The sequence below is a fragment of the Micromonospora sp. NPDC048170 genome (assembly GCF_040652795.1).
Taxonomy (GTDB): Bacteria; Actinomycetota; Actinomycetes; order Mycobacteriales; family Micromonosporaceae; genus Micromonospora.
The window spans coordinates 1-48,010 of the sequence record NZ_JBEZMR010000040.1 but is presented as its reverse complement, the minus strand read 5'-3'; the positions used below and the strand labels follow the sequence as shown (position 1 = coordinate 48,010).

49 protein-coding genes and 1 pseudogene are annotated in these 48,010 nt (G+C 74.8%); 17 read left to right on the top strand and 33 right to left on the bottom strand.

The features are described from left to right. The 3 genes and pseudogenes from AB0D32_RS30100 to AB0D32_RS30090 form a co-directional block, all read right to left on the bottom strand. A pseudogene (locus AB0D32_RS30100) lies at positions 1-254 on the bottom strand (beta-ketoacyl-[acyl-carrier-protein] synthase family protein); the annotation flags it as partial. After that, complete coding sequence (locus AB0D32_RS30095) at positions 247-495, bottom strand: acyl carrier protein (protein ID WP_357097453.1); 249 nt, start codon at positions 493-495, stop codon at positions 247-249. The gene AB0D32_RS30095 and the pseudogene AB0D32_RS30100, both read right to left, overlap by 8 nt. Further along, positions 495-761 carry an acyl carrier protein gene (locus AB0D32_RS30090; RefSeq protein ID WP_357097451.1) on the bottom strand — a complete coding sequence of 89 codons (267 nt, stop codon included), beginning with the start codon at positions 759-761 and terminating at the stop codon, positions 495-497. Before AB0D32_RS30090 ends, AB0D32_RS30095 begins: the two co-directional genes overlap by 1 nt. 15 nt (positions 762-776) lie before the next feature. Between AB0D32_RS30090 and AB0D32_RS30085 the strand changes: the two genes are divergently transcribed. Next, positions 777-1,499, top strand: a complete 723-nt coding sequence (locus AB0D32_RS30085) for a 4'-phosphopantetheinyl transferase superfamily protein (RefSeq protein ID WP_357097449.1) — start codon at positions 777-779, stop codon at positions 1,497-1,499. Here AB0D32_RS30085 and AB0D32_RS30080 read toward each other — a convergent pair. The 10 genes from AB0D32_RS30080 to AB0D32_RS30035 all read right to left on the bottom strand — a co-directional run bounded on the left by AB0D32_RS30080 (position 1,430) and on the right by AB0D32_RS30035 (position 11,404). Beyond that, positions 1,430-2,815, bottom strand: a complete 1,386-nt coding sequence (locus AB0D32_RS30080; protein WP_357097447.1) for a class I adenylate-forming enzyme family protein — start codon at positions 2,813-2,815, stop codon at positions 1,430-1,432. The two genes, AB0D32_RS30085 and AB0D32_RS30080, sit on opposite strands and share 70 nt — an antisense overlap. Positions 2,816-3,134: 319 nt before the next feature. Further along, a complete protein-coding gene (locus tag AB0D32_RS30075) occupies positions 3,135-3,467 on the bottom strand; it encodes an antibiotic biosynthesis monooxygenase family protein (RefSeq protein WP_357097445.1) in 333 nt (110 codons plus the stop codon). Then, positions 3,464-4,711: a beta-ketoacyl synthase N-terminal-like domain-containing protein gene (locus AB0D32_RS30070; RefSeq protein ID WP_357097443.1), complete on the bottom strand. Its 1,248-nt coding sequence runs from the start codon at positions 4,709-4,711 to the stop codon at positions 3,464-3,466. Before AB0D32_RS30070 ends, AB0D32_RS30075 begins: the two co-directional genes overlap by 4 nt. Then, positions 4,708-5,982, bottom strand: a complete 1,275-nt coding sequence (locus tag AB0D32_RS30065) for a beta-ketoacyl-[acyl-carrier-protein] synthase family protein (RefSeq protein ID WP_357097441.1) — start codon at positions 5,980-5,982, stop codon at positions 4,708-4,710. The genes AB0D32_RS30070 and AB0D32_RS30065 overlap by 4 nt, the downstream gene beginning before the upstream one ends. Before the next feature lie 173 nt (positions 5,983-6,155). Continuing rightward, positions 6,156-6,560, bottom strand: coding sequence for a cupin domain-containing protein (locus tag AB0D32_RS30060; RefSeq protein WP_357097439.1), 405 nt, complete (start codon positions 6,558-6,560; stop codon positions 6,156-6,158). Then, positions 6,553-7,305, bottom strand: coding sequence for an SRPBCC family protein (locus AB0D32_RS30055; RefSeq protein WP_357097437.1), 753 nt, complete (start codon positions 7,303-7,305; stop codon positions 6,553-6,555). Before AB0D32_RS30055 ends, AB0D32_RS30060 begins: the two co-directional genes overlap by 8 nt. After that, positions 7,305-8,681 (bottom strand): acetyl-CoA carboxylase biotin carboxylase subunit, encoded by a 1,377-nt coding sequence (locus tag AB0D32_RS30050; RefSeq protein WP_357097435.1) that lies wholly within the window; start codon positions 8,679-8,681, stop codon positions 7,305-7,307. Before AB0D32_RS30050 ends, AB0D32_RS30055 begins: the two co-directional genes overlap by 1 nt. A 13-nt stretch (positions 8,682-8,694) precedes the next feature. Beyond that, positions 8,695-9,240, bottom strand: coding sequence for an acetyl-CoA carboxylase biotin carboxyl carrier protein (accB, locus tag AB0D32_RS30045; protein WP_357097461.1), 546 nt, complete (start codon positions 9,238-9,240; stop codon positions 8,695-8,697). Between the two features lie 116 nt (positions 9,241-9,356). Further along, complete coding sequence (locus tag AB0D32_RS30040; protein WP_357097433.1) at positions 9,357-11,069, bottom strand: acetyl-CoA carboxylase carboxyltransferase subunit alpha; 1,713 nt, start codon at positions 11,067-11,069, stop codon at positions 9,357-9,359. Then, complete coding sequence (locus AB0D32_RS30035) at positions 11,066-11,404, bottom strand: TcmI family type II polyketide cyclase (RefSeq protein ID WP_357097431.1); 339 nt, start codon at positions 11,402-11,404, stop codon at positions 11,066-11,068. Before AB0D32_RS30035 ends, AB0D32_RS30040 begins: the two co-directional genes overlap by 4 nt. 413 nt (positions 11,405-11,817) lie before the next feature. Between AB0D32_RS30035 and AB0D32_RS30030 the strand changes: the two genes are divergently transcribed. The 4 genes from AB0D32_RS30030 to AB0D32_RS30015 all read left to right on the top strand — a co-directional run bounded on the left by AB0D32_RS30030 (position 11,818) and on the right by AB0D32_RS30015 (position 15,800). Next, on the top strand, positions 11,818-12,627 hold the full coding sequence (locus AB0D32_RS30030) for a BTAD domain-containing putative transcriptional regulator (RefSeq protein ID WP_357097429.1): 810 nt from the start codon (positions 11,818-11,820) through the stop codon (positions 12,625-12,627). Between the two features lie 123 nt (positions 12,628-12,750). Beyond that, a complete protein-coding gene (locus AB0D32_RS30025) occupies positions 12,751-13,098 on the top strand; it encodes a TcmI family type II polyketide cyclase (protein ID WP_357097427.1) in 348 nt (115 codons plus the stop codon). 14 nt (positions 13,099-13,112) lie between these two features. After that, positions 13,113-14,462 (top strand): NAD(P)/FAD-dependent oxidoreductase, encoded by a 1,350-nt coding sequence (locus tag AB0D32_RS30020; RefSeq protein WP_357097425.1) that lies wholly within the window; start codon positions 13,113-13,115, stop codon positions 14,460-14,462. A 231-nt stretch (positions 14,463-14,693) separates the two neighbouring features. Further along, positions 14,694-15,800, top strand: coding sequence for a helix-hairpin-helix domain-containing protein (locus tag AB0D32_RS30015; RefSeq protein ID WP_357097423.1), 1,107 nt, complete (start codon positions 14,694-14,696; stop codon positions 15,798-15,800). Positions 15,801-16,051: 251 nt separating this feature from the next. On the opposite strand, the gene AB0D32_RS30010 is transcribed toward AB0D32_RS30015, so the two are convergent. Continuing rightward, complete coding sequence (locus AB0D32_RS30010; protein WP_357097421.1) at positions 16,052-16,879, bottom strand: hypothetical protein; 828 nt, start codon at positions 16,877-16,879, stop codon at positions 16,052-16,054. A 172-nt stretch (positions 16,880-17,051) separates the two neighbouring features. On the opposite strand from AB0D32_RS30010, the gene AB0D32_RS30005 reads away from it, so the two are divergent. Next, complete coding sequence (locus AB0D32_RS30005; RefSeq protein ID WP_350929403.1) at positions 17,052-17,258, top strand: hypothetical protein; 207 nt, start codon at positions 17,052-17,054, stop codon at positions 17,256-17,258. Positions 17,259-17,553: 295 nt separating this feature from the next. Here AB0D32_RS30005 and AB0D32_RS30000 read toward each other — a convergent pair whose 3' ends face one another. The 5 genes from AB0D32_RS30000 to AB0D32_RS29980 all read right to left on the bottom strand — a co-directional run bounded on the left by AB0D32_RS30000 (position 17,554) and on the right by AB0D32_RS29980 (position 26,052). Then, the gene (locus AB0D32_RS30000; RefSeq protein ID WP_357097418.1) at positions 17,554-19,158 is read right to left on the bottom strand and encodes a hypothetical protein; all 1,605 of its coding nucleotides are present in this window, start codon (positions 19,156-19,158) and stop codon (positions 17,554-17,556) included. Positions 19,159-19,347: 189 nt separating this feature from the next. Beyond that, complete coding sequence (locus tag AB0D32_RS29995; protein WP_357097416.1) at positions 19,348-21,441, bottom strand: amino acid transporter; 2,094 nt, start codon at positions 21,439-21,441, stop codon at positions 19,348-19,350. Positions 21,442-21,526: 85 nt separating this feature from the next. Then, positions 21,527-21,973: a hypothetical protein gene (locus tag AB0D32_RS29990; RefSeq protein WP_357097414.1), complete on the bottom strand. Its 447-nt coding sequence runs from the start codon at positions 21,971-21,973 to the stop codon at positions 21,527-21,529. 301 nt (positions 21,974-22,274) lie between these two features. After that, positions 22,275-23,045, bottom strand: a complete 771-nt coding sequence (locus tag AB0D32_RS29985) for a DUF5995 family protein (RefSeq protein ID WP_357097412.1) — start codon at positions 23,043-23,045, stop codon at positions 22,275-22,277. Between the two features lie 112 nt (positions 23,046-23,157). Continuing rightward, positions 23,158-26,052: an AAA family ATPase gene (locus AB0D32_RS29980; protein ID WP_357097410.1), complete on the bottom strand. Its 2,895-nt coding sequence runs from the start codon at positions 26,050-26,052 to the stop codon at positions 23,158-23,160. Between the two features lie 186 nt (positions 26,053-26,238). Between AB0D32_RS29980 and AB0D32_RS29975 the strand changes: the two genes are divergently transcribed. Both AB0D32_RS29975 and AB0D32_RS29970 read left to right on the top strand, forming a co-directional pair. Beyond that, positions 26,239-28,503, top strand: a complete 2,265-nt coding sequence (locus AB0D32_RS29975) for an adenylate/guanylate cyclase domain-containing protein (RefSeq protein WP_357097408.1) — start codon at positions 26,239-26,241, stop codon at positions 28,501-28,503. Between the two features lie 153 nt (positions 28,504-28,656). After that, positions 28,657-29,550: an aldo/keto reductase gene (locus AB0D32_RS29970; protein WP_357097406.1), complete on the top strand. Its 894-nt coding sequence runs from the start codon at positions 28,657-28,659 to the stop codon at positions 29,548-29,550. Positions 29,551-29,652: 102 nt separating this feature from the next. Here the strand turns inward: AB0D32_RS29970 and AB0D32_RS29965 are convergent, their stop codons facing one another. Both AB0D32_RS29965 and paaI read right to left on the bottom strand, forming a co-directional pair. After that, positions 29,653-30,219 carry a dienelactone hydrolase family protein gene (locus tag AB0D32_RS29965; RefSeq protein ID WP_357097404.1) on the bottom strand — a complete coding sequence of 189 codons (567 nt, stop codon included), beginning with the start codon at positions 30,217-30,219 and terminating at the stop codon, positions 29,653-29,655. Positions 30,220-30,306: 87 nt separating this feature from the next. Further along, the gene (paaI, locus tag AB0D32_RS29960) at positions 30,307-30,687 is read right to left on the bottom strand and encodes a hydroxyphenylacetyl-CoA thioesterase PaaI (protein ID WP_357097459.1); all 381 of its coding nucleotides are present in this window, start codon (positions 30,685-30,687) and stop codon (positions 30,307-30,309) included. A gap of 274 nt (positions 30,688-30,961) precedes the next feature. On the opposite strand from paaI, the gene AB0D32_RS29955 reads away from it, so the two are divergent. The 3 genes from AB0D32_RS29955 (at position 30,962) to crcB (ending at position 32,705) form a co-directional block, all read left to right on the top strand. Continuing rightward, entirely contained in the window at positions 30,962-31,720 is a 759-nt protein-coding gene (locus AB0D32_RS29955) for a class I SAM-dependent methyltransferase (protein ID WP_357097402.1), read from the top strand. A gap of 131 nt (positions 31,721-31,851) precedes the next feature. Beyond that, the gene (locus AB0D32_RS29950) at positions 31,852-32,346 is read left to right on the top strand and encodes a CrcB family protein (RefSeq protein ID WP_357097400.1); all 495 of its coding nucleotides are present in this window, start codon (positions 31,852-31,854) and stop codon (positions 32,344-32,346) included. Further along, positions 32,343-32,705 (top strand): fluoride efflux transporter CrcB, encoded by a 363-nt coding sequence (crcB, locus tag AB0D32_RS29945; RefSeq protein ID WP_357097398.1) that lies wholly within the window; start codon positions 32,343-32,345, stop codon positions 32,703-32,705. Before AB0D32_RS29950 ends, crcB begins: the two co-directional genes overlap by 4 nt. Before the next feature lie 109 nt (positions 32,706-32,814). Here crcB and AB0D32_RS29940 read toward each other — a convergent pair whose 3' ends face one another. Then, entirely contained in the window at positions 32,815-33,468 is a 654-nt protein-coding gene (locus AB0D32_RS29940; RefSeq protein ID WP_357097396.1) for a response regulator transcription factor, read from the bottom strand. Continuing rightward, the gene (locus tag AB0D32_RS29935) at positions 33,461-34,606 is read right to left on the bottom strand and encodes a sensor histidine kinase (protein WP_357097394.1); all 1,146 of its coding nucleotides are present in this window, start codon (positions 34,604-34,606) and stop codon (positions 33,461-33,463) included. The genes AB0D32_RS29940 and AB0D32_RS29935 overlap by 8 nt, the downstream gene beginning before the upstream one ends. A 109-nt stretch (positions 34,607-34,715) precedes the next feature. On the opposite strand from AB0D32_RS29935, the gene AB0D32_RS29930 reads away from it, so the two are divergent. Beyond that, positions 34,716-36,200 (top strand): serine hydrolase domain-containing protein, encoded by a 1,485-nt coding sequence (locus AB0D32_RS29930; protein WP_357097392.1) that lies wholly within the window; start codon positions 34,716-34,718, stop codon positions 36,198-36,200. A gap of 42 nt (positions 36,201-36,242) precedes the next feature. On the opposite strand, the gene AB0D32_RS29925 is transcribed toward AB0D32_RS29930, so the two are convergent. Both AB0D32_RS29925 and AB0D32_RS29920 read right to left on the bottom strand, forming a co-directional pair. Continuing rightward, positions 36,243-36,578, bottom strand: coding sequence for a hypothetical protein (locus AB0D32_RS29925; protein WP_357097390.1), 336 nt, complete (start codon positions 36,576-36,578; stop codon positions 36,243-36,245). A gap of 133 nt (positions 36,579-36,711) precedes the next feature. Beyond that, positions 36,712-37,932, bottom strand: a complete 1,221-nt coding sequence (locus AB0D32_RS29920) for an MFS transporter (protein ID WP_357097388.1) — start codon at positions 37,930-37,932, stop codon at positions 36,712-36,714. Between the two features lie 159 nt (positions 37,933-38,091). Here AB0D32_RS29920 and AB0D32_RS29915 point away from each other — a divergent pair, with 159 nt between their 5' ends. After that, positions 38,092-38,790, top strand: coding sequence for a phospholipase (locus tag AB0D32_RS29915; protein WP_357097385.1), 699 nt, complete (start codon positions 38,092-38,094; stop codon positions 38,788-38,790). Positions 38,791-38,928: 138 nt separating this feature from the next. On the opposite strand, the gene AB0D32_RS29910 is transcribed toward AB0D32_RS29915, so the two are convergent. Both AB0D32_RS29910 and AB0D32_RS29905 read right to left on the bottom strand, forming a co-directional pair. Beyond that, the gene (locus AB0D32_RS29910) at positions 38,929-39,405 is read right to left on the bottom strand and encodes a cupin domain-containing protein (protein ID WP_357097383.1); all 477 of its coding nucleotides are present in this window, start codon (positions 39,403-39,405) and stop codon (positions 38,929-38,931) included. 29 nt (positions 39,406-39,434) lie between these two features. Further along, the gene (locus AB0D32_RS29905; RefSeq protein ID WP_357097381.1) at positions 39,435-39,914 is read right to left on the bottom strand and encodes an Rrf2 family transcriptional regulator; all 480 of its coding nucleotides are present in this window, start codon (positions 39,912-39,914) and stop codon (positions 39,435-39,437) included. A gap of 153 nt (positions 39,915-40,067) precedes the next feature. Here AB0D32_RS29905 and AB0D32_RS29900 point away from each other — a divergent pair, with 153 nt between their 5' ends. Continuing rightward, complete coding sequence (locus AB0D32_RS29900) at positions 40,068-40,820, top strand: HD domain-containing protein (RefSeq protein ID WP_357097457.1); 753 nt, start codon at positions 40,068-40,070, stop codon at positions 40,818-40,820. A gap of 146 nt (positions 40,821-40,966) precedes the next feature. Here AB0D32_RS29900 and AB0D32_RS29895 read toward each other — a convergent pair whose 3' ends face one another. Further along, on the bottom strand, positions 40,967-41,956 hold the full coding sequence (locus tag AB0D32_RS29895; RefSeq protein WP_357097379.1) for a DUF559 domain-containing protein: 990 nt from the start codon (positions 41,954-41,956) through the stop codon (positions 40,967-40,969). A gap of 447 nt (positions 41,957-42,403) precedes the next feature. Further along, positions 42,404-42,643 carry a winged helix-turn-helix domain-containing protein gene (locus AB0D32_RS29890; RefSeq protein WP_357097455.1) on the bottom strand — a complete coding sequence of 80 codons (240 nt, stop codon included), beginning with the start codon at positions 42,641-42,643 and terminating at the stop codon, positions 42,404-42,406. Positions 42,644-42,962: 319 nt separating this feature from the next. Here AB0D32_RS29890 and AB0D32_RS29885 point away from each other — a divergent pair, with 319 nt between their 5' ends. Next, positions 42,963-43,250 (top strand): DivIVA domain-containing protein, encoded by a 288-nt coding sequence (locus tag AB0D32_RS29885; protein WP_357097377.1) that lies wholly within the window; start codon positions 42,963-42,965, stop codon positions 43,248-43,250. Further along, on the top strand, positions 43,247-43,558 hold the full coding sequence (locus AB0D32_RS29880; protein ID WP_357097375.1) for a hypothetical protein: 312 nt from the start codon (positions 43,247-43,249) through the stop codon (positions 43,556-43,558). The genes AB0D32_RS29885 and AB0D32_RS29880 overlap by 4 nt, the downstream gene beginning before the upstream one ends. Before the next feature lie 12 nt (positions 43,559-43,570). On the opposite strand, the gene AB0D32_RS29875 is transcribed toward AB0D32_RS29880, so the two are convergent. The 4 genes from AB0D32_RS29875 to AB0D32_RS29860 all read right to left on the bottom strand — a co-directional run bounded on the left by AB0D32_RS29875 (position 43,571) and on the right by AB0D32_RS29860 (position 47,316). Next, positions 43,571-44,179 carry a hypothetical protein gene (locus tag AB0D32_RS29875; RefSeq protein ID WP_357097373.1) on the bottom strand — a complete coding sequence of 203 codons (609 nt, stop codon included), beginning with the start codon at positions 44,177-44,179 and terminating at the stop codon, positions 43,571-43,573. A 44-nt stretch (positions 44,180-44,223) separates the two neighbouring features. Next, positions 44,224-44,463 (bottom strand): restriction endonuclease, encoded by a 240-nt coding sequence (locus tag AB0D32_RS29870; RefSeq protein WP_357097371.1) that lies wholly within the window; start codon positions 44,461-44,463, stop codon positions 44,224-44,226. Positions 44,464-44,752: 289 nt separating this feature from the next. Further along, the gene (locus AB0D32_RS29865) at positions 44,753-46,378 is read right to left on the bottom strand and encodes an anibiotic ABC transporter (protein WP_357097369.1); all 1,626 of its coding nucleotides are present in this window, start codon (positions 46,376-46,378) and stop codon (positions 44,753-44,755) included. After that, a complete protein-coding gene (locus AB0D32_RS29860; RefSeq protein ID WP_357097367.1) occupies positions 46,375-47,316 on the bottom strand; it encodes an ABC transporter ATP-binding protein in 942 nt (313 codons plus the stop codon). The genes AB0D32_RS29865 and AB0D32_RS29860 overlap by 4 nt, the downstream gene beginning before the upstream one ends. 107 nt (positions 47,317-47,423) lie before the next feature. On the opposite strand from AB0D32_RS29860, the gene AB0D32_RS29855 reads away from it, so the two are divergent. Next, a partial coding sequence (locus AB0D32_RS29855) for a helix-turn-helix domain-containing protein (RefSeq protein ID WP_357097365.1) occupies positions 47,424-48,010 on the top strand: 587 nt, incomplete at its 3' end.

The following is a 48,010-nucleotide window of genomic DNA, read 5'->3' as shown; positions in this document are numbered from 1 at the left end:
CCGGCCCGGCGGCCGGCGTCGAGCCCGGCGTCCCGGCAGGCCGCGTCGGCGGCCTCGGCGATCTCGTCGGCGAGATCGCCGGTGTCGGGCAGCGTGGCGGCGGCGTCGACCCGGCGGGGCGTCGTGTCGAAGCGGTCCACCGGTCGGAACGCCGGGGCGCCGGCGAGCACGCCGGCGAGCTGCGCGTCGGGTCCCCGGCCGAGCGCGCTGGTCGCGTGGACGCCGGTGAGCTGGACGGCGGCCCGCTCAGCCATCGGCGACGGCGGTGCTCAGGGCGCCCCGGAAGACCACCAGGGCGTCGTCGACGGTACGGATCCCGGCGAGCTGGTCGTCGGTCAGGTCGAGCCGCCGGTCATGGCGCTGTTCGACGAGGTGCACCAGCCAGGCCAGTTCCATGGAGCCGATCCGGTCGCCGACCTCGGCCGCCGGTTTCCCGGCCAGGTCGGCGAGCATGGTCACCAGGTCGGCCCGTCCCAGGTCGGGCTGACCGGCCATCAGGAGTTGTCGCTCGTCGCCCCGGCGACCCGGTCGGCGACCATCGTGGTGAACTCGCCGACCGTCATCAGGGCCAGCTTCTCGGACTCGTCGTCGGCGAACTTCACGCCGTAGCGGTCCTCCACCCGTACGGCGAGGTCGGCGAGGGCCAACGACTCCAGGTCCACCCCGGACGGGCCGAGCGTGGTGTCGTCGTCGAGGCCCTCGACGTCGTAGTTCATGTCCTCGAGCTGCTCGACGACGAAGGCGCGGATCTCGGGTCGCATGGTTAACCTCTTTCCGTGAGCCAGTTACGGGTGCCCGGTCGGGACACCGCGTACGTGTGGATCGGTCGGGGAGTCGGCGGTCGGCCGGCCCCGGCCGGGCGGCTGCTGCGGCGGGCGGGTGCCACGCTGCTCGGCCGCGCGGAGGCGGAGATCGTGGTGGAGCACGGCCGCGACGGGCGTCCGCTGGTCGCGGTGTCCGGCGCGGGCGGTCGGGTCGAGCTTCCGGTCAGCGTCAGCCGGTGCGGCCCGGTGGTGGTGGTCGCCGCCCGTGCGGGTGGCCCGGTGGGGGTCGACGTGGAGCGGTGCCGCCCGCTGCCGGCGCTGGCGCTGGCCCGCCGGTGGTACGCCCCGGCCGAGGCGGCCTGGCTGGCCGGGCGCCCGGCCGACGGGCAGGCGGTGGACTTCCTGCGGTTGTGGACGGCGAAGGAGGCCGTGGGCAAGGCCCTGGGGGTGGGGTTGCGCGACGGCGGCCTGTGCCGGCGGATGCCCGTTCCCGACGACCCCGGCGGGTTGCTGCGGCCGGTGCCCGGTGTCGCGCGGCTGCGTGTGGGGCATCCGTGCGTGGCCGGGGGCCTGGTCCTGGCGGTCGCGGTCGTCGCCGACCCGCCGCCGGTCGGCCTGGTCGTGGTCGAGGTGGACGGAGCCGTCGGGCCGGTGCGGGGCAGCGGTCACGTCGACGCCGTCCGCAACGCGTCGACCGAGCGGACCAGCTTGCCGGTGGTGGTGCGGGGCAACTGATCCACCAGGCGCAGGGTGCGGGGGCGCTTGTAGCCGGCCAGCCGCTCGGCGAGCAGCTTGTCGAGCACCTCCTCCGACAGCGGCCCGTCCGGCTGCACGTAGGCGGTGATGCCGCCGTCGAAGACGACCACGGCGGCGGCGACGCCGGGCAGCTCGGCGACGGTCGCCTCCACCTCGGTCAGGTCGACCTTCAGGCCGCCGACGGAGACCTGCGAGTCGAGCCGCCCGCGGACGGTGACCAGGCCGGTGTCCGCGTCGACGGTGCCGGCGTCGCGGGTGTGCAGCCAGCCGTCGGCCCAGCGGGTGGGGTCGCTCAGCCCGACGTACGGCGACGCGGGGCAGTTCACCCACAGCTCTCCGTCGACCTCGCGGACCTCGATGCCGGGCGCCGGGGCGATCGACGGGCGGTGCCTGCCGTACAGGTCGGTGCCGATGACGCCGACCTCGGTCATCCCGTACATGTTGCCGAGCGGCACGCCGTACCGGTCGGTGAAGGCGCGGGCGACGGCGTCCGGCACCAGTTCGCCGCCGGTGGTCATCCGCTTGAACTGCGGCAGCGGCCCGGCGGGGCGGGTGGAGGCGAGCAGTCCGATGTGGAACGGCACGCCGAGGACGGTGGCCGGTGAGTCGCCGGCGGCGATCGCGGCCAGCACGGCGTCGCCGGCGAGCCGCTCCGGCGGCACCAGCTCGACCCCGGTGTGCAGGCCGTGGAGCAGGCCGCCGACCAGGCCGAGCACGTGCACCGTCGAGGGCAGCAGGATGATCCGCTCGCCGGGCAGCGCCACCCCGTCGATGCGGGTGTAGCGGTGCAGCTCGGCGACCAGGTCGTCCACCGTACGACCGATCACCTTGGACGGTCCGGTGGAGCCGGAGCTGAGCTGGATCACCGCGTGCCCGCTGACCGCCGGGCGGTCGGCGTACGCGGTGACGCCCTCGGTGACGTCGACGAAGATCCGCAGGCCGCCGCCACCGGTGCGGACCGGGGCCACGACCACCTGCGGGGTGAGCCGCGCGAGCGCCCGGTCGACCTCGTGGTCGGTGAGCCGGTGGTCGAGCAGGATTGCCTGCGCCCCGGTGCGCCAGACGGCCAGCAGGTTCACCACGTACGCCAGCGAGGGCGGCATCCGCAGTGCGGCGGCGCCCCCGGGCCGCAGTCCGGCAGCGTCGAGGCGGGTCTGCGCAGCGGCCACGAGCCGGCGTAGGGCGCCCCGGTCGATCGGTTCGGGCAGTCGGAGACAAATATCGGCCGGACGGCCTCCGAGCAGGATTTCGTCAACCCAACCCGGGTCTGTTGCCGCAGGATTTCCCGTCGTCACTACCGTTCACCGCCCAGCCTCAAACAGGGCGCAATCGCCCATAAGGTGTGCCTGTCGGGGTGCTGCGGGGAACCTTACGACGCCATCCGTACGCATAGCTAGATGCGAATGGCTAGATCAGAAAGGGCGGCCGGCCGGATTGCCCGCAGCCGGTTCGGCGGGCAGGATCGGGCACGTACGTGGGCTGACGGTAACTGCCGGATGACCCATCGTGCGTACGGCGCGAGACGTCCGCCGGACGGCCGATGGTGCTCTTCGGCGGAGAGTGCGGGGAGGCGAGCAGTGGTCGGGGCGACGGCGGGGCGGGTGGCGACCGGTGTCAGGCCGGGGACGCTGCCGAGGTCTGGGCGTGGATGAGGAAACGAAGCGACCGGGCGTCGGTGAAGCACTCCCGCATCGGCCGCACCAGGTCCCGGTGCTCCGGGCTGCGTTCCCACGTCTCGAAGTCGGTCAGGCTCGCCCACTCGCTGGTGATCAGCCACTGCTCCGGGTCGGCCGACGAGCGGCAGACCTGGTCGACGAGGTGCCCCGGCACACCCCCGGCCACCAGGTGCCGGACCGACTCGTACGCGGCCAGGAACGCCTCCGTGCGCTCGTACGGCACGCGCACGAGGAACACCACCCGCGCCCGTTGCCCGCCCGTGTCGCTCATGTCGTCACTCCCCTCGACGGCGCGGCCCCGCGCAGGACCAGCGCGCTGTTGAAACCGTCGAAGCCGCGGGCGCAGACCAGCGCCAGCCGGCTGCGCGGTCGCCGGTGCTCCCGCAGGAAGCCCAGCTCGCAGCCCTCGGCCACGTCGTCCGGCCCGGCGGAGGCGGGCAGCGTGTCGTGCCCGAAGGCGAGCAGCGCCGTGGCCACGTCCAACGCCGAGCCGCCCTGGTGCGCGCGGCCGGTCAGCGGCTTCTGGGTGGTCACCGGGGGCGGCCGGTCGCCGAAGACGGCACGCAGCGCCACGGCCTCGCTGCGGTCGTAGCGGGGCACGCCGAGCGCGTCGGGCAGCACCACGTCGACCGTCTCCGCCCCGACGCCGGCCCGGTCCAGGGCCAGCCGCATCGCGCGGGCGTACTGGACGGGGTCGCCGGCGGTGTCGGCTCCGGTGTGGACGGCGTCGTGGGTGGCGCCCCAGCCGGCCACCTCGCCGTACACGCGGGCACCCCGCGACAGCGCGTGCCCCAACTCCTCCACCACGAAGACCGCGCCGCCCTCGGCGGGCAGGTAGCCGCTGGCGGCGGCGTCGAACGGCCGGTAGGCCCGCTCCGGGTCGGCGGAGTCGCTGAGCAGGCCGGAGCGCAGCTGGCAGGCCAGGGCGTACGGGCTCAACGGGCACTCCGTCGCCCCGGCGATCACCACCGGCGTGCCCCGCCGCACCGCCCGCGCGGCGTGCGCCAGGCTGTCCAGTCCACCGGCGGTCTCGGCGACCAGCACCCCGCACGGCCCCTTGAACTGGTGGTGGATGGAGAGCTGCCCGACGCTGGCCGCGTAGAACCAGGCGATCGACTGGTACGCGCCGACCGTGCGCGACGGCCCGCCCCAGAGCCGTTGCAGCTCCCGCTGCCCGAACAGGTTCCCGCCGGAGGAACTGGCCAGGGCCACGGCGTACCCGTACGGGTCGGGGGCCCGTTCGGGCAGGCCGGCGTCGGCCAGCGCCAGCCGGGTGGCGGCGAAGCCGAGATGCGTCCACCGGTCGGTCTGCACCAACCGGCGGTTGTCGGCGTACGCGGCGGCGTCGAAGCCGGTCACCTCCCCGCCGTACCGGGTGGGGTAGCCGGCGGGGTCGAACAGGGTGATCGGCCCGGTGCGGCGGGTGCCGGCGAGCACGGTACGCCAGTGCGCGTCCACGCCGATCCCGCTGGGCGCGACGACGCCGATGCCGGTCACCACGGCCCGCGCGGTCACGGCGACACCCGCCCGGACAGCCGGCGGAACACCAGGGCCGACTGGAAACCGCCGAACCCGCTGCCCACCGAGAGCGCCACGTCGACCGGCAGCTCCCGCGCCTCGTTCGGAACGTAGTCCAGGTCGCACTCCGGGTCCCGGGTGCTCCAGTTGGCCGTCGGCGGCACCACGCCGAACTCCACCGCCAGCGCGCACGCGGCCATCTCGATCGAGCCGATCGCGCCGAGCGAGTGCCCGACCATCGACTTGATCGAGCTGATCGGCACCCCGTACGCGGCCTGACCGAGGGCCCGCTTGAACGCCGCGGTCTCGTGCCGGTCGTTCTGCCGGGTGCCCGAGCCGTGGGCGCTGATGTAGGAGACCTGTTCGGGGGCGATCCGGCCCTGTTTCAGCGCGGCCGAGATGGCCAGCCCCATCTCCAGCCCGTCGGGCCGCAGCCCCGTCATGTGGTAGCCGTTGCTGCGGCTGGCGTAGCCGGCCACCTCGCAGTAGACGTGGGCGGCGCGTCGTCGGGCGTGCCCGGCCTCCTCCAGCACCAGCACCGCCGCCCCCTCGGCGAGCACGAAGCCGTGCCGGTCGGCGTCGAACGGGCGGGAGGCGTGCGCCGGATCGTTGTTGTCCGGGCTGGTCGCCTTGATCGCGTCGAAGGAGGCGACGGTGACCGGGGAGATCGGCGAGTCGGCGGCCCCGGCCAGCACGATGTCGGCCTCGCCGTCGGCGATGAGCTGGTGGGCGTACCCGATCGCGTCGATGCCGGAGGTGCAGCCGGTGGAGACCACCTGCGCGGGGCCGTGCAGCCCGTGCCGGCACGCCACGTCGGCGGCGAGGCTGCTGGGCACGAGCGCCTGATAGAGGTACGGGCCACCGCGCGCGGCGTCGACCAGCCAGCGGCTGCCGGTGTCGCTGACCGTGACGTACTCCTGTTCCAGGGCCGTGGTGCCGCCGACGGCGGTGCCGAGCACCACCCCGGTCCGGTCCCGGTCGGCGTCGGTGAGCTCCAGTCCCGCGTCGGCGACCGCCTCGGCGGCGCAGGCGAGGGCGAACTGCACGTACCGGTCGGCGCGGCGCAGTTCGGCCCCGGTGAGGCCGGCGGCCACCGGATCGAAGTCGCACTCCGCGGCGATCTGCGACCGGAACGGCGACGGGTCGAAGAGGCTGATCCGCCGGGTCGCCGTCCGCCCCTCGGTGATCGTCTTCCAGAACCGGTCCCGGCTGGCGCCGCCGGGGGCGACCACCCCGACGCCGGTCACCACCGTGCGGCGCCCGGTCACGGCGCCACCTCGGTTCGCGACCGCAGGGCTCGCCGCCATGGCTCACTCCTCGCGCTCACGACGCCACCTCAGTTCGCGACTGCGGGGCTCGCAACCCCGGCTCACTCCTCACGCTCACGACGCCACCTCAGTTCGCGACTGCGGGGCTCGCAACCCCGGCTCACTCCTCACGCTCACGACGCGCCTCGCTGTTCGACCAGCTCGGTGTCGACGTGGCCGAGTTCGGGCCGGGGCGCCAGCGGCCCGAGGTGGAAGACCACCTCGGCCGGCTCATCGCCGGTGTTGCGCAGCCGGTGCCGGACGTTGCGCGGCACGAACAGCGCCTGTCCGGCCTCCAGCGGCACCGGCTCGTCGTCCAGGTCGACGGTGATCGCGCCCCGGGCCAGGTAGAGAAACTCCTCGCTGTACGGGTGGTAGTGCTCGGCGATCCGCTCCCCCGGGCGCAGCGTCGCCACCCCCATGAAGCCCGACGTGCTGCCGACGGTCTTCGGGCCGAGCAGCACCCGCAGCTCCCCGCCACGGCGGCCGTCCGGCGCGACGTCGACTGCCGCGACCCGCCGCAGGGTGTCCTCACTCATCGCCGGCCCCCGTCGAGGAGTCGGCGCCGGCCTGGATCCGGGCACCGTCGGCACCGGCGAGGCGCTCGATCTTCTCCCTGATGACGGCGAGCTGCACCGCGCTGTTGGCGTTGATCCGGTCGGTCATGCCGGCGTTGTCCACCGGTGCGGTCGGCTTCATCGCGAAGTCCTGCACCCAGGTCATCCGGGTGCCGCCGGGTTCCTCCGTGTAGCGCCAGTGGATGCGCATGTGGTCGAACGGCCCGGTCTCCACGCGATGGGCGCGGACCTGCCGGGTGACCGGATCGGCGGTGCGTTCGCTGACCCAGCTCCACGCCACCCCGTTCTCGTCGGGGTGCATGGTGAGCCGGAACCGCACGGTGTCGCCGTCGCGGTGCAGGATCTCCGCGCGGGCGTACTCGGTGAACAGCTCCGGCCAGTTGGCGACGTCGTTGGTGACGTCCCAGACCAGCGGCAGCGGCGCGGCGATGAGGACGCTGTTCTCGGTGTGCCCGGGCGGGTCGGCGCGGCGGGCGACCAGCTCGGCCACGCCGTCGATGCTGAGTTGCCCGGCCTGCTCGGGGATCTGCACCTGCCAGCGGTCGGCGACCACGGCGGAGAGTTCGAGCAGCGCCAGCGAGTCCATGCCGAGTTCCTCCAGGGACGCGGCCGGGGCGCGGGCGGCGGCCTCGGCGTCCAGCCCGCAGTTGGCCACCAGGATGTCGGTGATCTCGGCGGTCAGCGGACGGCCATGGGTGACGGTCATCAGTGCCTCCTGTGGTGTGCGTGGGGCGGGCCGGCGAGCAACTGGTCGACCAGGCCGGTGGAGTAGCGGCCCTTGCGGAAGCCGGCGTCGTCGAGCACCCGCCGGACGAACGGGATGGTGGTGCGGACCCCGGGGCCGGCGATGTCGAACTCGTCGAGGGCGCGTTCCAGCCGGTTGAGCGCGAGCTCCCGGTCCGGCGCCCAGACCGCCACCTTGGCCAGCAGGGAGTCGTAGTGCGGGCCGAACAGGTAGCCGGCGTGGCCGTGCGTGTCGACCCGGGTGAACGGGCCGCCGGGCGGGACGAAACGGTCCAGCCGGCCGGGCGTCGGCGCGAAGCCGCGGTCGGGGTCCTCCACGTTGACCCGGCACTCGATGGCGACCCCGTGCGGCCGGACGTCCTCCTGTCGCCAGCGCAGCGGCACCCCGGCGGCGATGTGCAGCTGTTCGTGCACCAGGTCGATCCCGGTGACCATCTCGGTGACGGGATGCTCGACCTGGATCCGGCAGTTGATTTCCAGGAAGTGGAACCGTTCGTCGGGGTCGACGAGGAACTCCATGGTGCCGGCACCGGTGAAGCCGGCGTGCAGGGCGCCGCGCAGCGCGCACTCCGCGATGGCCTCCAGGGTGGCCGCCGACAGGGCCGGGGCCGGCGCCTCCTCGACGAGCTTCTGGTGTCGGCGCTGCACCGAGCAGTCCCGGGTCCCCAGGTGCACGCCGTTGCCGTGGGAGTCGCACAGCAGTTGCACCTCGACGTGCCGGGCTCCGGTGAGGAACCGCTCGACGTACACCCGGTCGTCGCCGAAGGCGGCCTGGGCGGCGGCCCGGGTCCGCGCGTAGGCCCGGGGCAGCTCCGCCGGGGTGGCGACGACCGTCATGCCCCGGCCCCCGCCGCCCGCCGCGGCCTTGACGATCACCGGGTAGCCCACCTCGGCGGCCACCTCGGCGGCCGCGGCGGCGGAGGGCACCGGCGCGACGCTGCCCGGCGGCAGGGGCAGCCCGGCCCGGCTCATCAGCGCCCGCGCGGAGGACTTGTCGGCCAGCACGGCCATCACCTCCGGCGGCGGGCCGACGAAAATGAGGCCGTTGTCGGCGCAGATCTCGGCGAAGTCGGCGTCCTCGGAGAGGAACCCGTAGCCGGGGTGCACCGCCTGCGCGCCCACCTGCCGGGCGGCCTCCACGATCGCTGCGGCGTTGAGGTAGCTGCGCCGGCTGGCCGGCGGTCCGATCCGCACGGCCTGGTCGGCCAGGCGCACGGCGGCCGAGTCGGCGTCCGCGGTGGAGTAGACCACCGCCGTACGCACCCCCAGCTCGCGGCAGGCGCGCAGCACCCGCAGGGCGATCTCTCCCCGGTTGGCGATCAGCACCTTCTCGAACATCGCGTCCCGCCCCTCAGGCCGGGTCCAGCGCGACCAGTGGCTGGTCGTACTCGACCGGCTGGCCGTCGGCGGCGAGGACCTCGGCGACCCGGCCGCCCCGGTCGGCGGTCACCTCGTTCATCAGCTTCATCGCCTCGACGATGCCGATGACCTGACCGGGCCGGACCAGGTCCCCGACGGCGACGAAGGGCGTGGCGGCCGGCTCCGGCGCCCGGTAGAACGTGCCGACGATGGGCGAACGCACGGCGTACCGGCCCGGTGGCGGCGCGGCCGGCGGGGGCGCCGGGCGGGCCGCGACGGGTGTGGCATCGGCGGGGGCCCCGGCGGGGCCGTGCCACTCCACCTCCAGCACCGTGTCCCCGCTGCGCAGCCGCACCCGCCGCAGCGGGCCGGCGAGCTCGGCGGCGAGATGCCGGGCGTGCCGCCGCAGCCCGGCCAGCACGGCGTCCACACCGTGGCCCGCCTCCGCGCCGGTGACCGGCCCAGCCCCGTGCCCCGGCTGCGCGGCAGAGGTCAGGTGCCCGTCGGCCGCCGGCCGCGTCCCGGGAGTCAGGTGCACGGCGGAGGCCGGCTGCGCGTCGGGGGCCGGCCGCGCATCGGAGGTCGGCCGCGCGGCGGTCGTCGCCTCCGTGCCGGCCGCCGACGGCGGGGCGTCGACCGGGAACCCGCCGGCGCTCACCGGGCACCCGCCCGCGCGCCGAGGCGGGCGGCGCCGAAGCGCCGGAAACGCTGCCGCCGACGGCGGACCAGCGTGGCGGGCGGCACGTCGAGCAGCGGCAGCAGGTGCGCCAGCACCGCCTCCCGCAGCGCCCGAGCGGCAGCCTCCGGATCGTGGTGGGCACCCGGGGCCGGCTCGGGGACGAGGTCGTCGACGATGCCGAGCCGGCACAGGTCGGGTGCGGTCAGCCGCAACGCGCGGGCCGCCTGCGGGGCGGCGCCCCGGTCCGGCCAGAGGATGGCGGCGCAGCCCTCCGGGCTGATCACCGAGTAGACGGCGTGCTGGAGCATGAGCACCCGGTCGGCCACCGCGAGGGCCAGCGCACCACCGCTGCCGCCCTCGCCGGTGATCACGGCGACGACGGGGGTGGGCAGCACGGTCAGGGCGAGGATGTTATCCGCGATGGCCGCCGCCTGGCCCTGTTCCTCGGCGCTCACGCCGGGATCAGCCCCGGGTGTGTCGACCAGGGTCACCACCGGCAGGCCGAGACGGGCGGCGAGGCGCATCAGCCGCAGCGCCTTGCGGTGTCCGGCCGGGCTCGCCATGCCGAAGTTGCGCCCGACCAGCTCGGCGGTGGTGTGTCCCTTCTGGTGCCCGATCACCATGACGGGCCGGCCGTCCAGCCGGGCCAGCCCGCCCACCACGGCCGGGCAGTCCGCGCCGAGCCGGTCGCCGTGCAGCTCGACGAAGCCGTCGAACGCCGTCTCCAGGTAGTCCAGCGTGGTCGGTCGGCCGGGGTGCCGGGCCAGCCGTACCGTCTCCCAGGCGTCGCCGACCGGCGTCGCGGCGGACTGCCCGTCCGCGGGCCGCGCCACCAGCGGCGACGGCTCCTGCCGGGGTACGCCCGGACGGGACGCGGGCCGCCGCCCGGCCCGCGCGGCGGCGAGCAGCGCCACCAGCCGGCCCCGCAGGGCGTGCCGGGGCACCACCATGTCGACCTGGCCGTGCCGGAGCAGGAAGTCGGCGGTCTGGAAGCCCTCCGGCAGCTCCCGGCCGGTGACCTGCCGGATCACCCGGGGGCCGGCGAACCCCATCCGCGCGCCGCTCTCGGCGAGCACCACGTCGGTGTTGGTGGCGAACGAGGCGGCCACTCCCCCGTACGTCGGGTCGGTGAGGACGCTGACGGTGAGCAGGCCGTCCTCCCGCAACGCGGCGATCGCCTGGCTGACCGTGGCCATCTGCATCAGCGACAGGGCGCCCTCCTGCATCCGCGCCCCGCCGGAGGCGGTGACCAGGACCAGCGGAACCCCGTCGGTGAGGGCCCGCTCGGCGGCCCTGGTGATCAGCTCCCCGACGACGCAGCCCAGGCTGCCACCGAGGAACCGGAAGTCCATCACGGCGAGCGCGCACGGATGCCGACCGATGGTCGCGGTGCCGCAGACGACCGCCTCGGCCAGTCCGGTGCCGGCCCGCGCCGCGGTGAGCCGGTGCGGGTACGGCAGCAGGTCGACGAAGCCGATCGGGTCGATCTCGGCAGGACGGTCCGGCAGGACGGTGAACGACCCCGGGTCGACGAGCTGGAGCAGCCGCTCGGGCGCGGCGAGGCGGGCGTGCGCGCCGCACTCGGGGCAGACGTCGAGGTTGCGCCGCAGCCGCTTGCGGTACAGCAGGGTGGCGCAGCCGCCGCACCGGGACCAGAGCTGTCCCTCGCGGGGCACGGTGGCGGTCACGACGACCGCCCGGCGGGCGCGGCGTCGAAGCGGTAGAAGCAGCGGGCCATCGCGTCGCGCGGCTCCCGCCACGTCGGCAGGTACGGCGACACGTACGGCCGCAGCCGGGCACTGACCCGGGCGAACTCGGGGTGCCCCCGGGCCGCCTCGACCGCTCCCCCGCCCGGCGCCTCCGTCTCCAGCAGGTGCACGTAGAGGTCACCCAGCCGGTAGAGCGACCGGTGCCGCACCCCGACCAGGCGCGGCAGCTCGGTCGCGTCGGACTCGGCGAAGATCTCGGCGACGCGCGCCTCGGCGCTCGGCACCACCTTCGCGACGATCAGCGAACGGTCCATGGATGGGCCTCCCCCCACGGCATCCGGCGTCGTGACGACGGCGCCGGCCGAGCCGGACGACTGGCGACACGATGCGGCCACGGGCGTCACGGAGGCGTCACCGCCGGCCGCCGGGCAGCGACGCCACCTCGTGACGCTGCGTTGACGCTGACTGTGCATCCGCTGTGTGGCACCGATCAACCAAAGTGGACTATCCCCAGTTGGGAACGGTTTTCGTGGACGCCGGCAGGCAAGCGCGATCCCACCCGGAATATTGACTGAGAGTGATCGCGATTGATAGTCTTCGTGACGGTCAGCCCGGCGGCCGCGGCGTGCGACGCCGTGCCGCGGCGGAGCGATCCGACAGTGGGGTCATGGCAGCCGCGCCGGGAGAGCAGACGAGTCGGGACGATCGTTCCGCAGGGGGTGCCGCCGTGGCCGCTGATCCGTCGACGCCGACCACCGGGTGCCGTCCCGGCGCCGAGATCTCGCTGCACCTGCTCGGCGGGTTCCGGCTGCTGCACGGCGACGCTCCGGTCGTGGTGCCGCGCGGCCTGCAACGGGTCATCGCGCTGATCGGGCTTCGCCCCGGCGCCACCCGCAGCCACCTGGCCGGCCTGCTCTGGCCCGACGCGCCGGAGGACCGCGCGCTGTCGTCGCTGCGGACCGCGCTGTGGCGGCTGCGCCAGGACCCGTGCTGCCCGATCACCACCTCCGGTGACACCGTCTCCCTCGGCCCGGTCGTCCGGGTCGACGTCGACGCGCTCGTCGGCACGGCGGCGAGGGTGCGCGACGGCGACGACCCGTGCGCCGCCGCCGCGCTCGCCGCCGGCCGGCACGACCTGCTCCCCGGCTGGTACGACGACTGGGTGCTCACCGACCGGGAACGGCTGCGCCAGCTGCGCCTGCACATGCTGGAGGACCTGGCCGGCCAGCACCTGTCGGCGGGCCGCCACGGCACCGCGCTGGAAGCCGCCCTGGAGGCGATGGCCGCCGAGCCGCTACGCGAGACGCCGCACCGGCTGGTGGTCCGCATCCACCTCGCCGAGGGCAACGCCTTCGAGGCCGTGCACGCCTTCTACGTGTACCGCGACCTGCTGTTGCGGGAACTGCGGCTGGAACCCTCGGCGGCGATGACCGCGCTGCTCGACGACACCCTCGCGCCGATCCGGGAGGCCACCCGGGACACCCCGGCCGGGACGCGCCGGACTCCGTCCAACCGGGTCGCGCCCCGCGCCCGCTGAGGCGGCGTCACCGGCGCGGCGACCCGTGTGACGGACAGGTGACAGTCGCCCGGGCACCGTGGACCGCACAACAGTCCGTGGTCTCCGCCATGGTCGCGGAGCGCCACCGGCGAGAGGGGTCCCATGAGCCGTCTACTGATCGTCAGCAGGATCATCCCGGGCGCGGAGGGGCGGGTGGCGCAGATCTTCGCCGAGTCCGACGCGACCGAACTTCCCGGCCTCACCGGGGTCCGGCACCGGTCCCTGTACTGCCTGCACGACCTGTGCGTGCACCTGATGGAGACCGCCGACGTGGACCCGGACGCGTTGGCCGACGCCCGCAACCACCCGCTCTACCGCCAGGTCAACGAGCGGCTGTCGGCGCACACCACACCGTACCTGCCGACCTGGCGCTCACCGCGCGACGCGATCGCGGGCTGCTTCTACCGGTGGGACGCCGCCGACGCGGCGTCGTCGCACGCGGCCGGCTGAGCGGGGCGGTCGCCATGTCGTCCCGACCACCCCACGTGCTGATCATCGGGGCCGGCACCGGCGGGCTGTGCCTGGCGCACGGCCTGCGCCGGGCCGGAATCAGCGTCGCCGTCTACGAGCGGTACCGCACCCGCGGCGAGGGACTGCTCGGCTACCGCGTCGGCATCGGGCCGACCGGCAGCCGCGCGCTGCGCGAGTGCCTGCCGCCCGCCCTGTTCGACGTCTACCTCGCCACCTGCGCCCGCTCCCCCCGCTACTTCAACGTCATCACGCAGGGGATGCGCCGCACGGCCTCGTTCACGCTCCGGCCGGACACCGACCCGGTGAACACCGAACGGTCGGTGGCCCGGATGACCCTGCGCCAGGTCCTGCTCACCGGCATGGAGGACGCGGTCCACTTCGACAAGACCTTCGTCCGGTACGACCAACGCGACGACGGCACCGTGACCGCGCACTTCGCCGACGGCAGCACCGCCACCGGCGACCTGCTCGTCGCCGCGGACGGCACCGGATCAGCGGTACGCCGCCAGTACCTGCCGCACGCCGTCACCCGCGACGCCGGCACCATCAACATCGCCACCCGGATCCCCCTGACCCCGCACACCCGGGGGCTGCTGCCGGAACGGAGCGAACAGGGCATCTCGCTGATCTTCGGCAGCGGCGGGATGATGGGCGTACTGCACGTCATGGAGTTCAAGTGGGACCGCGACGGCGCGCTCAAGCCCGGCGTCGACCCCGCCGACGCCGCACTGCTGCACGGCTGGCCCGGGCTGCGCCACGATCCCACCCGCGACAACATCAACCTGGTCGTCTGGAGCACCGCCCGCCGGTTCCCCTCCGACGTCATGCGGCGGCGCGGGGATGATCTCGTCCTGCTCGCCCTGCGGCTCACCCGCAACTGGCACCCGAACCTGCGCGAACTGCTCGCCCACAGCGACCCGGGCAGCGCCCTGCCGATCAAGGTGACCACCAGCGAGCCGGTGCCGCCGTGGAAGAGCAGCACCGTCACCCTGCTCGGCGACGCCATCCACACGATGACACCGGGACGCGGGGTGGGCGCCAACACCGCCCTGCGCGACGCCGCCCTGCTCGCCCGGCAACTCCGGCTGGCCGCGACCGGCGACAAGACACTGCTCCAGGCGGTGGCCGACTACGAGGCCGCGATGCTGCCGTACGGGTTCGCCCGCGTCGCCGACTCGCTCAACCGAAGCGGCACCAGCGGGGACGACCGGATGTACAAGCCGGTCGTCGGCCGGCTCGCGCTGCTCGGCGCGCGGGGCTACTTCGGCGTCACCAGTCGGGTGCCGCGGCTGGCGCGGCGGTTCGTCGACGACTTCTACAGCTACCGGGGCGAGGAGGACTGACCGTCCGACGGGGACCACGGCGTTCGAGCGGCGCCGTGGTCCCCTCCCGCCCCACCGCACGGCGAACGCCCGGACAGCGACCCTCCGTCGTACGCCGGACACCGCCGGTTGCGACCCGTCCCGCCGTCACGGCGGGTACCCGGTCCTGCCTGTCAGCCTCACTCGGCGTGTGCGAAGCTGCGGCGAGTTTTTCTCGCGGGTTTCCGGACGTGAACGATAGGGAGGTTTGCCGTGGCGTGGTCTTTCGGGCACTGGCTGATACTGATCGTGGCTCTGGCGGTGGGCGTGGCGGTCGGTCGGTTCTGGCGCGGCCGGCAGGGCGCGGCGGTCACCGCGCAGCCGGCGGCCACTGTGGGCGGTGAGCCGGTCGCCGGCATGACCGCCGTGGTGGTCGACCCGCCTCCCACCGCCACCCTGGACGAGGCGCGCCCCGAGGTGACCGTGGACCCGACGCCGGACGCGGTCGCCGACCGCGTCCCCGACGCTCCCGGGGCCGACACCTCCGCAGCCGCCGACCCGGCGGCCCCCGACGCTCGGCCGGCCACGGTCGTCGCGGCCGACATGTCCCGCGCCGACGCCGTCGACCCGGCCGACATGGCGCTGACCGGTGACCCGGTGCCGGCCCCCGACACCGAGCCCGCACCGCTCGACACCGCCACCGACGCCCGGCCGGGCCACGAGGTCGTGCTGCCGGTGGCGGCCGAGGTGACCGGTCCCGTCGACCGCCGACCGGCGCAGGAGTCCACCCCGGCCGCCGAGCCGGAGGACGCTCCCAGCGTCCCGGCCGAGCCCGAGGTCGCGCCCGTTCCCGCGGCAACCACTGCTGTCGACCCGGAACCGGTTCCCGCCACCCAGGCTGACCCGGAGCCGGCTGCTGCCACCCCGGCCGAGGCGGAGCCGGTTCCCGCTGCCATCGCCGCCGAGCCGGAACTCGTTCCCGCCGCCCCGACCGAGCCGGCGATCGCCGCCGCGGTCGAAGCCGCCCCGGCCTCCGACGTACCCGCCGAGCCGGAGTCGACGCAGGCCGACGCGCCTGTCGAGCCGGTGGTCGTGCCGGCGCCGCGTACCGAGGTGGCCGACTCCGACGCCGCCGACGACTTCCGCCGGATCCAGGGCGTGGGCCCGAAGATGGCCGCAGCGTTGCAGGCAGCAGGCATCCGGACGTACCGGCAGTTGGCGGAGCTGGACGAGGCCGCCCTGCGGGAGACCATCCGGGCCGCCGGGCTGCGGGCCGCGCCGAGCCTGGCGACCTGGCCGCAGCAGGCGAAGGTGCTTGCCGGCGCTGGGCAGGAGGCGGTCGCCGCCCTGCCGACCCCGGTGGGCGGCGCGGACGCCTGAGCGGCGTCGTCCCCGCTGCCGTACCACCCGGTTCGGCGTCGGACGGCGGGACCCGGCGCACCGGATACCGCCCCACGACCGACCACTGAACGCCGACATCGCGGTGCTCCACTCACGGGCGCCGCGATGTCGGCGTTTCGGGGTCGAGAGGAGGCGGGCGGCGGAACACCAGCGGTTCTCCCTCGGCCTACTGGTCCTGTCCGCCGCCCGGTCAGGCAGCCCGGTCCGCTCACGGTCGGAGTCCCGGCGGGTCAGACCAACGCGGCGGCGTACGTCCGGGGCTGAAGTCGCCGCCCGGCGGCGGGGCCGAGCCGCACCTGGAGCCCGAGCGGCGCGGCGGCCCGACGCACGTCGTCGACGTGCAGCGAGCCGTGCCGGTCCACGGTCAGCACCGGCGGCTCCTCCGGCTCGCCACCCGGGGCGTGGAACGACAGCAACGTCACCGAGGTCGGCAGGTGCCCGGGGTACGCGGCCCGCGCCGCCGCCTCGTCCCGGTGGGCCAGCACCACCAGGCCGTCGAGGTGGGCGAAGTCCGCGAGGATGCCGTCGGCCGTCCAGTGTGCCGGCTCCTCGTCGGCGCCCGTCAGGTGCCGGGACCGGTTCGCCGAGGTGATGTGGAGGTGGTTCACCCCGGCCTCGGCGGCCGCCCGGACGAGAAACGCGTTCGACGGGCAGGCCAGCCCCGGCGCGATCACCTGCGTGGTGCGCACCCCCTGGTCGTGCTGGGTGAGATGGGCGGGCAGGCGGTCGACGGCGGGGCCACGGAAGCCGAACGGCCCGCTGCCGTAGAGCGTCTCCATGAGCTGCCGCACCCGGTTGCCCGGCAGCCGTGGCGGCACCCTCGACCAGTCGAACATGGCCGGGATCCCTCCGAAGCCCGCGGTGAGGCTGCCGATCTGGCCGGCGGGCCGCCCCTTGGCGAGGTTGACCCGGCGCACGGCGGCTGCCTCCGGGCGGGTCACGAGGGCGTAGAAGTTCCCGAAGGCCACCGCGACGACCGCGCCGCCGGCCAGCGCGCGGGCGGCGGTGGCGACGTCGTCGGGGCGGTCGACGTACAGCTGCGGTGTCCGGGCGTCCATCGTGTCCTCCTGCGCGGTGCCGTGACGCAGTTCTACGCCCGTTCGACCGTCGCGCGCCGCGGTCGGTCGCCGATCCGATAGCGGCGGGACGACCGGCAACGCCGTTAGCCGTCGACCGGGATTGGGTACAACGCCCAGCACCTCGAACCACCACACCCTTGCGGAGGCAGCGATGCGCGGCACGTCGATATTCGGAGTCCTGGTCGTCATCTGGCTGATCATCGGCGCGGTCGCCGCCGGGCAGCGCGGCTACTACAGCGGCGACGACACGAACTGTGCCGAGGCCGGCACGATCCTGGTGACCATCGTGGCCGGGCCCCTGAACTACATCGGGGCCAACCCGAAGGTCGACTGCGAGTTGCCCCAGCCGTCCAGGTAGGGATGTCCCCATCCGGCCCGCGTCCCCTCGGGCGCGGGCCGAACCGTGTCCGGCGAGGCCGTGCCGCCTCGCCCATCCCGGGCCGGCTGCCCTTCTTCCCCGGTCGCCCCCGGTCGGGCCGCCGTCGGAGGTCCGGTCGTTCGTGGTGGCCCACACACGGCGTACGGCATCCTAGGAGGCTGGGGTTCTCGATGTCGCCTCCGGCGGACGCAGCCGGCCCCGCCAGCCGATCATCGTGATCGCGCTGGCGGGGCCGGCTGCGGTGGGCCTTCCCGGACGGGACGCCCGACCACGGTCAGCGGAAGCAGTTCGCGACCGGCACCGTGCCGCCCTCGCAGTTGGTGGAGTCGTTGTCGATGATGTCGGTCTCGTCGTCGACCCTGACCCGGGCCTTCTCCGCGAACAGGCCACCGGGCTTCACCGAGGCGCCGTTGCCGCTCACCACGCTGGCAAAGAGGGAGACCTGACCCTGCGTCGCGAAGACACCGCCACCCTTTGATTTCGCGCCGACGGCGTGGTTGCCCTCGACCTCGCTCTGCCGCACCAGCAGGTTCGACTTCTCGGCGAAGATCCCGCCGCCGGAGCCCCGGGCCGTGTTGCCCGCCACGACGCTGTCGTCCACCGGGACCAGGCCCTGGAAGGTGGAGATGCCGCCGCCGTTGCCCGTGGCGGTGTTGTCGCGCACCTCCAGGCCGCGCAGGAAGATCAGCGCGTCGGAGTTGGCGATGCCGCCGCCGGTCTGCGCGGTGTTGCCCACCACCTTCGTGTCGGCGACCCGGGTGCGGGCCGAGAAGCTGGCGACGCCGCCGCCCTGCGCCGCGTTGTTACGCGCGAAGGTGCTCGAGTGCACCTCGGCCGCACCGCGGTAGTTGGCGAGGCCACCGCCGTACGCGACGGCGCTGTTGCCCCGGAACTCCGACGTACGCAGGCTCAGCACGCCACCGTTGAGCAGGCCCCCGCCCTTGCCCGCGGTGCCGGCGGCGTGGTTGCCCACGAACGTGCTGTCGGTGACCACCAGGTGGCCGTCGTTGAAGATCCCGCCGCCGCCTCCCTCCGCGGAGAGGGAGGTGCTGTCGACGACGGTGGTGCGCTCGACCACGGCGGACGCGCCGTGCACGACGTGGATGCTGCCGCCCTCCGCGGCGGAGAGGCCGTTGCGGAGCACGACGTCGGACAGCGTCAACTCCCCGCCGTCGCGCACGGTGAAGAACCGGAACGCCTCGGCGTGCGTGTCCCGGACGATGGTGGCCCCCTCGCCACGGATGGTGATCGGGTGGTAGATGACGGGCAGCCCCGCCCGGTCGTGCTGCGGGTTGCGCGGGGGCGCCTCGGCGTCGCCGGGGTTCTCCGCGCTGTCGGCGGCCTCCCGGGCGTCGCGGATCCCGCCGTCGTAGTCGTCGGGCTGCTGGAAGGCGTGGGTGAGCTCGTACGTGCACCTCGACGCCAGCCGCAGGTCGGCTCCGCCCTCGGCGTTGGCCCGGACCAGCGCCGAGATCAGCTTCGCGGAGTCGCACGGCACCGCGACCTCCGTGCGGTGCCCGGTGCCGGGCCCCCGCTCCGCCTGCCCCGGGCGCTCCTGCTCGTCCCTGCCGCCGGGGCGCTCCCCGGCCGATCCGCCTCGGCGCCCCTCACCCGACTCCTCGGAGCGCTGCGCGCCGAGGTCGCCGCGGCGCTGCTCGCGGCGGTCGTCGCGGTTCCACTCGCCGGAGCCGTCGCCGCGCAGCACCAGCGACGGCACCTCCGAGCCGGTGGACAGGTCCCGGTCACCCGCCGCGGCGGCGGCACCGGTCACCCCGGCCACTTGCGCCACCAGGCTGCCCGCCACGAGGCCGCCGGCTAAGAACCACCGGGACCGCCGCCTGGGTGGTGCTGCCCGTCGGCCCCCTTGATACGTCGTCATCAGACTTTCCTGCCTCTCGCGCTGACCGTCCGCGTCGAACCGGACGCGGGGCGGCTGACGTCACGACAGCCGCCGAAGGCCCACGATACGGGCGAGAATTGGGCAAGTCCGGCGAACATGAATAAACGTACTGTTCACCTTGAGCGGCACGAACAAGCGCAAACGGCTGAGGAGACCGGCGGTACCGGATCAGCCGCCGACGTGGATACCGGGCCGGCGGGCGGGATCCGGCTCGCACTTGCGGATGATCTCCCGTACGACGGGCGGGGTGTCACCGCGGCCGAGGATGAGGTAGCGCAGCAGGTGCACGAGCGGGTTCCCCTCCGACCACTCGAAGTGCGCGTGCGGGCGGACGCCGGTGGCGTCGCGCAGCGCCAGCAGGATCGCCGCGATGGCGTTGGGGGCCGCCGGGCTGCTGGCCCGCAGCACGCGGAAGCCGCCCACCTCCACACCGCGCACCCGCAGCACCTGGCTGAACTCCGACGGGTCGACCACGTCGATCTCCAGGAAGAGGATGTCCCCCTCGCCCGGCACGGGATTCATCCCCCGCTGCGCCCGCTCCTTGACCGTGTACTCCTTGACCGCGCCGCCGGCGCGCTTGTGGGCGATGAGGTGCAGCCGCCCGTCGTGCGCCAGCGAGTCGGCGATGAACCGGCGGGCCGGCTCGTCGAACTCGATCCGCTCCGTACGCAGCTCGGTGGTCCGGGTCACCCGCGAGACCAGCGAGACGACGACGATGCCGAGGATGAACAGCGCGGAGATGGCGATGCCGTCCGGCTTCGCGATGACGTTCTCGGCGAGGGCGTACAGCAGGACCAGGGTGAGCACGGCGAAGCCGCCGGCCACGACGCGCTCCTGGCGGCGGGCCGCGGAGATCGTGACCGCCACGGCGGCCGAGACCATCATGGCGAGGATGCCGGTCGCGTACGCGCCGGCCTGGTCGTCGACGTCGGCCCGGAACACCAGGGTGATCGCGACGCTGACCACGGTGTAGACGATCACGACGGGCCGCACGGCCCGGGCCCACTCCGGCGCCATGCCGTAGGTGGGCAGGTAGCGGGGCACGATGTTGATCAGACCGGCCATCGCGGAGGCACCGGCGAACCAGAGGATCAGCACGCTGCTGACGTCGTAGGCGGTGCCGAACGCCCCGCCGAGGCGCTCGTGGGCGAGGTACGCCAGTGCCCGACCGTTCGCGTCCCCGCCCGGCTCGAACTCCTCGGCGGGGACGAGCACCGTGGTGACGAGGGTGGTCGAGATCAGGTACACGGACATGACCAGCGCGGCGGCGGTGAGCAGCCGGCGGGTGTTACGGATCCGGGCCGCCAGGCGCGCCTCGCGGTCCGCTCCCGAGCCGGCCACCAACGGCATCATGCTCACCCCCGTCTCGAAGCCGGAGAGCCCCAGCACCAGCAGCGGGAACGCCAGCACGGCGGTCACGGCCACCTCGCCGGGACCGCCACCGACGGTCAGCGCGGCGGTCCAGTCCGACAGCGTCCCCGGGTCCGTCGCGATCCCGGCCAGCCCGTCCGCCACGATCACCGCGTTCAGGGCGAGGAAGACCGCGACCAGCGGGACGGCCACCGCGACCGCCTCCCGGAACCCGAGCAGGAAGACCCCGCCGAGGGTGAGCAGCAGCGCGACGGTGACACCGACGGCGACGCCCGTGCCGCCGACGTCGTCGGGCACGAGCGGGTTCTCCAGCAGGTGCACGGTGGCGTCGGCCGAGGAGAGGGTGATCGTGATGATCCAGGAGGTGGCCACGAAACCGAGCAGGACCAGCACGAAGATCTTGCCACGCCAGAACGGGAGCAGTCGTTCCAGCATCGCCACCGAGCCCTGCCCGTGCGGGCTCTCCCGGGCCACCCTGCGGTACATGGGCAGCATCCCGAACAGCGTCAGCGCGACGATGAGCAGGGTGGCCAGCGGGGAGAGCGCCCCGGCGGCCACCGCCGCGATGCCGGGCAGATACGACAGGGTGGAGAAGTAGTCCACCCCGGTCAGGCACATGACCTGCCACCACGGGTGCGAGCGGGCCTGCCCCTCCGCGGCCTCGGGGCCGACCGGCTGCACCCGGTGTGCGAACAGCCACCGGCGCAGCGGGCCCGGCGGCGGGTCCGGCCGGGTGGGGCTGGCCTGCGCCTCCGGTACGGCGACGGGGCGACCGGCGCGGTCGCCGGAGCGGGTCGGGTCCCGGGCGGCGCGCAGGTCCCGTGTCGGGCCGCCGGCCGGCGGTCGGCGACCACGCGTGCGCCGCGACCTCGGCCCGTGCTCGTCGCGCATGCCCCGTCCCCACCCTCGGCGGTCCTGACCCGACCGTAGGCGGTCGCCGGCCGGCCGCCCGTCGGAACGGTGAAGCCGGAACTGCTCAGTCCCCACCCGGGCCGGCCAGCGCCCCGGCCAGGGCGTCCGGGTCGGCCACGGTGACCGTCACCCCGGGGTGCCGGAGCCATCCGCCGGGCAGCAGGGCGGGCACCGGCCGGGCGAAGCGGAGGCAGAGCCCGGCGGCGGTGCTGCTGGCGAAGGTGACGCCGCCGTCGACCAGCGAGAGGCGCGCGCCGATCGCCCGCCACCAGCGGTACGGCCCGCCGGGCGTGACGCCGACGACGTTGCGCCGGGCGGTGCGCAGCCGCCACGGGCCGAACCGCACCGCCAACTCGTCCCCGTCCACGCCGACCCAGGCGGTCGCCGGCCGGACGCCGAGCAGCGCGAGTGCAGGCCGGAAGGCCGGGTCGAAGCGGAACGCGAACCGTTGCCCACCTCGTCCTGGGCCAGGATGGCGCTCGGCTCGTCCACGGCGGGGCTCGCCGGTCATCCCGGCCTGCCCGACCGGCCGGCCCGGCGGGCGTCGCCCGGTCGGGCGGGGCGGGCTGGTGCGACGGGCCGGGGGCGGGGGCGGGCGGCGGGCCGACGGGCCGGGTGACTCATGGCGCGGGCGTACCCCGTGTGGGCCGGCCGACACCCCCCGGGCCGGCCGGCCCGTCACCGCGCGGCCCGGTCCCCGGCCGGCCCGTCCGCTCGCCCGTCGCGCCGACGGGTCGGCGTCGGGTGAGGGACGCGTCCCCGCGCTCCGCCTCGTGCCGGTGCGGGCGGAGCGCGGGAACCCCCCGTCCCGGCTACTGCAGGAACGCCCCGAGGGGCGAGAGCAGCAGCCGGCCGAGCGCCGCGGCGGTGTCGTCCAGCCGCGCGCGCTCGCACTCGTGGGCGGCCGGATCGTGCCGGCACCGCCAGATCTTCTGCGCGTTACGCCAGGCGACGTCGCGGGTGTACTCGACCAGCTCCCCCTGGTACCAGTCGTCGATGTCGCCGTTGAGCATGTCGATGAGCAGCTGCCACCGCTCCAGGTAGCCGCGCCGCAGACCGGGGATCTTGTCCGCGAAGATGTCGTTGATCTCCAGGTAGTCGCGGTGCTGGTCGGTGCCGTCGACCGGCTCCGACTCCAGGCTGTCGAACGTGGTCACCAGCGCGAACGGCAGGTCGAAGTTGATGTGCGCGTTCACCCCGGCGGCGGCCGACGGCAGCGGGCGGGCGTCCGGGCCGCGCATCCGCTGGAACAGGCAGGCCCACGCCTTCGGCGTGCCCGGGCTGGAGTCGGTCCACAGCCGCATCGCGTCGAAATAGCGGGCGGCGAACTCCACGTCCAGCCGGGACAGGAACACCGGATCGTTGAACCGGTCGTCGTAGAGGCCGTTCAGCACGCTCTCGGTGATCGTCAGGTACAGCCTGTTGAAGTCGGCCAGCGGGCAGCTCGCCTCCAGCGGAGGCAGCCGGACCAGCAGGTCCTGGAGCTTGGTGAGGTGGTCGACCACCGCCGGCACGTCGGCGGGATGGTCGGCGAGCAGGTCGACGATGTCCCGATGCACGGGCCCCCACACCGGTTCCGTCATCTCTCCTCCACAGTGGTTCCCCCCGGCATTCCCGTGCCGTCGGCGACGCAGCACAGCCTTCCAGCCGGCGACGGCCGGCCGGATCAGTAGAACGACGTATCCCTGCCGCCCGTCAGTCGGGCCGGCTGCGTAGGAAGATCGCGCTGGCCTGCACCCGGGTGCGGACCTGGAGCTTGTCGAAGATGTGCGAGACGTGCACGCCGATGGTGCGTTCGCTGATGAACAGCCGCTGGCCGATCTCCCGGTTGGTCAGCCCCTCGGCGACCGCGGTGAGCACCTCCCGCTCCCGGGCCGTCAGCGCCGCCAACTCGTCGCCGTCCGCCCCGGCGGCCGGAGCGCCGGTGGCCGGGCGGTCCTCCAGCGACACCCGCGCCCGGCCCGCGAGGGTACGGATCTCCGAGGTCAGCGGCACCGCGCCGAGCCCCTGCGCCACCTCGTACGCCTGCCGCAGCAGCTTGGCCGCCGTGGCGCTGCGACTGCGCCGGGCCAGCAGCGCCTCCGCCTGGCGCAGCCGGGAGTACGCCGCCGGATAGGGGTGGTGACGGCGGTCCCACTGCGCCACCGAACGGGCCCACAGCTCCGGGTCGCTGCTCTCGAGGCGGCTCACCTCGGCGGCGCACAGCGCCAGGAAGCCGTCCACCACGTCGCGCACCGGTCGGGCGGCGTGCTCGCTCTTGCGGGCGACCCGGTCGGCCACCTCCCGCAGCCGCCGTACCGCGGTCGGGTCGACGGCCACGGCGCGGCTGGCGTGCGCCTCGGCCTCGGCCCGCAGGCCGTGCCACACCAGCGCGGCGAGGATGCCCACGTCGTCGGAGCGGCTCTCGGTCAGGCCTCGCTGCACCGCCTGCCGGGCCAGGTCGTGCCGGCCCTGCCACATGGCGAGCCCCGCCCGCAGGGTGAGCAGCGGGATCACGTGCCGCGCCCCGCCGCCGGCCAGCACCGTGGCCACGGCGTCCAGGTCGCGGTCGGCGGCCGCGATGTCGCCGTAGCCCACCGACAGCCGGCAGCGCGCCAGCAGCAGTTCCACCGCGTCCGCGCCGGAGGGGCGGTGCCGCAGCGCCGCCGCGACGACCTTCTCCGCCTCGGCCCACTGGCCGACCCGGAACAGTCCGTTGGTGGCGATGGCCAGCAACCGGGTCTCGTACGTGCGGCCCAGGCCGAGCTCGGCCACCCGCTCGGCGCCCCGACGGGCGACGACGACACCCTCCTCCAGGACGTTGAGCGGGCCGGTCAGCAGCTCGGCCAGGTGCAGGTACGCGCAGGCCACGTCCTCCGGGCGGCCGGAGCGCTCGGCGGTCTCCAGCGCGCGTCGCATCACCGCCAGCCCGGCGTCCGGGTCCTCCAGGTACGCCTCGGAGAAGCCGAGCGCCGCGCTGGCCAGCACCACCTCCGACGTGGAGCCGCTCACGGCGGCCGACAGCTCCAGCGCCTCCCGGGCCCGGCGGCCGGCGTCGGCGTACCGGCCGAGGTGCAGCAGCAGCTCGGCCAGGTGCGCGGCGGCGGTCGCCCGCTCCCGGGGCGTGCAGTCGGCGGCCTCCAAGGCCCGCTGGTACTCCGCCTCGGCCGGCGCCGAACGACCGGCGGCAGCCAGGTAGCGGGCCCGGCGGATGTGCAGCGCGCAGGCCGACGGGTCGGCGTCGGCGGCTGCCAGCTCCTCCAGCAGCGTCAACGCCCGGGCGTGTTCACCACAGTGGTGGGCGGCCTCGGCGGCGTGCCCCAGCAGGGCCACCCGGTCCACGTCGGGTGTCGCCACGCCCGGGGAGGCCGCCAGCTGCAACGCGACCGACCAGTGCCGGTGCGCCTCGGCCCAGCCGTGCAGCCGCTCGGCCTCCCGGGCCGCGGCCACAGCCGCCGGCAGGGCCAACGCCGGCTCGCCGGCCAGCCGCCAGTGGTGCGCCAGGCGCGCCTGGTGCAGCTCGGCCGGGGCCGCGGTCAGCGCCTCGGCGTAGCGGCGGTGCAGGGCGGCGCGCTCCGCCGACAGCAGCTCGTGCTCCAGCACCTCGGCGACCAGCCGGTGCCGCAGCCGGTAGCCGTCGTCCCCGCTCACCAGCAACCGGTGGGCGACGGCCGCCCGGGCGGCCTCGATCAGCTCCTCCTCGGGCAGCCGCACCACCCGGGCCAGCAGCCAGTGCTCCACCGGCTCGACGCCGGCCGCCACCGCGTGCACCACGGCGTGCGCGTGCTGAGGCAGCGCGTCCACCCGGTCGAGGAAGATCTCGCGCAGCGTGTCGGAGAGCCCGTCCCGGCCGTCGCGCAGGCCGCGGGCCAGCTCCTCCACCACGAACGGGTTGCCGCCGCTGCGCTGCCACACCAGCTCCGCGGCCTCCGGGGCGAGCGGCCCGCCGACCACGGCGGCGGCGAGCCGGTCGGTGTCGGCCCGGTCCAGCGGGGCCAGGTCGAGCACCCGCACCGTACGCAGCCGGCGCAGCTCGGTGAGCACCCGGCGCAGCGGGTGCGCGCCCTGCAACGACTCGGCCCGCACCGCCGCGAGCACGGACAACTGGAGGTCACCCAGCCCGGCCAGCAGGTAGAGCAGCAACTGCCGGGTGCTGCGGTCGACCCACTGGAGGTCGTCCAGGACGAGAACCAGCGGCCGCCCCTCGGCGATCAGGTGCAGCCCACGGGAGACCCGCTCCAGCAGCGCCCCGGCGCCGTCCGGGCCGGCGGTCTCCTCGGCGAACATCTGCAGAAGGCCACGGACCCCCGAGGAGGTCTGGTCGTGGGAACCGGTCAGCTCGGCGTCGAGGCGGCGCAGTGCCTGGAGCAGCGGGTGCAGCGGCGACGCGTCGCCGATGTCCAGACAGGAGCCGGTGAGCACCAGGGCGCCGGCGTCCCGCAGTCGGGCGCCCGCCTCGCGCAGCAGCCGGGTCTTGCCGACGCCGCTCTCACCGGTGAGGAAGACGGCGGCGGTCTGCCCCTGCGTGACGTCGTCGAGCAGCACGGATCGTACGGTCGTCACCAGGTCGGCCCGGCCGACGAGTGGTGCGGTGTCCACTTCGCTGGCCATGGCACGCAGCCTAGTCACATGTCCCCGCACCGTTCTACGGGTCTTTCGCGCCTGAGGTACTCCTCGCGTCGACATTACGACCGAAGGTTGCGTACGGCCGACATACGTCGTTCGGCAGATCCCCCGCCGGCCCATCGGTGACAGTGTCCGAAGCGTCGTCAGCCACCGCGGGGAAAGGCGGGTGCGATGCCCATGCCCACCATCGTCGCTGGTCCGCAGCGGGCCACGTCGGCAGGCTGGCCGGTGCCGGAGGAGAGACGCCTGGTCACCGTGCTGTTCGTCGACATCGTCGGGTCGACCGCGCTCGTCGACCGGCTCGACCCCGAGGACGTGCGGGCCCTGCAACGGGCGTACTTCGACACCGTCGCCGGGGTGCTGCGCCGGTGGCACGGGGTGGTCGAGAAGTACGTCGGCGACGCGGTGATGGCGCTGTTCGGGGCCCGCCGGTCCGACGGGTTCGACGCGTACCGGGCGGTACGGGCGGCGCTGGAGATCCAGGGCGCCCTCGACCGGAGGTCGCTGCCCGGCGCGCCGGGCCTGCGGGTCCGGGTCGGGGTGGCCACCGGCGAGGCGCTGGTGGAGCTCGCCGCCGCCCGCGACGGCGGGCACGGCGTGGCCAGCGGCGCGGTGATCACCACCGCCGCGCGGTTGCAGGAGTACGCGCCGCCGGGTGGCGTGGCGCTCTGCGCGGCCACCCATCGCGCCACGGCGGGGCTGGTCGACCAGCGTCGCGTGCCGCCGGTGGCCCTGGCCGGCAAGGCGCTGCCGGTGGACGTGTGGCACGCCACCGGCACGACCCGACCGGCCCCGACCCGGCACGAGGGGCCGCTGGTCGGGAGGCGACGGGAACTGGCCGCCGCCCGGGACCTGATCGTCCGGGCCGTCCGGGACCGCAGCCCGCGCTGGCTGTCGCTGGTCGGTCCCGCCGGCAGCGGGCGCAGCCGGCTGCTGCACGAGCTGACCGGCGCGGTGCGGACCGTGGACGGGGCGCCGGTGCGGTGGTGCGTCGCGCACTGCCCGCCGTACCCGGAGCCCCTGGCGCCCGTCGCGGACCTGGTGCGCGGGTTCGCCGGCCTGCGCGCCGGTGAGCCCCCCGCGACGGTACGGCGACGGCTCACCACCGCCCTCACGGACCTGGTCCCGCCCACCGCCCTGACCGAGGCGGTGTACGCGCTCGAGGCGCTGCTGGCCACGCCGGACGGCTCCGCCGACGCGGCGCGGGGCGCCGAGGTGGCCCGGGAGGCGCTCCTGGGGCTCGCCGCCCGGCAGCCGGTGATGGTGGCGGTGGACGACCTCGACCGGGCCACGGCGGCGCTGAACCGTTTCCTGCACCGCCTCTTCGCGGCAGCCACCGCCCGGTCGCTGCCGTTGGTGGTGGTGGCGCTGCACCGTCCCGAGTGGGCGGACGTGCTGCCCGGCCCACGGAGTCGGCGGCACCGGTTGGCGGTGCCACCACTGCGCGCGGTGGAGACCGGCCGGCTGCTGCGCCACCTGCTCGGCCCGGCCGACCGGCCGGCGGCGACGGTCGCCCGGCTGCTGCCGCTGGTCGGCGGCAACCCGGGACGGGCCGTCGCGTACGTGGCGTCGCTCGGCGCGGCGCGGTCCGACCCGTCGGCCGGCGTGGCGCAGTCCGTGCCGGAGGAGGTGCGCCGGGAGGTCGACGCCCGACTGGACCGCCTCGACGGGGCGCGGCGGGCCGTGCTGATGGCCGCCGCGACGGTCGGCGCCGGGGTCACCGCCGCGACGGCGGAACGTCTGCTCGACTGGGCGGCCGGACGGGCCGCCCCGGTGCTGCGCGCCCTGGTCGCGACGGGTCTGCTGGTCGCCCGCGCCGACGGCCGGTACGCCGTCGCCGACGCGGTGGTCCGCGAGGTCGCGTACGCCCGGCTGCCGAGGGCGGTGCGGGCCGTGTTCGCCCGCCGGGCCGGCCGGCAGGCGGACGCGTCGCCGGTCCCCATGGTCGCCCACGCCGCGCACGTGCCGGTGCGTACGGTCGCCGGCCGCCGGGGCGCTCGCGGGGCGCACCTGGCACCGCGCCGACGGCTCCCCGCCGCTCCCCGCCGCGCGCCCGTCCCGTCGGCACCTGCCGCGTCCGGCCCGGTGATCGCCGCCCGCACGGGCGGTCCGACGCCCGCCCTCCGTGCCCCCGACACGTTCGGTCTGGTCGGTGCCGCCGGCGCTGCTGGAGCCGGCCTGCCGGCCGCCCCCACCGAACACGGCGCGGCCGGCCGGGTGGTAGAGCTGCGCGAGTGGGCGGCGGCCCGCGACCGCGACCCGACGTCGGCTGGTGTGCACGGCACGGCGGGCCCCGCACGAACGGCCGGCGCGGCGAGGGCCGCCGACGGTGGCGGCGTCCTGCTCGCCGTCGGGCGGGGCGGGTCGGCGAGCCGGGACGGGCGCGGGCGAAGACCGAGGTGGGACCTGCCGCGCGGCACGCCGGAAGCGGCGTGAGCGGACGGGCGGCGACGTGAGCGGACGGACGCCCGGCGTGGGGCGCTCACCGCCGGATGTCCCCCACGATCCAAGTTAGCGGTCACCGGGCGCAGGCGGTATCGGGCGGCCGACCGAGTGCGCGGGCCGGCGCCGGCTGGCTAGGTTCGCCCGATGCCTGTCGAAGAGATCACCGCCTCCGCCGCCGGCAGTTGGAACCTCGGCGACCGCACCGTGCACCGGATGGGGTTCGGCTCCATGCGGCTCACCACCCATCCGGACCGGGCGCGTGCGGTCCGGGTCCTGCGCCGGGCCGTCGAACTCGGCGTCAACCACATCGACACCGCCGCCTTCTACGTCTCGCCGGGCGGGCCGCTCGGCGTCGGCACCGGTTCGCCCCGGTACGCCGCCGACCTGATCCGCGAGGCCCTCGCGCCGTACCCGGACGACCTGGTCATCACCACCAAGGTCGGGCCCTCCTTCGACGAGGCGACCCGGCACCGGGAACTGACCCCGGCGGAGCTGCGCCGGGAGGTGGAGGCGAACCTGCGCCGGCTGGGCCGCGACCACCTGGACGTGGTCAACCTGCGGATCGTCCGGCGGCCCGGGCAGGACTCGGTGGCGGAGCGGTTCGGCGCGCTGGCCGAACTGCGCGACGCCGGGCTGATCCGGCACCTCGGCCTGTCCAACGTGCGGGCCGACCACCTGGACGAGGCGCAGGACATCGCGCCGGTGGTGTGCGTGCAGAACGGGTACGCCCTCGACCTGAACCGGTGGGCCGACGAACTGCTGCGGGTCTGCGGCGAACGCGGGGTCGCCTTCGTGCCGTTCTTCGCGATCGCGGGCCCCGGGCGGGAGGCGGGAGGCGGCGGCGACCATGACGACGCCGTACGGGCGGTGGCGCACGCGCACGGCGCGACCCCGCACCAGATCCGCCTGGCCTGGACGCTGCACCAGGGACCGCACGTGCTGGCCATCCCCGGCACCGGCGACCCGGAGCACCTGGCGCAGAACGTGGCGGCCGGGGCGATCCGGCTCACCCCCGAGGAGCTGGCCCGCCTCGGCTGACGGTGGCCGCCGGCCGATCGCGGCGCGGCGCCGCCCGGCACTGCGGCGCTCACCTGGCAGCTGCGGTTCCCGCGCCGTGACGCGGCGTCGCCGGGTGTCGCGTCAGCGGCCGCCGAGGAAGGCGAGCGCCCGCTCCCACGTCTGGCTGGCAGCCGCCGGATCGTGGTCGGGCAGGCCCGGGTCGGTGTAGAGGTGACCGACCCCGGGATAGCGGTGGACGCTCAACTCCGCGCCCGCCCCGGTCATCGCCCGCAGCCACCGGCTGAGCTCGGGCTCCGGGGGGTACCCGTCCGGGTCGGCCATGTGCAGCTGCACCGGCAGGCCCGGACGGACCGCCTCCGGCACGCCACCGGCGCCGTGCATGAGCAGCAGCGCGGCGGCGTCGGGGCGCTCGGCCAGCAGCGCGCCGGCCACCGCGGCCCCCATGGAGAACCCGGCCAGCACCGTGTCGGGCGGCGTCTCGTGCAGCGCCGCCCGGGCCCGGCCCATCACGGCCGCCTCGCCGACGCGGTCGAGCAGGGCGAAGCCTTCCTCGACCGTGTTGGCGGCCGGCGCGTCGTAGAGGTCAGGTGTGACGACGTGGTGGCCGGCGGCGCGCAGCCGGTCGGCGGCGGTCAACACGGCGGGACGCAGCCCGCAGGCGGAATGAAACAGCACGACGTGTCCCATCGGGACATTCTGTCCGACCGTGGCGACGGGAGGGGGCCGCCGCGCGGGCCCGGGCCGCCCGCGCCCGCGCTCGTCGGCCGGTGGGGCTCAGCCGGCGGCCGGGGGCAGCGTGCGGCTGCGGCCCCGGAACTCGGCCACCACCGCGCCGTCCTCGCGGGTGACGGTGACGTCGTAGATGCCGCTGCGGCCGTACCGGGTGCGCTCGGTGGCGTGGGCCGTCAGCAGGTCCGCCTCGCGGGCGGGACGGACGAAGGTGATCTCGCCACCGGCGGCGACCGTGGCCGGGCCGTGACTGTTGCAGGCCAGCGCGAAGGCGGTGTCGGCGAGCAGGAACACGAACCCGCCGTGGGCGATGGCGTGGCCGTTGACCATCGCGGCGGTCACCCGCATCCGGGCCACCGCCGCGCCGTCGGCGGCGTCCACCAGCTCGATGCCGAGCCCTCGGGAGGCGACGTCGGCGGCGAACATGTCGTACGCGGCGTTACGCCCGGCCACCTCAGCCGCCCCGCCGCTGGTCGACGATCCGCCGCGTCCTGCCCATCGACCGCTCCACCCCGTCCGGGACGGCCCCCTCGACCGTCGATCTTGACACCGTACGCCGGCCTGCGGGGACGGCACCAGCGGCGGCCGTGACGGCCGTCGGGCCCGGCGCCCGGACACCCCTCCCGCCGATCATGTGCTGTTGCAAAATCATGGCAACAAGGCCTGGACGCGGTACGCATCCGTAACTAGCCTGATCCGCATGAGTCCTTACATCACGTATGCCGCCGCCTGGCAGGAGAGCTGGGACCGCCAGCAGGAGGCATACCTGCCGGACCGGGAGCACCGGTTCACCGCGATGCTCGACGCGGTCGACGCGGTCCGCGACGACGACCGGCTGCGGCTGCTCGACCTGGCCGGCGGCACCGGCAGCATCTCCGACCGGGCACTGCGCCGTTTCCCCCACGCCGAGGTGACCCTGGTGGACCTCGACCCGGCGCTGCTCGCCCTCGCCCGCGCCTCGCTCGGAGACCGGGTCACCATCGTCACCGCCGACCTGGGCCGGCCCGACTGGCACGCCGCGCTCCCCCACCGCGACTACGACGCCGTCCTCACCGCCACCGCGCTGCACTGGCTGCCGGCGGAGCGGCTCGAACGGCTCTACGCCGAACTGCGGGACCTGCTGCGGCCGGGCGGCATCCTGGTCAACGCCGACCACATGCCCGACGACGCGCTGCCGCAGCTCAGCAAGCGCCTGCTCGACCGGGCCAGGGACCGCCGGACGGCCCGGTACGCCGCCGGCGCCGCACTGTCCTGGACGGAGTGGTGGCAGCGGGCGGAAGCCGACCCGGCGCTGGGGCCGCTCGTCGCGCAGCGGCACGCCATCTACCCGACGGGGCACAGCCCGGAGTGGAACCCGCCCGTCTCCTGGCACCTGTCCGCGCTGGCCGCCGCCGGCTTCGCCGAGGTGGGCACGGTGTGGCGGGGCGGCGTCGACGCCGCCGTCGCCGGGGTGCGCTGACGGGCCCGCGGCCCGCCGTTGCCCCGCACCCGCCGGTGTCGCTCCCGGGACACCCGACGGCCGCCGCGCCGGACGTTAGGCTGGCGACCGTGCACCGAGCTCCCCGCCCGTGGCGCCGGTGGGGAGGCGAGGTGCCCGGACCGGACCCGCGGGTCGATCCCGACGTCGACCTGCGCGTACCCGCCGACCGGGGCGAGCTGACCGCCCGTCCCCGCGCGGTGCTCGGGGCCGTCGCCGCCGGCGGCGCACTCGGCGCCCTGGCCCGGGCCGGCCTCCAGCACGTCTTCCCGCACGGTCCGACGGGCTTCCCGTGGGCCACCTTCGCCGTCAACCTGAGCGGGTGCCTGCTGATCGGCGTCCTGATGGCGGCGCTCGACCGGTCCGGTGGCCGCCGGCCGCTGCTGCGCCCGTTCCTCGGCGTGGGGGTGCTCGGCGGCTACACCACCTTCTCGACGTACGCGGTGGACATCGACCGGGCACTCTCCGCCGGCGCTCCGGCCGTGGCGCTGGGCTACCTGGCCGCGACCCTGCTGGGCGCGCTGGCGGCGGTCTGGCTCGGCGACGCGCTCGCCGGCCGGCTGCTCGACCGGACGGCCGGCCCGGCGGACGGCGGGGGCGGGCGGTGACCGTGCTGCTGATCGCGCTCGGCGCTGCCGTCGGCGCGCCGCTGCGCTACCTCACCGACCGGGCGGTGCAGGCGCGACTCGGGTCGGCCTTCCCGTGGGGCACGCTGACGGTCAACGTGGTCGGTTCGCTGCTGCTCGGCCTCCTGGTCGGGCTCCCGGTCGGTCCGGCCGTAAGTGCGCTGCTCGGCACCGGCCTCTGCGGGGCACTGACGACGTACTCGACCTTCGGCTACGAGACGCTGCGGCTGGCCCGGCGGGGCCGGCGGTTCCTCGCCCTGGCCAACGCGCTGGCCAGCGTGGCCGCCGGCCTCGCCGCCGCCGGCGCCGGCCTCACCCTGGCCCGGGCACTGACCGGTTGACCGGCGTCGCCCCGCCCTCGGGACCGCCCGGAGCCGGCCCCGGCACCGCCGGCTGACCCGTCCGCCCGGTGTGCGTCATCGGTCCTCCGCGCGGATCCACGCTCCGGGGTCACTCGGCGAGCCCCGATTCGTAGCCCGCGATCACCAGTTGCGCCCGGTCCCGGGCGGCCAGCTTCGTCATCAGCCGGCCGATGTGCGTCTTGACGGTGCCCCGGCTCAGGTGCAGGTGCTGCTCGATCTCGGCGTTGGAGAACCCGCGGGTGATCAACATCAACACGTCCCGCTCCCTCGGGGTCACCCCGTCGAGCCGGTCTGACACCCGCCGCGCCGCCGGCATCCGGGCGAACTCGGCGATGAGGCGGCGGGTGATGCTCGGCGCCAGCAGCGCCTCGTCCGCGGCGACCACCCTGATCGCGTCGAGCAGCCGTACGGGCGGGGTGTCCTTGAGCAGGAAGCCGCTCGCCCCGGCACGCAGCGCCCGGTACACGTACTCGTCGAGGTCGAACGTGGTGAGTACGAGCACCCGGGGCGCGTCGGGCAACGCCGTGACCTCCCCGGTAGCGGTGATGCCGTCCGTTCCGGGCATCCGGATGTCCATCAGGACCACGTCGGGCGAATGCGTCCGCGCGAGCGCGACAGCCTCGCGCCCGGTGCCCGCCTCGGCCACCACCGTCATGCCGGGGGTGGCGTCGACCAGCAGGCGTAGCGTGCCGCGCAGCAGCGCCTCGTCGTCGGCCAGCAGCACGCGTACCGGCTCACCCATCGCCCGGCACCGCCCGGGTGAACGGCAGCCAGGCGCGGACGGCGAAGCCGCCGCCCGGCTCGAAGCCGGCCTCCAGGGTGCCGCCGTGCATCGCCGCCCGTTCCCGCATCCCCCGCATGCCGTGGCCCGGCGGCCCCACGGCACGTCGCGCCCGTGCGTCGTCGACGACGGCGACCGCCAGCATCCCGGGCCCGGTCGCGACGGTGAGCCGGCAGCGGGCCGAGCCGGCGTGACGCAACACGTTGGTGAGCGCCTCCTGCGCGATGCGGTACGCCGAGGCCTGCACCGCCGCCGGCACCCGCGACAGGTCGACCGCCCGGTCGACGTCCACGGTGACCCCGGCCGCGCGTACGTCCTCGACCAGCCGGTCGAGTTCGGTGAAGCTCGGCACGGTGTCGGCCGGATCGCGCAGGGCGCCGAGCACCACCCGAACGTCGTCGAGGGCCGTGCGGCTGACCCGCTCGATCGCCGCCAGCGCGGCAGCGCCCTGTTCGGGATGGCTCTCCGCGAGGTGGTTGGCAACCGCCGCCTTCATCGCGATCAGGCTGAGGCTGTGCCCGACCACGTCGTGGATGTCCCGGGCGATGCGCAGCCGCTCCTCTGCCACCGCTCGGCCGGCGCGCAGCTCGGCGACCTGGGCGGCGTGCCGCCGCCGGGCGCGTACCACGCGGGCCAGCGTCCACGAGGCGGCGAGGACGGTCGCGGTGTAGAGCAGGACCGGCACCGGGGTGGCGATGAACGACTCCTGCCCCGCCGGGGTGGGGATGACCGGCAGCCCGGGAACGGTCGCGCCCGCCACCGCCCCCGCCGCGACGGCCGCAAGGGTCCCGGCGAGCGCCGGTACGGCCCGCCGGGCGGGAGTGGACAGGGCGACCGGATAGAGCGCGTACGCGATCGCGAACATCACGGCGTCACCGGCGACCCCGACGGCGACCGCCACGGACCCGACCAGCAGCACCACGGCAAGAACCGGCGCCGGCCAGCGCCGCCGGACGGCGAGCGGGAGCCCGAACAGCACGGCCAGGCCGACGGCGAGCACCGCGGGCGTCCGGACCGTCGTGAGGAGCACGAGGGCGACTCCCACCAGCGCGTCGACCCCCGCCAGCCACCGCGCTCCGAGCCGTCCCCAGGTGCCCACGGGGACACCGTATCCACCGGGGCGGTGGCCGGCGTCGGACCACGGTCCGATCCCGGGTCCCGACCACGGTCCGATGTGCCGGGGTGCCCGCCCGGTCGAAACTCCGCTCATGATCACGCGACTTCTCGTCCTGGCCGGTGCGGTGACGCTCGCCGCCGCACCGGCCCCAGCACCGTCGGCCGACCCTCCGGCCGGGATCGACGCCGCCGCCGTCGACGCCGTCGTCCGGGAGTACCGCGAGGCCACCGGCCTGCCCGGCGTCGCGGTGGCGATCACCCGGGGGCCGGAGGTGCGACATGCCGCCGGGTACGGCCGCACCCCGGCCGGCGACCCGGTCACCGCGCACACCCCGATGGCCGTGGCGTCGGTGAGCAAGTCGTTCACCGCCCTCGCCGTGATGCAACTGGTGGAGGCCGGCCGGGTGCAGCTGGACGGCCCGGTCCACCGTCACCTGCCCGAGTTCACGATGGCAGATCCCCGGGCGGCGACGATCACCGTACGGCAACTGTTGGACCAGACCTCCGGCATGTCCGACACGACGTTCCCCGCCTTCAGCAGGCGGCAGCCGAGTTCGCTGCGGGAGGCCGTCGCGGGGATGCGTACGGCGCGCCTCGCCGCCAGCCCCGGCACCCGGTGGGAATACCACAACCCGAACTTCCAGGTGGCCGCGCGACTCGTCGAGGTGGTCAGCGGAGTGCCGTTCGACGAGTATCTGCGGACGCGGGTCTTCGCCCCGCTCGGCATGACGGACAGTCGCACCCTCAACGTGGCCGCGGAGATGCCACCGAGCGCACGCGGCCACCTGATGGTCCTCGGTGTGGCCGTCGCGCTGCCCGAGCCGCCAGCCTTCGGCAACGGCTCGGGCGGGATACTCAGCTCCGCGCACGACATGGCGGCGTGGTTGATCGCGCAGGGCAACCAGGGTCGTGGCCCGGACGGCACGGCGGTCGTCTCCCCCGCAGGCCTCGCCACGCTGCACCGCCCGTCCGCGGTCTCCGACCCGTACGCCCTGGGCTGGTTCGTCGAGAAGACCGCGTCGGGGGCGCCGATGATCGCGCACAGCGGCGACCTGTTCACCTCGACGGCGTACCAGGCGCTGCTGCCCGCGTCCGGCCACGGCGTCGCGGTCATGGCGAACACCGGCCTGTCCCACGGTCATGCCTCGGCCCTCGCCGAGCGCCTCGTCGCGCTGATCGAGGGAACGTCGCCACCTCCGGCGGGCATGTCGCTCGTGGTCGTCGACGCGGTGCTGCTGCTGTTCGCCGTGGCCACCGCCGCACTCGCCGGCCGGGGCGTGCTCCGGTCGCGGCGCTGGGCGGCCGGCCGGACGGCACGCGCCTGGACGCTGATGCGGCTGCTTCCGCTGCTCACGCCGCCGCTGCTGCTCGCCTCGGTCCACCGGGTGGTCGGTTGGCTCTACCGGGGTCGCGACGTCGCCTGGATCCAGGTGGCGTACATCTATCCGATGTTCATGGTGCTGCTGGCCACCGCGACGCTGGGATGCGCCGCCGTGCTGGTGGCGCGACTCGTCCGGCTCGGGCACGGCTGGCGGCCGCGCCGGGGTCCACGATCGGCGGCGGCCGTTGGGGCGTGACCGGGCGCGAGGCGTGACCGGGCGGCCCGGTGGCGAGCCGGATCAGCGGGCATGACGCTCCGGGTGGGCCCGGTTCCAGGCCCGCATCCGCTCCGGATAGCCGGTGCGGGCGGCCTCGTACAGCGGCACCGCGTGCTTGCGCGCGATCGTCCCGGCGGCGCGCGGCGAGCCGGTGCGGCGGCGGATCCACTCGCCGTCGTGGGCGATGGCGACCACCGTCGTGTCGGTCGCCGTGGTCTCCGGCTCCAGGTAGAACTCCACACCCCGGCGGCTCGTGACGAACGCCTCCAGCGCGGCCAGATCCTCACGGGTCGCCTCCCGGTCGAGCTTCGTGGGGATCGCGTCGGTGCCGCGCGACCGTCGACTGAACCAGCCCATCCCCCGTTCTCCTCTCCTCGGCGTCGTTCCAGTGCAGCACCCTTTCCTGAAACACCGCTGCGAGCCGGGTGTGAGTGCCCTGCAACCGGGTGACGGCTACGAGTCAGGGAAGGTGAGGCCTGACCGGCGGGCGTCAGCGGGCCGGCGGGCGGGTGGCCGGCACCAGGGCGAGGGTGGGCAGCAGCAGGAGCGGCACGACGAGCAGGGCCTGGAGCGTGCCGACCCGGTCGCCGAGCAGGCCGAGCAGCGGCGGGCCGGCCAGGAGCGCCGAGTAACCGATCACGGCGACCACGCTGACCCGCGCCGGCGCCCGACGTTCGTCGTCGGCCGCCGCGCTCATCCCGACCGGGAAGCCGAGCGACGCGCCGATCCCCCAGAGCGCGACGCCCGCGATCGCCACCGGCCCGGGCCCGGCGAGCACCGCCACGCCCGCGCCGACCGTGGCGAGCAGGATCGCACCGGACAGGACGGGCACCCGGCCCCACCGGTCCAACGCGACGGTGCCCACGGTGCGCCCGAGGGTCATGCCGACGACGAAGAGGCCGAAGACGCCGGCCCCGGCCGCCTCACTGAGGTCGTGGCCGTCGATGAAGGCGACGGCCAACCAGTCGTTGGCGGCGCCCTCGGCGAACGCCGACACCAGCACCAGCAGCCCGATGAGCAGGGTGCGCGGTTCCCGCCAGGCGGCGAGCAGGTCACGCCGGCGCTCGGCCGGGGCCGCCGACGCGGACGCGGTGCCGCCCTCGGCGGCCGGCAGGAACGACCGGACGGCCAGCAGCGTGCCGAGCAGCACCGCCGCCGCCAGGGCGGCGAGGTGGACGGCGACGGGCACGCCGAGGCGGGCGGCCCCGACGCCGAGCCCGGCGCCGGCCACGGAACCGAGGCTCCACGCCGCGTGGAAGCGGGGCATGACCGTACGACCCAGCCGCCGCTCGACCGCCGCGCCCTCGACGTTCATCGCGACGTCGCAGGTGCCTGAGCCGTAGCCGAGGGCGCACAGGCCCACCACGACCCCGACCGTCGAACCGGCGATGGTGCCAGCCCCGGCGACGGCCAGCCCGGCCGCGACGCACAGGGTGGAGAGTGCGACCGTGCGGGCCGTGCCGAACCGCTGGGCCACCAGCCCGGCGGTGGGCATCGCGAGCAGGGCGCCGACGGACATGGCGAGCAGGAGCAGCCCGAGCCGGCCCGGGCTGAGCCCGAGTTCGTCGCGGACGGCCGGCACCCGGGAGAACCAGGTCGCCACGGCCAGGCCGTTGAGCGCGAACACCACGGCCACACCGGTACGGGCGGCCAGCACCGCCCTGGGTACGGCCGGGGTCGACGCGGCGGGCGGTGCGGCGGTGCGGCTCACGGTGGCGGTCCTCTCGGCCGGGGTCTGCGTACGATCGCACACCTGGGAGCGCTTTCAACACAACCTGGGGCCTCGGTCACGGGCACGTCGGTGGATTGGCCGCCGGGCGGGCGGGTAACCGCCGCCGTATGCCCGCCGAGGACGAGGAGCGGTGATCCCGTGGCCGAACCCGCGCCCCCGCACCGGCAGCCGGAGGAGAACCCGCGGCACGGCCGGCTCGCCGCGCGCCCGACGCCGCCGACCGCCCTGGCCGCCGCCGGGCTGGCGTCGCCGACCGACCAGCACGGCGCACCGCTGGCGATGGTGTACGCCCCGGAGCCCGTCGACGGCCCGCCGTACCGGCTGGTGCTGCTCCTGCACGGGGCCGGCGGCTCGGCCCGGCAGGGGCTGGACCTGCTGCTGCCGGTCGCCGACGCGCACCGGCTGCTGCTGGTCGCCCCGCAGGCGGCATCGAGCAGCTGGGACCTGATCGTCGAGGGCTTCGGGGCGGACGTCCGGCGCATCGACGCTCTGCTGGCCACGGCCTTCGCCGGGTACCCCGTGGCGGGGGTGGCGTTCGGCGGCTTCTCCGACGGCGCCTCGTACGCCCTCTCCCTGGGCCTGACCAACGGCGACCTGGTCGACGCGGTGCTGGCCTTCTCCCCCGGCTTCGCCGCGCCGCAGGTCACCCACGGCAGGCCCCAGGTCTACGTCTCGCACGGCGCCGACGACCCGGTGCTGCCGGTCGACGTGTGCAGCCGCCGCCTGGTTCCCCGCCTGCGCTCGCTCGACTACGACGTCACCTACGACGAGTTCCCGGGCGGCCACGAGATTCCCCCAGACATCCGCACCAACGCCGCCACCTGGCTCACCTCCTGACAGTTTCGCCAGGCACCACGACTGGATGATCGACGGCGGCGGGTGGCAGGGCTTCGGGTGTGGATCCGTTGACCGGGTTGTGGGGCCCGGCGGCGGGCGCGGGCAGGAGCGCCGGCGCCCGCCGGCCCGTTCCCGGGATCAGGGCCGGACGCGCCAGAGCGGGCTGTCGACGTAGTGGTTGTCGAACCGCTCGCCGCTCGCGGCGATCTCGGCCGGATCCGCCTCGCCCCGGTAGACCCGCTCCAGCAGCCGGTAGTAGTCGAACCGGCCGATGCCTGGGGTGAACACCACCAGCACGTCGGCGGCCTCGTCGCGGGCGGGCGCGAACGCGTGCGGGGTGTGCGGCGGCACGACCAGGAAGTCGCCCCGGCGCAGGGTGCGGATCTCGTCGCCGACCAGCACGTCCAGGACACCGTCGAGCACGAAGAACGACTCGGACGCGCGGGTGTGCAGGTGCGGTGGCGCGCCCGGGGAGCCCCGGTGCAGCGTGGCCCGGTTGGCGGTGAGCGCGTCGCCGGTGGCGTCGGCGTCGGCCAGCAGGGTGATCAGGCTGGTCGGCCCGTCGGCGAGCACGGTGGCGTCGGCGGCCCGGACGTGCACAGGTGCGGTGGTCATGGATCTGTCCTCCCAGGACGGGTGTGCGGTCAGGTGAGCGGTGCGGTGAAACGGTCGCGGGTGTTGCCGGGGGTGTCCGGGTAGCGCTGCTGCACGGCGGCGCGAAGGTCGGCCAGCGTCTGCCCGGCCAGCTCGCGCCGCCAGGCCAGGTCGGCCCGGCGCATCGCCTGCGAGACGAGGCAGACCTGCCGGTAGTCGACGTCGCCGCGGCCGCCGGGCCCCTGACGGAGGATCTGCTCGCAACGGAACGCCTCTTCCCCGCCCTCGATCGCGACGACCACGTCCAGCACCGTGATCGCCTCAGGGGCACGGGCCAGCCGGAACCCGCCGCGCGGGCCGGAGGTGGACGACAGGATGCCGGCCCGCACCAGCGCCTGCAACTGCTTGTTCAGGTACGCCGTGGGCAGCTGGTAGAAGGCGGCCAGGCGGGCCGCCGACACCGCCTGGCCCGGCTCCGACCAGGTCAGGTTGAGGCAACTGTGCAGGGCCCATTCGACGCCCTCGGTCATCCGCATATTCTGGATATTAATTGTCCAGGATTAGTCTGGCAAGCGCCTGGTGCGGACGCTGCGCGCCGACCGGCGTCGGGACGGTCCCTTCCCGGCGTCGGGTGGCCGACGCCAGGGACCCCCGGAACGGTGAAGATCCGCTATAAGTGGCGGATGGAGTTTCCCGCCTACCTCGCCACCATGCCGATGCACGCGATCACCGAGATCCACGGCGAGCCCGGCCTGCTGGCCCGGTTCCGGCTGGAGCTGCGCGCGTTCGACGAGGCCGCCCAGGCGCGACTCACCGAGGCCCTCGACCTGGCCGCCGAACTGCACGGCGACGACCGGCGGGTACGCGAGCCCTACCTCAACCACCTGCTGCGGGTGGCGATCCGGATGATGCACCACTACCAGGTCCGCGACGTCGACGTGATCGTCGCCGGCCTGCTGCACGACGCGGTCGAGGACCATCCCGACGAGTTGGCCGCCTCGTCCGCCGGCGAACTGGCCGGGGCGCAGGCCGACGGGGACGCCACGGCCGCCGCCCTGGCCGTGCTCGCGGAACGCTTCGGCCCGCGGGTCGCACGCCTGGTCGGCGCGGTCACCAATCCGGCGTACGACCCGGGGCGGGACAAGCACGACCAGTACCGGGAGCACGTGGCGGCCAGCCTGGACCGGGAACCGTGGGCCCGGGTCATCAAGATCTCCGACTTCACGGACAACGGGGTGGGCGTCATCCACACCGTCGGGCCGAAGGTGACCTCCTCCGCCCGCAAGTACCGCCCACTCGTCCCGGTCTACCGGGACCTCGTCACCCGGCCGGACACTCCCCTGTCGGCCCCGGTGAAGGAGCACATCCTCGGGCAGCTCGACCTGGCCGAGGAACGCTTCAGCGCCATCCTCGACGAACCACCCCACCCGAACTGACCACGCCTCCGCCGGTTGGTCGGTCTGCCCCGGCTCGGATCATGATCAGTTGATGGTTGGCCGGAAGGCGGGGGTGAGTTTGGCCGGTTCCTCATCAGAGGATCACGGTCAGCCGAGCGGGGCGAGGTCGGTCGCTTCGCGTCCCCTCATGTGATCGAGGGTCGCCGCACCGCCCCGGGGGCGACCACGAAATTCTGGCTGCGGCGGGTCGCGAGGATGGAGAGCGTCTCGCGACGTACCTCGTCTGGTTCGTAAAGCAGCCGCCGGTGGGTGAAGCGGACGACGAGAACGCCCCGGGCCGCCAGCAGGGCGTCGCGGCGCAGGTCGATCTCGCGCTCCCGTGGGTCGGCGTGCGCCGTCGCGCCGTCCAGCTCGATGTCGACCAGCTCGACCTCGGCGAACAGGTCGAGGTAGACGACGCGTCCGCCCAGCCGCACCCGCACCTGCCGCTGGAAGGCCGGCATTCCCGGCCCGACGAAGACATGGTCGTACCCCCAGATCTCCAACGGGCTCCGACAGCCTGCCGCAAGCCGGTCCAGCAACCCACGTAGTGCGGCGCGGTCCGCCAACTTCGGCACGGTCGCCAACGCGGCGGCGACCCGCGGTGGAGTGGTCAGGCGGTCGTTGACCGCCCTGATGAGAGTCGCTGGCCGGTCCACCTGCGGCAGCAACGGCCAGGCGTCCACGAGCGTCTGGTCCAACCGGGTGACCGGCTCGCCGTCTCGCATCAGCGTATGCGGCGGCTGCGGCGCGAAGGACCGGCGATGGTGTACGACCAGGTACGGCCCACTACGCAGCCCCGCACCGTTCGGCACGTTGAGGTGCACCGGCTCGCCGGGCAGCTGACGGCGCAGCTTCCACACGTCCAGGGCGGTGAGGTGGCTCAGCGCACCACGCCCACCCGTGTAGGCCACCGCCGCCCGGCGGGCCAGGACCGGGGCGACCCGGGCCAGCGGTGGCGTGCTCTTCTCGCCGTCCGCCAGGGCGGCGTCCACGTAGACCCCGGGCAGCAGCCGGAGCAGGCGCCCGGAGCGCGAGGCGTCTTCCAGCACCCAGCGCGGAAGCACCTGCGCGGCGGCGCGTCGGGTGACGAGCCCACCGTTGCCGTCGACCAGGGCCCGCAACACAGGGTTCACGCCGCTGACCGTGCCGGATACGTCCACTGCCCGCCACCCGACTCCGCGCGCACTGTGGACAGCACCCTCGCTGTGGAAAACCCCCACACGCGCCGGTAGCCGCGCTAGGGCCCCTATCGGCCCTGTGGCTCGGTGTCGCCGAGGGCGCGGGCCGTTGACCGACGGCCCACAGCGCGGGGCGCTTCAGACGCAGGCCACGGCCAACCCGCTTCGACACGTTGGCCGTCCGCTACGAGGCCACGATCCACCTCGCCGCCAGCAACGAGTGGCCATGACCGACTTCGACACAGGCCAAGGCACCGATGATCGTTTGTCGAGAGCCCGGAAGCCACCCACCACTTTGGCCGGTTTTCGGTCACACGATCATGGGCACCGCCGCACCTGCTGTCGCTCGGGCACCTGCGGATGGCAGCGGAGACCTGGCGAGTGGCGAACAGCCGTCCCCGATCAGGGCTCCCGCATCCAGAGCTTCGGGTCGTTGACGAAGACACCCTTGCCCTGATGCCGCCAGATCACACGCAGGGCTTCGAGTCGGACGTAGACCTGCTTGACCGTGGACGGGCTGACCTTGTGAGTCGCGGCGAGCTGCGTGATCGAGGGCAGCTTGTCGCCCGGCTTGAGCTTCTTCGCTCTGATGTCGGCGACGATCTCGTCGGCGATGCGAATGTAGTCGGCGGTGATCGGCATGGCTCCCCCTGCGTGGCACGCCAATTCGATCACGCAACGACACCTTGCAACAACTCATCGTTTGACTCAGATGACTGGGACAGCTAAGTTTGGGACCGCCTCTCCCCTTGCGTGGCAACAAGGAGCAGAGGCATCCCCCTGGTCGGGGCGGGTGCCCGTGCCCGTCCCGACCCTGTCCGGCTGCTCTGCTGTCGTACCGCTGAATCGAGCTGCGGCGGCCGAGCGGGCGGGTCGTCCGCAGCCCCCTCGCGGACGACCCGCCCTTCCAGGCCCACCGCGAGGAGCCGGCGCGCTCCCGCCTGCCCCAGAGAGGATCGTCGTGGCTCAGGTGTATCGAGGTGGCCAGCCCCGCCCGGCCGGTCACCCGAACCGGTTGACGCCGCACGAGGTGCGGACCCGCGAATTCACCGCACGCCGGCGCGGCGTCGACCCCGTGGAGGTACGCGAGTTCCAGGCCCGGGTGGCCGACGAGCTGGCCACGCTCAACGAGACGGTACGGCAGCTCAGCCAGGAGAACGACCGGATCAAGCGGGCACTGCGGGACTGGCAGACCATGCACGCGCGAGAGTGTCGGCCGCCGGAGGACGGCAACTCCGGGCACCGGTGACCGCGCTCCCCTGCCCCGGTGACCTGCTCGTCGTCGACGGCCGCGCCTCGGTGCAGTTCGCCGGGGACCGTGCCCTGGCCTTCCGCGTCGTCTCGGTGGGCGACCAGCCGACGTACGCCGGCTGGATCTGGCTGACCGGCTACGTCCTGAACCGTCGCGGCGCGGCGACCGCCAAACGCGAGATCTATGTCCGGCTCGCCGGCCTCCGTCCCGTCGTCAGCCCGCCGGCTTCGCAACCCGCGTATGTCACCCGCTCCTATGCTTCACGGCCGCGGGCGTGGCTGGACCTCATCGGGCTCGCCCCCTGACGGGACTGGTCTCTACGCACCGCCTCCCGTCAATTCAGCCGGGGCCGACGCCTCCGCTGTCTGCCGTAGCGCTCTGTCAGCCCGGTTCCTTTCCAGCCGGGCTTCGAGCGTCGTGGCCTGGGCGACCGAGCCGCCACGGACACCGAGGCCACCACGGGCCGCACGATAGAAGAGGTCTCGCGCCTCGTTGGCCCGGTGCAGCAGGTCATCGCGGTCTTCCCCCTGGGTGAGCCCGCGGGCCGCCCGCTCGATCCCCCACACGGCGTCCCGCCAGTCACGCGCCGCCGACACCGTGGAGGCGTCCCCGAGCAGCAGGACGCTCTCCCAGGCCAGGGTGCGCCGGACGTCCGCCTCGGCCAACCGGGCGAGCCCTTCCTCCCGGTCGATGCGGTGTCCGCGCGAGTTCGGCCGCTCACTGGCGAGTATCCGTACAGCGATGGCGTGGATCTCCTTCACCACCCGCCCGAACTCGACGTACGCGTCGAGCCGCCGGTCGTCCCAGCGAATGGACTGGTTCCGCTTCCAGCGGGTGCGATCGGCGACCGAGGTGGCGACGATCGTGCCGATGGCGCCGATCAACACACCGATGAGCGCGGGCAACTGCGCTACGACACTTTCCATGGCTGCGAGCCTGCCAGCCGGCGGCAACCGGAGCGCCCACCGGGTCACCTGCCGAGCAGGCTCGACGGTGGCGTCCCCGTCCAGGCCCACGTCTCCAGCAGCCCCCGGTCGACCAGGACGATGCCGAGCTGTCGGGCGAGACGTACGCCGTCGCCGGCGGTGAAGAAGCCGTTGGTGACGATCATGCACAGCTCACCGCCGTGCACCTCCCGGCAGGTGCCGGCGAAGCGCTGGATGGCGGCGCTGCCGACCCGGTTCGTCAAGCTCTGCCGTTTGCACTGCACGACGACGCGCCACGGCCAGTCCCCCGAGGACGAGCCCCCAACTGTTTCCCGAGCCGGCCCCGGAACGGCCACGCCGCACGGGTCTTCCGCTGCCGGCACGCCGCCGCCTGCGGTAGTGCCCCCGCACCCGGGCTCCGTTGCGGCGGACGTGGGGCTTCACGTACGGCATGCGGCACCTCCGAGGGGTCGGGAACCCAGCCTCCCGCCCCGGTGTGACAAACAAGACGTACGCAGGTCGATACTGTCAGCTACCCGTCACTTCGGAGAGCCGGCAGGCAAAGCGCTCACGTCAGCTCGGAACGTCGCGGCGGCGGAAGCCGGCCACCCCGGCCGCGAGCAGTACCGCCGCCACCGCCGTCAGCACGACCAGCGGCAGCGCCACCGGCTCGACCGCCGGCACCGACGGCACGTGGGTGAACGGCGACAGGTTCAGCGCCGCCTGCGGCAGGTCGAGCACCGCGCCGAGCTGCCCTAGCAGCAGGAACAGGATCAGCGCGGTCCAGGAGAGCGCCACCGACCAGCGGGGCAGCAGCCCGAACAGCGCCGTCACCACCCCGGCCACCACCAGCAGGGCCGGCAGCCGCACCAGCGCCGCCCCGCCCAGCTCGACGGCATTCCCGAGGGGGTCGCCGGCGACCAGGCCGTAGCCGAGCCCGGTGGTGAGCCCGCCCAGCAGCACCAGGGCCAGCGCGCCGAGTGTCGCGGCGAGCACCTGGGTGGCCAGCCACCGGGTGCGGCTGACCGCCGTGGCCAGCACCGCCTCCAGCACCCCGTCGGCCTCGTCGTTGCGCGTGCGCAGCAGCGCCTGCACGACGTACGCCCCGATGGTCAGCGCGAACAGCGCCAGCATGGCCGCCAGGTACGCGTCGATCAGTTTCGCGCCGCCGCCCATCGCGCTGATCGCCTCGGCTGCGGCCGGATTCTCCTCGATCATCGCGTTGAACTCGTCGCCGGCGATGCCCATCGAGAACCCGAGCACCGCCACCCCGACCGCCCAGCCGAGCAGCGCGCCGCGCTGCAACCGCCAGGCCAGTCCGGCCGGGCTGAGCAGCCCGGGTGCGGCCGTGGCCGGCCCGCGCCGGGGTGCGACGAGTCCGGCGCCGATGTCGCGCCGCTCGGCGAGGGCGTAGGCGAGCGCCACGCCGGCGACCAGCAACGCGACGGGCAGCGCCAGCGTCCACCAGCGTTCGCCGCCGAAGGCGCGCACCTGGTTGCCCCAGCCGAGCGGGGAGAGCCACGACGGCCAGGCGCTGACCACGCGCACGCCGCCGTCGGTCTGCTCGCCCAGCACGTCGCCGGCGGCGCGGAGCAGGAAGGCGATCCCGACGGCGGCGGCGGCGAGCGCGTTGGCGCCCCGGGAGGTGACCGACATCTGGGCGGTGACGGCGGCGATGCCGGTGAACGCCACCCCGACGCCGCCGACGGCCGCAGCCGCGGCGACGGATCCGGCGAGGGGCAGGCCGGCGCCGGCCAGAGCGACGGCGAGCAGGGCGGTGGCGGCCACGTTCGCCGTGACGACCACCAGCAGGGCGGCGGTGAGCAGGGCGTACCGGCCGACGACGGAGGCGCCGAGCAGCTCCGCCCGGCCGGTCTCCTCGTTCTGCCGGGTGTGCCGGACCACCGCGAAGGTGCTCAGCAGCGCGGCCAGCAGGGCCAGTGTCACGTACGTCTCGGCGACCGTCACGGCGCCGAGGTCGGTGCCGGCGATGGGGCCGTTGAACGCGCGGGCGACCAGGCTGGACGCCGACGTGCTGGCGTACCCGACGCGGGACGCCTCGTCCGGGTAGAACTCCTTGACGCTGCCGGCGAGGGCGTAGCCGAGCAGGGGCGTGCCCAGCACCCAGATCGCCAGCCGGGTCCGGTCGCGGCGCAGCACGAGCCGGGCGAGCCGCCCGGTGCCGGTGAACGCGCTCATCGGGCACCCGCCGGCCGGTCGGCGCCCGCGCGGTGGCCGTTGGCGGTGAGGGCGGCGCGCTCGTCGCCGTAGTGGCGCAGGAACAGCTCTTCGAGGGTGGGCGGGGCGCTGGTCAGCGCGCGGACGCCGAACCCGACGAGGTGCCCGAGCAGCTCGTCGAGGTGGGCGGGCTCGACCTCCAGGTGGGTGCGCCCGTCGACCTCGCGTACCTCGTGGACGCCGGGAAGGGCCGCCAGACCGGTCGTCGGTCGCGCGGTCTCGACCGTGACGGCCGTACGCGTGAGGTGGCGCAGCTCGGTGAGGGTGCCGGACTCGACGGTGCGGCCCTCGCGAATGATGCTGACCCGGTCGCAGAGCGCCTCGACCTCGGCGAGCACGTGGCTGGAGAGCAGCACGGTGGCGCCGTCGCGTTTGAGTTGGCGGACCTCGTCCTGGAACACGGCCTCCATCAGCGGGTCGAGCCCGGAGGTGGGTTCGTCGAGCACGTAGAGCTCGACGTCCGAGGCGAAGGCGGCGACGATGGCGACCTTCTGCCGGTTGCCCTTCGAGTAGGTGCGGCACTTGCGCGTCGGGTCGAGGTCGAAGCGCTCCAGCAGGTCGTCGCGGCGGCGCCGGTCGAGGCCGCCGCGCAGCTGGCCGAAGAGGTCGATGGCCTCGCCGCCGGAGAGGTTCGGCCACAGGTTCACGTCGCCGGGCACGTACGCCAGCCTGCGGTGCAGGGCCACCGCCTCCCGCCAGGGATCGGCGTCGAACACCCGTACGTCGCCCGCGTCGCGGCGCAGCAGGCCGAGCAGGACGCGGATGGTGGTGGACTTGCCGGCGCCGTTGGGACCGAGGAAGCCGTGCACCTCCCCCGCCTCGACCCGCAGGTCGAGCCCGTCGAGCGCACGGACGCTGCCGAACGTCTTGACCAGGTCGCCGATGGAGATGACGGGCATGGCTCCTCCTGCCGCTGGTGGTGCCGACGTCCTCACTGTACTGACCGATGGTCAGTCGAATCAACAGTGTTACCGGTCACCGGTCAGTCGTGGCTAGGCTTGCCGGCATGACGGTCGACACGCCCGACGACACGCGTACGCGGATCCTGCGCGCGGCGCTGGACCTGTTCGCCGAGCACGGCTACCAGCGCACCTCGCTGCGCCAGATCGCCGAGCGGCTACGGCTGACCAAGGCCGCGATCCTCTATCACTTCCCCACCAAGGAGCACCTGCTCGCGGCCCTGGTCGAGCCGCTGGTGGCCGACCTGGAGGCGCTGCTGGACGCGGCCGAGGCGGGGCCTGCCGAGCGTGCCCGATGGACGGTCCTGGAGGGCTGGGTGGACATCATCCTGGGTCACCGCCGTCCACTCGGCATGCTCTTCCACGACATCGCGCTCGTCGGCCGGGGCGACACCTACCACCGCCTGATGCGGATCGCGATGCGGGCCAACGACCTGATCGCCGGGCCCGGCGCCGGGCGCCGCGAGCGGGTCCGGGCGGTGCAGGCGGTCGCCGCGTGCAGCGACCCGGTCGTCTTCTTCACCGACGTACCGGTCGAGGTGCTGCGGGCCGACATGCTCGACGGGGTGCGCCAGCTGCTGGGCGATCCGCCGGCGGGCGCCGGCCCGGCCGGGGGCGGGCGGGGGCTCGCGGC

What these genes read in the sequence shown, in the direction of transcription:
- AB0D32_RS30095 (WP_357097453.1), bottom strand. Translation starts at nt 495, where the DNA reads ATGGCCGGTCAGCCCGACCTGGGACGGGCCGACCTGGTGACCATGCTC.
- AB0D32_RS30090 (WP_357097451.1), bottom strand. Translation starts at nt 761, where the DNA reads ATGCGACCCGAGATCCGCGCCTTCGTCGTCGAGCAGCTCGAGGACATG.
- AB0D32_RS30075 (WP_357097445.1), bottom strand. Translation starts at nt 3,467, where the DNA reads ATGAGCGACACGGGCGGGCAACGGGCGCGGGTGGTGTTCCTCGTGCGC.
- AB0D32_RS30060 (WP_357097439.1), bottom strand. Translation starts at nt 6,560, where the DNA reads ATGAGTGAGGACACCCTGCGGCGGGTCGCGGCAGTCGACGTCGCGCCG.
- AB0D32_RS30055 (WP_357097437.1), bottom strand. Translation starts at nt 7,305, where the DNA reads ATGACCGTCACCCATGGCCGTCCGCTGACCGCCGAGATCACCGACATC.
- AB0D32_RS30050 (WP_357097435.1), bottom strand. Translation starts at nt 8,681, where the DNA reads ATGTTCGAGAAGGTGCTGATCGCCAACCGGGGAGAGATCGCCCTGCGG.
- AB0D32_RS30035 (WP_357097431.1), bottom strand. Translation starts at nt 11,404, where the DNA reads ATGGACCGTTCGCTGATCGTCGCGAAGGTGGTGCCGAGCGCCGAGGCG.
- AB0D32_RS30025 (WP_357097427.1), top strand. Translation starts at nt 12,751, where the DNA reads ATGAGCCGTCTACTGATCGTCAGCAGGATCATCCCGGGCGCGGAGGGG.
- AB0D32_RS30020 (WP_357097425.1), top strand. Translation starts at nt 13,113, where the DNA reads ATGTCGTCCCGACCACCCCACGTGCTGATCATCGGGGCCGGCACCGGC.
- AB0D32_RS30010 (WP_357097421.1), bottom strand. Translation starts at nt 16,879, where the DNA reads ATGGACGCCCGGACACCGCAGCTGTACGTCGACCGCCCCGACGACGTC.
- AB0D32_RS30005 (WP_350929403.1), top strand. Translation starts at nt 17,052, where the DNA reads ATGCGCGGCACGTCGATATTCGGAGTCCTGGTCGTCATCTGGCTGATC.
- AB0D32_RS30000 (WP_357097418.1), bottom strand. Translation starts at nt 19,158, where the DNA reads ATGACGACGTATCAAGGGGGCCGACGGGCAGCACCACCCAGGCGGCGG.
- AB0D32_RS29995 (WP_357097416.1), bottom strand. Translation starts at nt 21,441, where the DNA reads ATGCGCGACGAGCACGGGCCGAGGTCGCGGCGCACGCGTGGTCGCCGA.
- AB0D32_RS29990 (WP_357097414.1), bottom strand. Translation starts at nt 21,973, where the DNA reads ATGACCGGCGAGCCCCGCCGTGGACGAGCCGAGCGCCATCCTGGCCCA.
- AB0D32_RS29985 (WP_357097412.1), bottom strand. Translation starts at nt 23,045, where the DNA reads ATGACGGAACCGGTGTGGGGGCCCGTGCATCGGGACATCGTCGACCTG.
- AB0D32_RS29980 (WP_357097410.1), bottom strand. Translation starts at nt 26,052, where the DNA reads ATGGCCAGCGAAGTGGACACCGCACCACTCGTCGGCCGGGCCGACCTG.
- AB0D32_RS29975 (WP_357097408.1), top strand. Translation starts at nt 26,239, where the DNA reads ATGCCCATGCCCACCATCGTCGCTGGTCCGCAGCGGGCCACGTCGGCA.
- AB0D32_RS29970 (WP_357097406.1), top strand. Translation starts at nt 28,657, where the DNA reads ATGCCTGTCGAAGAGATCACCGCCTCCGCCGCCGGCAGTTGGAACCTC.
- AB0D32_RS29965 (WP_357097404.1), bottom strand. Translation starts at nt 30,219, where the DNA reads ATGGGACACGTCGTGCTGTTTCATTCCGCCTGCGGGCTGCGTCCCGCC.
- paaI (WP_357097459.1), bottom strand. Translation starts at nt 30,687, where the DNA reads ATGTTCGCCGCCGACGTCGCCTCCCGAGGGCTCGGCATCGAGCTGGTG.
- AB0D32_RS29955 (WP_357097402.1), top strand. Translation starts at nt 30,962, where the DNA reads ATGAGTCCTTACATCACGTATGCCGCCGCCTGGCAGGAGAGCTGGGAC.
- AB0D32_RS29940 (WP_357097396.1), bottom strand. Translation starts at nt 33,468, where the DNA reads ATGGGTGAGCCGGTACGCGTGCTGCTGGCCGACGACGAGGCGCTGCTG.
- AB0D32_RS29930 (WP_357097392.1), top strand. Translation starts at nt 34,716, where the DNA reads ATGATCACGCGACTTCTCGTCCTGGCCGGTGCGGTGACGCTCGCCGCC.
- AB0D32_RS29925 (WP_357097390.1), bottom strand. Translation starts at nt 36,578, where the DNA reads ATGGGCTGGTTCAGTCGACGGTCGCGCGGCACCGACGCGATCCCCACG.
- AB0D32_RS29910 (WP_357097383.1), bottom strand. Translation starts at nt 39,405, where the DNA reads ATGACCACCGCACCTGTGCACGTCCGGGCCGCCGACGCCACCGTGCTC.
- AB0D32_RS29905 (WP_357097381.1), bottom strand. Translation starts at nt 39,914, where the DNA reads ATGACCGAGGGCGTCGAATGGGCCCTGCACAGTTGCCTCAACCTGACC.
- AB0D32_RS29900 (WP_357097457.1), top strand. Translation starts at nt 40,068, where the DNA reads ATGGAGTTTCCCGCCTACCTCGCCACCATGCCGATGCACGCGATCACC.
- AB0D32_RS29890 (WP_357097455.1), bottom strand. Translation starts at nt 42,643, where the DNA reads ATGCCGATCACCGCCGACTACATTCGCATCGCCGACGAGATCGTCGCC.
- AB0D32_RS29875 (WP_357097373.1), bottom strand. Translation starts at nt 44,179, where the DNA reads ATGGAAAGTGTCGTAGCGCAGTTGCCCGCGCTCATCGGTGTGTTGATC.
- AB0D32_RS29865 (WP_357097369.1), bottom strand. Translation starts at nt 46,378, where the DNA reads ATGAGCGCGTTCACCGGCACCGGGCGGCTCGCCCGGCTCGTGCTGCGC.
- AB0D32_RS29860 (WP_357097367.1), bottom strand. Translation starts at nt 47,316, where the DNA reads ATGCCCGTCATCTCCATCGGCGACCTGGTCAAGACGTTCGGCAGCGTC.